The sequence below is a fragment of the Chryseobacterium urinae genome (genome assembly GCF_030518295.1).
Taxonomy (GTDB): Bacteria; Bacteroidota; Bacteroidia; order Flavobacteriales; family Weeksellaceae; genus Chryseobacterium; species Chryseobacterium mucoviscidosis.
In genome coordinates this window covers 1-57,448 of sequence record NZ_JAULSJ010000014.1, presented here as the reverse complement: position 1 = coordinate 57,448, position 57,448 = coordinate 1, and the positions used below count along the sequence as shown (strand labels likewise).

At 36.1% G+C, this 57,448-nt stretch carries 58 protein-coding genes and 1 tRNA gene (1 of these 59 cut by a window edge); 24 read left to right on the top strand and 35 right to left on the bottom strand.

All coding sequences use genetic code 11. The features are described 5' to 3' along the window. From QWT87_RS10855 to tsf, 3 genes are all read right to left on the bottom strand, one after another. A protein-coding gene (locus QWT87_RS10855) for a T9SS type B sorting domain-containing protein (RefSeq protein WP_302716093.1) crosses the window boundary here: on the bottom strand, window positions 1–594 show its 5' portion. The gene continues 2,766 nt to the left of window position 1, outside the view; only the first 594 of its 3,360 coding nucleotides appear in the window; it begins with the start codon at window positions 592–594; the stop codon falls past the left edge of the window. 196 nt (window positions 595–790) lie between these two features. Beyond that, window positions 791–5,629 (bottom strand): T9SS type B sorting domain-containing protein, encoded by a 4,839-nt coding sequence (locus tag QWT87_RS10850; RefSeq protein ID WP_302716092.1) that lies wholly within the window; start codon window positions 5,627–5,629, stop codon window positions 791–793. Between the two features lie 193 nt (window positions 5,630–5,822). Next, the gene (tsf, locus tag QWT87_RS10845) at window positions 5,823–6,647 is read right to left on the bottom strand and encodes a translation elongation factor Ts (protein WP_302716090.1); all 825 of its coding nucleotides are present in this window, start codon (window positions 6,645–6,647) and stop codon (window positions 5,823–5,825) included. A gap of 145 nt (window positions 6,648–6,792) precedes the next feature. On the opposite strand from tsf, the gene QWT87_RS10840 reads away from it, so the two are divergent. Further along, window positions 6,793–7,491: a DUF6759 domain-containing protein gene (locus QWT87_RS10840; protein WP_302716088.1), complete on the top strand. Its 699-nt coding sequence runs from the start codon at window positions 6,793–6,795 to the stop codon at window positions 7,489–7,491. Window positions 7,492–7,550: 59 nt separating this feature from the next. Here QWT87_RS10840 and QWT87_RS10835 read toward each other — a convergent pair whose 3' ends face one another. Beyond that, window positions 7,551–8,507, bottom strand: a complete 957-nt coding sequence (locus QWT87_RS10835; RefSeq protein WP_076390571.1) for an acetyl-CoA carboxylase carboxyltransferase subunit alpha — start codon at window positions 8,505–8,507, stop codon at window positions 7,551–7,553. A 47-nt stretch (window positions 8,508–8,554) separates the two neighbouring features. Next, window positions 8,555–10,060, bottom strand: a complete 1,506-nt coding sequence (gltX, locus tag QWT87_RS10830) for a glutamate--tRNA ligase (RefSeq protein WP_302716085.1) — start codon at window positions 10,058–10,060, stop codon at window positions 8,555–8,557. Window positions 10,061–10,245: 185 nt separating this feature from the next. On the opposite strand from gltX, the gene QWT87_RS10825 reads away from it, so the two are divergent. Together QWT87_RS10825 and QWT87_RS10820 are read left to right on the top strand one after the other, a co-directional pair. Then, window positions 10,246–11,181 (top strand): glycosyl transferase family 90, encoded by a 936-nt coding sequence (locus tag QWT87_RS10825; protein WP_302716084.1) that lies wholly within the window; start codon window positions 10,246–10,248, stop codon window positions 11,179–11,181. Window positions 11,182–11,197: 16 nt separating this feature from the next. Further along, window positions 11,198–11,542, top strand: coding sequence for a phosphomannose isomerase type II C-terminal cupin domain (locus QWT87_RS10820; RefSeq protein ID WP_076390574.1), 345 nt, complete (start codon window positions 11,198–11,200; stop codon window positions 11,540–11,542). A 37-nt stretch (window positions 11,543–11,579) separates the two neighbouring features. On the opposite strand, the gene QWT87_RS10815 is transcribed toward QWT87_RS10820, so the two are convergent. The 9 genes from QWT87_RS10815 to pdxA all read right to left on the bottom strand — a co-directional run bounded on the left by QWT87_RS10815 (window position 11,580) and on the right by pdxA (window position 19,856). Beyond that, window positions 11,580–12,548, bottom strand: a complete 969-nt coding sequence (locus QWT87_RS10815; protein WP_302716082.1) for a glycosyltransferase family 2 protein — start codon at window positions 12,546–12,548, stop codon at window positions 11,580–11,582. 11 nt (window positions 12,549–12,559) lie between these two features. Further along, entirely contained in the window at window positions 12,560–13,552 is a 993-nt protein-coding gene (locus QWT87_RS10810) for a CgeB family protein (RefSeq protein WP_302716081.1), read from the bottom strand. A gap of 3 nt (window positions 13,553–13,555) precedes the next feature. Beyond that, a complete protein-coding gene (locus QWT87_RS10805) occupies window positions 13,556–14,353 on the bottom strand; it encodes a DUF5672 family protein (protein WP_302716080.1) in 798 nt (265 codons plus the stop codon). Between the two features lie 7 nt (window positions 14,354–14,360). Further along, complete coding sequence (rocD, locus tag QWT87_RS10800) at window positions 14,361–15,602, bottom strand: ornithine--oxo-acid transaminase (protein WP_302716078.1); 1,242 nt, start codon at window positions 15,600–15,602, stop codon at window positions 14,361–14,363. 225 nt (window positions 15,603–15,827) lie between these two features. After that, the gene (gene accC, locus QWT87_RS10795; RefSeq protein WP_076390579.1) at window positions 15,828–17,183 is read right to left on the bottom strand and encodes an acetyl-CoA carboxylase biotin carboxylase subunit; all 1,356 of its coding nucleotides are present in this window, start codon (window positions 17,181–17,183) and stop codon (window positions 15,828–15,830) included. Window positions 17,184–17,275: 92 nt separating this feature from the next. Next, entirely contained in the window at window positions 17,276–17,761 is a 486-nt protein-coding gene (accB, locus tag QWT87_RS10790) for an acetyl-CoA carboxylase biotin carboxyl carrier protein (protein ID WP_116098646.1), read from the bottom strand. 128 nt (window positions 17,762–17,889) lie between these two features. Next, window positions 17,890–18,093 carry a 50S ribosomal protein L32 gene (gene rpmF, locus QWT87_RS10785; protein WP_076390581.1) on the bottom strand — a complete coding sequence of 68 codons (204 nt, stop codon included), beginning with the start codon at window positions 18,091–18,093 and terminating at the stop codon, window positions 17,890–17,892. Between the two features lie 59 nt (window positions 18,094–18,152). Continuing rightward, window positions 18,153–18,680: a YceD family protein gene (locus QWT87_RS10780; protein ID WP_302716073.1), complete on the bottom strand. Its 528-nt coding sequence runs from the start codon at window positions 18,678–18,680 to the stop codon at window positions 18,153–18,155. Window positions 18,681–18,764: 84 nt separating this feature from the next. After that, window positions 18,765–19,856 (bottom strand): 4-hydroxythreonine-4-phosphate dehydrogenase PdxA, encoded by a 1,092-nt coding sequence (pdxA, locus tag QWT87_RS10775; protein WP_302716072.1) that lies wholly within the window; start codon window positions 19,854–19,856, stop codon window positions 18,765–18,767. A gap of 49 nt (window positions 19,857–19,905) precedes the next feature. Here pdxA and QWT87_RS10770 point away from each other — a divergent pair, with 49 nt between their 5' ends. The 3 genes from QWT87_RS10770 to QWT87_RS10760 are packed head-to-tail and all read left to right on the top strand — an operon-like array spanning window position 19,906 to window position 22,643. After that, the gene (locus QWT87_RS10770) at window positions 19,906–20,490 is read left to right on the top strand and encodes a riboflavin synthase (protein WP_116547583.1); all 585 of its coding nucleotides are present in this window, start codon (window positions 19,906–19,908) and stop codon (window positions 20,488–20,490) included. A gap of 3 nt (window positions 20,491–20,493) precedes the next feature. After that, complete coding sequence (locus tag QWT87_RS10765; RefSeq protein WP_302716068.1) at window positions 20,494–21,948, top strand: sensor histidine kinase; 1,455 nt, start codon at window positions 20,494–20,496, stop codon at window positions 21,946–21,948. Next, complete coding sequence (locus QWT87_RS10760) at window positions 21,948–22,643, top strand: tRNA1(Val) (adenine(37)-N6)-methyltransferase (protein WP_302716067.1); 696 nt, start codon at window positions 21,948–21,950, stop codon at window positions 22,641–22,643. Before QWT87_RS10765 ends, QWT87_RS10760 begins: the two co-directional genes overlap by 1 nt. A gap of 124 nt (window positions 22,644–22,767) precedes the next feature. On the opposite strand, the gene QWT87_RS10755 is transcribed toward QWT87_RS10760, so the two are convergent. After that, window positions 22,768–23,478, bottom strand: a complete 711-nt coding sequence (locus QWT87_RS10755) for a cell division ATP-binding protein FtsE (protein WP_302716066.1) — start codon at window positions 23,476–23,478, stop codon at window positions 22,768–22,770. A 153-nt stretch (window positions 23,479–23,631) separates the two neighbouring features. Then, window positions 23,632–23,790, bottom strand: a complete 159-nt coding sequence (gene rpmH, locus QWT87_RS10750; protein ID WP_007843334.1) for a 50S ribosomal protein L34 — start codon at window positions 23,788–23,790, stop codon at window positions 23,632–23,634. A gap of 236 nt (window positions 23,791–24,026) precedes the next feature. Here rpmH and QWT87_RS10745 point away from each other — a divergent pair, with 236 nt between their 5' ends. Further along, window positions 24,027–25,034, top strand: a complete 1,008-nt coding sequence (locus QWT87_RS10745; protein ID WP_214591148.1) for a DHH family phosphoesterase — start codon at window positions 24,027–24,029, stop codon at window positions 25,032–25,034. A gap of 287 nt (window positions 25,035–25,321) precedes the next feature. Here the strand turns inward: QWT87_RS10745 and QWT87_RS10740 are convergent, their stop codons facing one another. The 16 genes from QWT87_RS10740 to tilS all read right to left on the bottom strand — a co-directional run bounded on the left by QWT87_RS10740 (window position 25,322) and on the right by tilS (window position 39,459). Then, entirely contained in the window at window positions 25,322–26,116 is a 795-nt protein-coding gene (locus tag QWT87_RS10740) for a patatin-like phospholipase family protein (RefSeq protein WP_256038895.1), read from the bottom strand. Window position 26,117: 1 nt separating this feature from the next. Continuing rightward, a complete protein-coding gene (locus tag QWT87_RS10735; RefSeq protein ID WP_302716060.1) occupies window positions 26,118–26,900 on the bottom strand; it encodes an alpha/beta fold hydrolase in 783 nt (260 codons plus the stop codon). A 10-nt stretch (window positions 26,901–26,910) separates the two neighbouring features. Next, on the bottom strand, window positions 26,911–27,423 hold the full coding sequence (locus tag QWT87_RS10730; RefSeq protein ID WP_302716059.1) for a hypothetical protein: 513 nt from the start codon (window positions 27,421–27,423) through the stop codon (window positions 26,911–26,913). 75 nt (window positions 27,424–27,498) lie between these two features. Next, window positions 27,499–27,714 carry a toxin-antitoxin system YwqK family antitoxin gene (locus QWT87_RS10725; protein WP_302716057.1) on the bottom strand — a complete coding sequence of 72 codons (216 nt, stop codon included), beginning with the start codon at window positions 27,712–27,714 and terminating at the stop codon, window positions 27,499–27,501. Window positions 27,715–28,061: 347 nt separating this feature from the next. Further along, on the bottom strand, window positions 28,062–28,589 hold the full coding sequence (locus QWT87_RS10720) for a biopolymer transporter ExbD (RefSeq protein ID WP_302716056.1): 528 nt from the start codon (window positions 28,587–28,589) through the stop codon (window positions 28,062–28,064). Between the two features lie 1,316 nt (window positions 28,590–29,905). Then, complete coding sequence (locus tag QWT87_RS10715; RefSeq protein WP_302716055.1) at window positions 29,906–31,981, bottom strand: protein-disulfide reductase DsbD family protein; 2,076 nt, start codon at window positions 31,979–31,981, stop codon at window positions 29,906–29,908. A gap of 51 nt (window positions 31,982–32,032) precedes the next feature. Then, the gene (locus QWT87_RS10710; protein WP_302716054.1) at window positions 32,033–33,085 is read right to left on the bottom strand and encodes an ATP-grasp domain-containing protein; all 1,053 of its coding nucleotides are present in this window, start codon (window positions 33,083–33,085) and stop codon (window positions 32,033–32,035) included. Further along, window positions 33,060–33,770, bottom strand: a complete 711-nt coding sequence (locus QWT87_RS10705) for an NRDE family protein (RefSeq protein ID WP_302716052.1) — start codon at window positions 33,768–33,770, stop codon at window positions 33,060–33,062. The genes QWT87_RS10710 and QWT87_RS10705 overlap by 26 nt, the downstream gene beginning before the upstream one ends. Then, window positions 33,771–34,280: a hypothetical protein gene (locus QWT87_RS10700; protein ID WP_076390595.1), complete on the bottom strand. Its 510-nt coding sequence runs from the start codon at window positions 34,278–34,280 to the stop codon at window positions 33,771–33,773. Further along, on the bottom strand, window positions 34,273–34,641 hold the full coding sequence (locus QWT87_RS10695) for a DoxX family protein (RefSeq protein WP_302716051.1): 369 nt from the start codon (window positions 34,639–34,641) through the stop codon (window positions 34,273–34,275). Before QWT87_RS10695 ends, QWT87_RS10700 begins: the two co-directional genes overlap by 8 nt. Before the next feature lie 10 nt (window positions 34,642–34,651). Continuing rightward, the gene (locus QWT87_RS10690; RefSeq protein ID WP_302716050.1) at window positions 34,652–35,080 is read right to left on the bottom strand and encodes a DM13 domain-containing protein; all 429 of its coding nucleotides are present in this window, start codon (window positions 35,078–35,080) and stop codon (window positions 34,652–34,654) included. Window positions 35,081–35,125: 45 nt separating this feature from the next. Next, on the bottom strand, window positions 35,126–35,881 hold the full coding sequence (locus QWT87_RS10685) for a hypothetical protein (protein WP_302716049.1): 756 nt from the start codon (window positions 35,879–35,881) through the stop codon (window positions 35,126–35,128). A gap of 23 nt (window positions 35,882–35,904) precedes the next feature. Then, complete coding sequence (locus tag QWT87_RS10680) at window positions 35,905–36,354, bottom strand: YHS domain-containing (seleno)protein (protein WP_302716047.1); 450 nt, start codon at window positions 36,352–36,354, stop codon at window positions 35,905–35,907. A gap of 169 nt (window positions 36,355–36,523) precedes the next feature. Continuing rightward, entirely contained in the window at window positions 36,524–37,486 is a 963-nt protein-coding gene (locus QWT87_RS10675) for a redoxin domain-containing protein (protein ID WP_302716045.1), read from the bottom strand. A gap of 99 nt (window positions 37,487–37,585) precedes the next feature. Next, window positions 37,586–38,140: an RNA polymerase sigma factor gene (locus tag QWT87_RS10670; RefSeq protein ID WP_302716044.1), complete on the bottom strand. Its 555-nt coding sequence runs from the start codon at window positions 38,138–38,140 to the stop codon at window positions 37,586–37,588. Next, entirely contained in the window at window positions 38,137–39,459 is a 1,323-nt protein-coding gene (tilS, locus tag QWT87_RS10665) for a tRNA lysidine(34) synthetase TilS (protein WP_302716042.1), read from the bottom strand. Before tilS ends, QWT87_RS10670 begins: the two co-directional genes overlap by 4 nt. Window positions 39,460–39,546: 87 nt before the next feature. On the opposite strand from tilS, the gene QWT87_RS10660 reads away from it, so the two are divergent. The 6 genes from QWT87_RS10660 to QWT87_RS10635 all read left to right on the top strand — a co-directional run bounded on the left by QWT87_RS10660 (window position 39,547) and on the right by QWT87_RS10635 (window position 44,287). Continuing rightward, on the top strand, window positions 39,547–40,380 hold the full coding sequence (locus QWT87_RS10660) for an OmpA family protein (RefSeq protein ID WP_302716041.1): 834 nt from the start codon (window positions 39,547–39,549) through the stop codon (window positions 40,378–40,380). 397 nt (window positions 40,381–40,777) lie between these two features. After that, a complete protein-coding gene (locus QWT87_RS10655; protein WP_302716040.1) occupies window positions 40,778–41,425 on the top strand; it encodes an O-methyltransferase in 648 nt (215 codons plus the stop codon). Between the two features lie 84 nt (window positions 41,426–41,509). Beyond that, window positions 41,510–42,226, top strand: a complete 717-nt coding sequence (locus tag QWT87_RS10650) for a C40 family peptidase (RefSeq protein ID WP_302716039.1) — start codon at window positions 41,510–41,512, stop codon at window positions 42,224–42,226. Between the two features lie 17 nt (window positions 42,227–42,243). Next, entirely contained in the window at window positions 42,244–42,711 is a 468-nt protein-coding gene (locus tag QWT87_RS10645) for a DUF1648 domain-containing protein (RefSeq protein WP_302716037.1), read from the top strand. Further along, window positions 42,708–43,046 carry a cupin domain-containing protein gene (locus tag QWT87_RS10640; RefSeq protein ID WP_302716036.1) on the top strand — a complete coding sequence of 113 codons (339 nt, stop codon included), beginning with the start codon at window positions 42,708–42,710 and terminating at the stop codon, window positions 43,044–43,046. The genes QWT87_RS10645 and QWT87_RS10640 overlap by 4 nt, the downstream gene beginning before the upstream one ends. Before the next feature lie 11 nt (window positions 43,047–43,057). Further along, window positions 43,058–44,287, top strand: a complete 1,230-nt coding sequence (locus tag QWT87_RS10635) for a 3-deoxy-D-manno-octulosonic acid transferase (protein ID WP_302716035.1) — start codon at window positions 43,058–43,060, stop codon at window positions 44,285–44,287. Here QWT87_RS10635 and QWT87_RS10630 read toward each other — a convergent pair. The 3 genes from QWT87_RS10630 to QWT87_RS10620 are packed head-to-tail and all read right to left on the bottom strand — an operon-like array spanning window position 44,279 to window position 46,665. Beyond that, window positions 44,279–44,905, bottom strand: coding sequence for a deoxyuridine 5'-triphosphate nucleotidohydrolase (locus QWT87_RS10630; RefSeq protein ID WP_302716034.1), 627 nt, complete (start codon window positions 44,903–44,905; stop codon window positions 44,279–44,281). The genes QWT87_RS10635 and QWT87_RS10630 overlap by 9 nt on opposite strands. Window positions 44,906–44,914: 9 nt before the next feature. Further along, on the bottom strand, window positions 44,915–45,673 hold the full coding sequence (locus QWT87_RS10625) for a glycosyltransferase family 2 protein (protein ID WP_302716032.1): 759 nt from the start codon (window positions 45,671–45,673) through the stop codon (window positions 44,915–44,917). Between the two features lie 8 nt (window positions 45,674–45,681). After that, window positions 45,682–46,665, bottom strand: a complete 984-nt coding sequence (locus QWT87_RS10620; protein ID WP_302716030.1) for an acyltransferase family protein — start codon at window positions 46,663–46,665, stop codon at window positions 45,682–45,684. 193 nt (window positions 46,666–46,858) lie between these two features. On the opposite strand from QWT87_RS10620, the gene QWT87_RS10615 reads away from it, so the two are divergent. The 11 genes from QWT87_RS10615 to QWT87_RS10565 all read left to right on the top strand — a co-directional run bounded on the left by QWT87_RS10615 (window position 46,859) and on the right by QWT87_RS10565 (window position 57,340). Continuing rightward, window positions 46,859–47,332, top strand: a complete 474-nt coding sequence (locus QWT87_RS10615; RefSeq protein ID WP_288461744.1) for a lipocalin-like domain-containing protein — start codon at window positions 46,859–46,861, stop codon at window positions 47,330–47,332. 176 nt (window positions 47,333–47,508) lie between these two features. Further along, window positions 47,509–50,322 carry a leucine--tRNA ligase gene (gene leuS, locus QWT87_RS10610; protein WP_302716028.1) on the top strand — a complete coding sequence of 938 codons (2,814 nt, stop codon included), beginning with the start codon at window positions 47,509–47,511 and terminating at the stop codon, window positions 50,320–50,322. Between the two features lie 240 nt (window positions 50,323–50,562). Next, window positions 50,563–51,426 (top strand): MotA/TolQ/ExbB proton channel family protein, encoded by an 864-nt coding sequence (locus tag QWT87_RS10605; protein WP_076390612.1) that lies wholly within the window; start codon window positions 50,563–50,565, stop codon window positions 51,424–51,426. 61 nt (window positions 51,427–51,487) lie between these two features. Next, window positions 51,488–52,096, top strand: a complete 609-nt coding sequence (locus QWT87_RS10600; RefSeq protein WP_076390613.1) for an ExbD/TolR family protein — start codon at window positions 51,488–51,490, stop codon at window positions 52,094–52,096. A gap of 12 nt (window positions 52,097–52,108) precedes the next feature. Beyond that, window positions 52,109–52,681 (top strand): ExbD/TolR family protein, encoded by a 573-nt coding sequence (locus QWT87_RS10595; protein ID WP_076390614.1) that lies wholly within the window; start codon window positions 52,109–52,111, stop codon window positions 52,679–52,681. A 24-nt stretch (window positions 52,682–52,705) separates the two neighbouring features. Further along, entirely contained in the window at window positions 52,706–53,548 is an 843-nt protein-coding gene (locus tag QWT87_RS10590) for an energy transducer TonB (RefSeq protein ID WP_087706763.1), read from the top strand. A gap of 74 nt (window positions 53,549–53,622) precedes the next feature. Further along, window positions 53,623–53,820, top strand: a complete 198-nt coding sequence (locus QWT87_RS10585) for a C4-dicarboxylate ABC transporter (RefSeq protein ID WP_175608782.1) — start codon at window positions 53,623–53,625, stop codon at window positions 53,818–53,820. Continuing rightward, on the top strand, window positions 53,810–54,682 hold the full coding sequence (locus QWT87_RS10580) for a PstS family phosphate ABC transporter substrate-binding protein (protein WP_302716024.1): 873 nt from the start codon (window positions 53,810–53,812) through the stop codon (window positions 54,680–54,682). The genes QWT87_RS10585 and QWT87_RS10580 overlap by 11 nt, the downstream gene beginning before the upstream one ends. A 96-nt stretch (window positions 54,683–54,778) precedes the next feature. Next, a complete protein-coding gene (locus tag QWT87_RS10575; protein ID WP_302716022.1) occupies window positions 54,779–56,428 on the top strand; it encodes a tetratricopeptide repeat protein in 1,650 nt (549 codons plus the stop codon). Between the two features lie 81 nt (window positions 56,429–56,509). Continuing rightward, window positions 56,510–57,229: a bacillithiol biosynthesis deacetylase BshB1 gene (gene bshB1 / locus QWT87_RS10570; RefSeq protein WP_087706757.1), complete on the top strand. Its 720-nt coding sequence runs from the start codon at window positions 56,510–56,512 to the stop codon at window positions 57,227–57,229. A 35-nt stretch (window positions 57,230–57,264) separates the two neighbouring features. After that, window positions 57,265–57,340, top strand: a tRNA-His gene (locus QWT87_RS10565). Window positions 57,341–57,448: the final 108 nt, after the last annotated feature.

Genomic DNA, 57,448 nt, shown 5'->3' with positions numbered 1-57,448 from the left:
TAAAGCATCTACGATATAGGATTCTCCTTTATTTAAGGTAAATGTTTTTGTTGGGCTTGAGGAGCCATCTGAGAAAACAACATTCGGATTATATCCTGATATCACAACCGAAGTATTGTCTTCCGTAGCAGTAACTCCTATGGTAGAGTTTACATAAGTTGCAGCACCTGTTATTGGTGCCATTCCTACGTAGAACGTTTTTCCTAATCCGGCTAAACCTTTAGAGGTAATAATTTCAGCGTGATTGGGAACCGAAAATCTATAATTGGCAAAGAATTTTTTTGTTCCTTTCAGGTAAACTCCCATTGAATTCGGACTAAATAAATCCGATGGATTAGTAGTGATTAAAAAACTGTTTGGAATACTTACCTGAGCGGGATTTCCTTTACTAACCTGTACTGTGGTATAAAGAGCATTGCTATTATAAATTTGCACACTGAAGGGAGTGGTTTCATTGGTGGATAAATATAAATATCCCTGAAGATTCCCTGTACCAGACTTTGAAGCCATCGGAGCAAACCAATGATCGGTGTCAAGCTGTGCATTGAATAATAGACAAAGAAATGTACAAATGGTTAGTAAAAGTTTTTTCATATTTCTCAATAAGGGATGCAAATGTAAGTATTAAAAGTCAATTTTTTATATAAATTTTAATTAGTAATTTCTATAATTATGAATATTGTTGAATATTTAATATTTTTTTAATAATTGAAAAGATATTTAAATATTAATAAAAAATCCTGATGATTTTAATTCATCAGGATCAGTGGTATAGTGTAAAGTAAAAAAGTTATTCTCTGTTTTTTATCAAAATCCATCCGGAATAAGAAACCGGAAGTTTTGTATCGGGTTCAATCCATTTTAAAATATACCAGTAAGTTCCTGTCGGAAGAGGTCGCCCTCCTGATTTTCCGTCCCAGATATAGCTTTTATCTGTAGATTTATAAACAGCAGCTCCATATCTGTCAGAAATTTCAATCGACACGTTTTGTTTTATTTTCAGATCAGAGTAATTGAGAACATCATTGATGCCGTCTCCGTTCGGGGTAATTGCATTGATAATATTTACAATTAAAAACTCCTTAATCACAGGTGAACAGCCATCTTTTCCAAGTACATAAACGGTATGAATTCCTCTTGAAAGACCCATAAATGTATTGGAAGTCTGATAATCTATTCCGTTTAACGAGTACTGATAAGGAGGAGTTCCGCCTGTAACATTTACAGTCGCATTAGAAGCTGTTACGTTGATGCTGGTAATTGTCGGAGCCTGTGATGTTGTTACATTAACAAACTGACGGTAAACACAACCGTTAAAACCTAAATCTACATAATACGTTCCCGCACCGGCAAGAATGGTCTGAGTCGTTGCTCCTGTACTCCAAGTGTAAGAACTGAATTCCGCACCCGGATCCAATACCACTTTTTCTGTAGAACAAACCACTTTGTCAGTAAGCTGACTGGATTTTTTAGGCGATTTAAGCGTTACATTAATTATTCCTGTATTCGGACATTCAGTTCCGCTTACAAATCTTACATAGAACGTTTTTGGCGAAGTAATGGTTTGGTTTGCAGGAATTGTATTAATACCGTTTTGAGCATCTGCTAAAGTGGCATGAAAAGTTAAAGTAATGGCAGGATTAGTGGTAAATAAATTTTTATAGTCATTAAGATTTACGTTTTCAGAACCGTTAAGATCATTATCGCAAATATCCATATTCACGACGTTGGTAAGCAACGTAATTTTATTTCCGATTTTAAAATTGATTTGCCCGAAAGCCGGAGGACAGCTTCCTCCCGCTGTATCTACTCTTACATAAACGGTTGTATTTGCTGTATACGTCCAGTTTACAGGCAGAGTGTTACCATTTCCGGCATTTGCATCTGCCTGATTCAAATAATATCTTACCGTAAAATTCCCAGTATTGGTAACAATCTGAGGGGTTACGGTTGAAAAATTCACGTTAACGATTCCGTCAAAATTATCATCACAAAGACTGGCGTTATAATTTGCCGTATTGATATTTGGCGATGGAGTGGTTGTTAAAGTGATCTGTGCCTGTCTGGAACATCCATTCGCAGAAGTGATATTTGCATAAATAATTCCCGCCAGTCCTGAATAATTCGCCGGGTTTGCAATCTGTCCGGTTAAATTAGAATTGGTAAAATAAGTTACCGTAACTCCCGGATCAGAAGAAACATTTACAGAAGTCAGATTGTAAGTTCCGTTTCCGTTGGTTCCTGCGCACGAAGATAAAGTGGCATTCGTAACATTGGGCAAAGGATTTACCGTTAAAGTAATCTGAGCTGCTTTTGAACAGCCTGCTGCGGAAGTTACATTTGCATAAATAATTCCAGAAGCTCCCGAATAATTCGCAGGATTTGCAATCTGTCCGGTTAAATTAGAATTGGTAAAATAAGTTACTGTAACTCCCGGATCAGAAGAAACGTTAGCTGAAGTTAAATTGAAAGTTCCGTTTCCGTTGGTTCCTGCGCAAGACGTTAAAGTCGCGTTATTCGTGTTGGGTAAAGAATTTACCGTTAAAGTGATCTGAGCGGTTTTCGAACATCCGTTTGCAGAAGTCACGTTCGCATAAATAATTCCTGATGGACCTGAATAGGTTGCAGGATTAGTTATTTGTCCTGTCAAATTTGAATTCGTAAAATACGTTACCGTAACTCCCGGATCAGAAGAAACGTTGGCTGAAGTTAAATTGAATATTCCGTTTCCACCTGTTCCTGCACAGGAAGCTAGAGAAACATTATTAACATTCGGAGAAGGATTTAAAGCTAAAGTAATCTGTGCCTGTCTGGAGCATCCATTCGCAGAAGTAATGTTTGCATAAATAATTCCCGCCGGTCCTGAATAATTCGCAGGGTTTGTAATCTGTCCGGTTAAATTTGAATTGGTAAAATAGGTTACCGTCACTCCCGGATCAGAAGAAACGTTAGCTGAAGTTAAATTAAACGTTCCGTTTCCGTTGGTTCCTGCGCACGAAGATAAAGTGGCATTCGTAACATTAGGCAAAGGATTTACCGTTAAAGTAATCTGAGCTGCTTTTGAACAACCTGTCGCAGAAGTTACATTGGCATAAATAATTCCGGAAGCTCCCGAATAGTTCGCAGGATTTGTAATCTGTCCGGTTAAATTAGAATTGGTAAAATAAGTTACTGTAACTCCCGGATCAGCAGAAACGTTGGCTGAAGTTAAATTAAACGTTCCGTTTCCGTTGGTTCCGGCACAAGATGTTAAAGTTGCGTTATTCGTATTGGGTAAAGAATTTACCGTTAAAGTGATCTGAGCAGTTTTGGAACATCCGTTTGCAGAAGTCACATTCGCATAAACAATTCCTGAAGGACCTGAATAGGTTGCAGGGTTGGTAATTTGTCCTGTCAAATTTGAATTTGTAAAATACGTTACCGTAATTCCCGGATCAGAAGAAATATTGGCTGAAGTTAAATTGAACGTTCCGTTTCCACCTGTTCCCGTACATGAAGCCAGAGAAACATTATTAACATTCGGTAAAGCATTTAAAGCTAATGTAATCTGAGCGGTTTTTGAACAACCGTACTGTGAAGTCACATTGGCATAAACAGTTCCTGCCGGTCCGGAATACGTTGCAGGATTGGTAATCTGTCCGGTTAAATTTGAATTGGTAAAATAGGTTACCGTCACTCCCGGATCAGAAGAAACGTTAGCTGTGGTTAAATTATAAATTCCGTTTCCGTTGGTTCCTGCACAGGATGCTAAAGAACCGTTGTTTACCTGTAAAACATTTGTATTAATAATGATTTTAAAATATTCAAAATCGAAAGGATTTCCATTTCCCTGAACATAATAAATGAAATTATCAGTAGTATTTGTTGCAGAAGGATTGGGGGTATAAGTAATTTGTCCTGTTGCTGGATTTACCGTAGCAGTTCCCGATGTTGGCGGTGAAATGATACTGGTAAGCGATGGAACGATGGTCTGTGTAGAATTCGTAAACGCGGGAGTAATCACTTTTGTGTTACAAGACCCGATATTGTAGGTTGTTGTAGAAATCGGAGGACATAAAGTATAGCTGTAAACTCCTGTTAATCTGGTTTCGCAGTTGTTTTTTGTAATTAAACAGGTATAATCTCCGGCTCCGTATAATTCCGGATTGATTGAGAAAGAAGTGGCTCCCGAAATTGGATTTCCGTTTAAAAACCATTGGTAAGTATCGTAATTGTTATCAACCTGTAAAAGAATTCCTGCGTAGCAGTCGCCGGTTTTTGTAATCGCCGGAACAGATGAAAACCCTGCAAAATATCCACCGTAACCTACCGCGCCGTTTCCGGCAGCAATTCCTGCCGTAACAGGAAGGGTGGAATTTACCGTGACATTTCCGTTAACGCCCTGAAGAGAATAGGTTACCCAACCCGGATTACCCGTTACTGGATAAGGTCCGCTGATCGCGCCGATGGCACTTCCATTAAACGTTACATTAGCTCCGGTCTGGGTAATGATATTAAGTTTGGTATCAAAAGAATTGCTTCCTATTTTATTGATAAAGCCGATTTCGTTAATTTCTTTTGGTAAAAAACAGCTTAAAGGAGGGATGAAATTCATTCCTCCGGTTGCATATACCGTACTTCCTGAAGTTCCTGCAAGAAGCTGATAAACATAGACATTATTATTGGCAGAAATACTCATGTTGTAATGTCCGTTCCCCTGATTGATATAGCTGGTTCCCTGAACAATGTAATATTGTCCTGCATTCAGTGTAACACTTCCTAAAAGGTTTCCGTTTACGGTAAGTTTGGTATTATTTTCCGTGGCGATCACCAAAGCAGCTTCCATTCCGGAATTGGCAGGTCCGTTTCCTTTTACCAAAGCAAATGTTTTTCCTAATCTTTCCACAGGAACAGCCTGATCCATCAGAATATCCACATTGCTGTTGTTTTGGGTGGTATAAATACTGTTGAAATTACCGTTGGTTACCGAAATAGGTTTATTCGCCGTAATTTTTGCGCCAACTAATCCTGTTAAATTGCTTGAGGATAAATCGCTTTGCGCTTCAATGATATATGATTTCCCTTTATTGATGGTAAAAGTTCTTGAGGGTGATGAAGTACCGTCAGAGAAAATAACGTTCGGATTGTAACCGGATAATGTTACGGTAGTGTTGTCTTCCGTTGCAATAAATCCAATGGTTGAATTAACGTAAGGTTTTGCGGTTGTATTCGGGGCAGCGCTTACGAAAAAGTTTTTCCCGATTCCTGCCAAACCTTTGGAAGTGATGATTTCTGCCTGATTGGGAACTGCAAATCTGAAGTTGGCAAAGAATTTTTTAGAACCTTTTACCTGTAATCCCATTGATCTCTGTGTAAAAAGATTGGATGGAGTAGAGGCAATCATATAATTACTCGGAATGGTAACCTGTACCGGATTGTTTTTACTCACCTGAACGGTAGAAAACACCGTATTGTTGTTGTAAATCTGAACCGAAAACGGAGTCGTTTCATTGGTGGATAAATACAGGTAGCATTCCGGAGTACCCTGAAGAGAACTTGCCGACATTGGCGCAAACCAGTGTTCTGTATCCAGTTGGGCATTAAGAATTAAATAAAAAAAAGAGCAAAAGATTAATAGAAATTTTTTCATGTCTAATAATAAGGGCTGCAAATCTAAGCATTAATAATCAATTTTTTATGATGATTTTTATCCAAATAACTCCATTTGATGTAAATTTTAAATATTTAATAATGGGTTAATATTTAGACGGTTTTGTTATTTTTAAGCACAAAAAATCCCGATGAAAAAATCACCGGGATCAATATTTTTAATCTTAAAAAGATTATAAGCTGATTCTGATAAATCCTGTTACTTTAAGATCTCCGTTTACAGACTTCACATAATCAGCAACAGACATGCTGCTGTCTTTGATGAAATCCTGGTGTACCAAAGTGTTGTCTTTGTAGAATCTCTGCATTTTACCTTTAAGGATATTATCGATAATGTTTGCAGGTTTACCTTCTTCTACAAGTTTGTGTCTTTCGATTTCTAATTCTTTATCGATGGTTTCCTGAGAAACAGAAGTTTCATCTAGAGCGATTGGGTTCATCGCAGCAGCCTGCATAGAAACAGATTTTGCAACTTCGTCTGCTCCGTCTACTTTTGCAGAAAGAGAAGTGATGGCAGCGATTTTGTTTCCAGCGTGGATGTAAGCTCCTAAATAAGGACCTGTAATTCTTTCGAATGCACCGATCTCGATTTTTTCACCGATAACACCTGTTTGCTCGATTAATTTTTCAGCAACAGTGATTCCGTGGAAATCTGTAGCCAATAATTCTTCTTTAGAAGCAGCAAAAATTGCCATTTCAGCCAATTCATAAGCTAATTCGATGAAAGCTTCGTTTTTACCTACGAAGTCAGTCTCACAATTTAAAGAGATAATAGCACCTAACGTGTTATCTTCGTTTACTCTAGCGATTACTGCACCTTCAGTAGACTCTCTGTCAGCTCTGTTAGCAGCAACTTTCTGTCCTTTTTTTCTAAGGATATCTACCGCTTTTTCGAAATCTCCTTCAGCTTCAACTAAAGCTTTTTTGCAGTCCATCATACCTGCACCTGTTTGGTTTCTCAATTTTGCTACGTCTGCAGCAGCTGGTGTATAAGACATAATATCTATTATTTTTTTTATTTAAGATTAGTATTAATTTTTAGCTTAATTTTAAAGCGATGCAAAGATAATGATTTTAATGATAAACTAAAAAATGACTTTTTGCGTTATTTGTATATTTAATAAATTTTTAAATGTTTACTTAATGAAAAAAATATTTCTCCTCATATTTTTATGCATTTTCACTCTCGGGTTTTCGCAAAAAAAGAAAAAAACGAAATCCAAAGGCATCGTAGAAAAGGAAACTGCCATCATCTATACAGAAAGTGATGCGGAAACCACTGCGGAAGCAAGAGTGATTGCAGGATTCCTGAAACAAAATCCCGGACACGCCAAAACAGATTATTTCAAAAGAAAACTGATTGCCATCATCACGGCAGGAAATTCTCCTGAAGCCAAACCAACTATTAAACCCTTAAGTGAAGATAAAATAAAACAGATGGTTCTGGATAACAACAGCCTGAACAATTCTAAAACCATTGCTGCCAATGCTTCCAAAGCGGAAAGAACCGTAAACTACGCGAGTGTTGCCGGATCGAATAAAAAATCTACCGGAGCAAGCGAACAGAACAAAAAGACAGCAGCCATGTTAACCCATCTTTTTAATAATGATCCGATGGATAAGGAAGCGTATATCAATATTAAAAACAGGTCTAAATGTAATCTGATTGTAAAGATCAATGGGAAAAAATACTACAATCTGGATGTTCCGGCAAACGGACAAAACTTTTTATTGGTAGAAAAAGGAGAATATATTTTAACCACAATGGTTTGTGATGCCAAATATTCGTCCCTGAAAAAGATTAATAAAGATATTGAGATTGAATTAAATCTGAGTGAATAATTGAATAGAGAAAAGAGCTAGAAAAACCGGTTAAGAAATTTTCTTAACCGGTTTTTATTTTATCCTTTAAATTGCCCCATCGCAATGAATTTCTCCTGTCTCTGGGTTTCAAGTTCTTTTCCAGTGAATTTTGAAAAGGCTTTGATGTTCTGCAATATTGAATTTTTAAGGTTCAGATATGTTGTTTCCGGATCGTAATGCGCTCCTCCAAGAGGTTCTTCCACAATTCCGTCGATGAATTTTTCTCTTAAAGCATCTTTTGGAGTCAGGTTCAGTGCGTTTGCCGCATCTTCTTTATGATCCCAGTTTCTCCAAAGGATGGATGAGCAGCTTTCTGGTGCAATTACCGTATACCATGTGTTTTCCAACATATATACTTTGTTTCCTACACCAATTCCTAAAGCTCCGCCACTCGCTCCTTCACCAATAATATAGGTGAAAATAGGAGTTTTAAGCATTGTCATTTCGAAAATGTTTCTTGCAATTGCTTCTCCCTGCCCTCTTTCTTCCGCTTCAAGACCAGGATAAGCTCCCGGTGTATCTACCAGAGTAATTACAGGAATTCTGAATTTTTCTGCAAGCTTCATCAGTCTCAAAGCTTTTCTGTATCCTTCAGGATTCGGCATTCCGAATCTTCTGTGCTGTCTTTCTTTTGTAGTTCTTCCTTTCTGAGTTCCGATGATCATTACTTTCTGACCGTCCAAGGTTGCTAAACCACCGATCATGGCAGGATCATCTGCGAAATTTCTGTCTCCGTGAAGTTCTAAGAAACTGCCTTTATCCACCATTCCGTGGATGTAGTCCAGTGTATAAGGACGATCCGGATGACGGGAAAGTTGTACTCTTTGCCAAGGGGTAAGATTTCCATAGATTTCTTTTTTCTTTTCTATGATTTTATCCTCGATCTGGCTACATGCTAATTTTACATCAACACCACTTTCTTCTCCTACTAAAGAACAGGTTTGGTATTGGTCCATTAATTCTTTTATAGGAAGTTCGAAACTTAAATATTCCATTCTTGAAGTAAATTAAATCTTTCAAATTTATGAAAAATTATCAAAATCTATTTAAAATTATTGATAGCATTGTTTATTCTGGAGATAGTCTCCTCTTTTCCAAGAAGTTCCATGATATCCGGAACGTCTGGTCCTTTCAGTTCTCCAACCAACGACAAACGTAAAGGCATCATTACTTTACCCATTCCCAGACCTTTATTTTCCGCGAAATCATGAACCGTCTGCTTAAGATTTTCAGCATTAAAATCAGCTCCTTCAAGATTTGAAGCCAATTCCCCTAAAATTGCCGAAGTTTCATCATTCCAGGCTTTTTTAAATGCTTTTTCGTCATAAGAAGTGGGTGCTTCGAAGAAAAATTTTCCGTTTTCGTAGATGTCTTTCGGGAAAGTAGCTCTTTCCTTCATCAGCTTAATCACTTTTAACAGTTTGTCGTCTGACAATGTTAAATTTAAATCTGAATTTTTAAGAATATTCAATAATTCATCATCCGAAGTTTTCTGGATGTACTGATGATTGAACCATTCTGCTTTTTCCTTGCTGAATCTTGCTCCGGCTTTATGAACTTTGTTCAGATCAAATTCTTTTGCCATTTCATCCAGAGATAAAATTTCTTTATCGTCTGCAGGAGACCAGCCCAAAAGTGCAACCATATTGATGAATGCTTCAGGAAGATATCCGCTTTCTCTGTATCCTTTGGAAACATTTCCTGTTGCAGGATCTGTAAAATTTAAAGGAAATACAGGGAATCCGAATTTATCGCCGTCTCTTTTGCTTAGTTTTCCTTTTCCTTCAGGTTTTAAAATCAAAGAAAGATGGGCAAACTGAGGCGCTTCCCAACCCATTGCTTCATATAATAAAGTGTGTAGTCCTAAAGAAGGCAGCCATTCTTCACCACGGATAACGTGAGAAATTTCCATTTCGTGGTCATCGATGATGTTGGCGAAATGATAAGTCGGCATTCCGTCATTTTTTACCAGAACTTTATCATCTAAAGTATTGGTATTCACGGACGAATTTCCTCTGATGATGTCCACAAGATTTAATGTTCTGTCGATCGGCATTTTGAATCTCACGACATATGGCGTTTTTTCATCCAGCAATTTCTGAACTTCCTCTTCAGAAAGTGCAATACTGTTTCTCAAACGGTTTCTGGATTTATTGTCATAAGAAAAAACGTCTCCTCTTGCCTCATATTCTGCACGGATCGCGTCCAGTTCTTCAGCAGTATCAAAAGCGATATAAGCATAATCTGTTTTTAAGATCTGCTCTGTATATTTATCGTAAATATGTCTTCTTTCAGATTGTCTGTACGGAGCGAATTTTCCTCCTTTTTTCGGGCTTTCATCGGCAATAATTCCGCACCATTCAAGGGCTTCTTCAATGTATTCTTCTGCTCCTTCAACGTATCTTGCGGTGTCTGTATCTTCAATTCTCAATACAAATTCACCTCCCTGGTTTTTAGCAAAAAGATAATCGTATAATGCGGTTCTTACGCCTCCTAAATGTAAAGGTCCCGTAGGACTTGGAGCAAAACGTACTCTTACTTTGTCCATTTTAAATAAAAATTTTTGCAAATTTACTTAAACTAATATAAAAAGGTACATTTATTTGCGATAAACTAATTTTAATCATCTATTTGAACGATTTAATTTTCTAAGTGTAAAAATCAATTAAAATAATTTCCTTTTCGAAAAATAACAGATATAATGCTGTATTTTTGTGGAGTTTTAAATTCACCATGGCACAAGTTAAAAAACAGAATAAGTTATCTTTTTATATTCAGGGATTTGCAAGAGGATTATTTCCAGTAAAATCTTTCGAAAAAAAGATTGATGATCTCTATAAAACCGTTTCCAAAGAACAGCTTACAACAGTTGAAAGAAGAGTAGACTACTACAACAAAATTTCATCGGAAACCCAAGTAAATCATTCCGGAACTACAATCGCAGATCTTTTGAAGCCTAAAACTCCGAAAGCCTACTATTTTGATACTTATGAGTATGCAAGATATTTTCCAAAGGATTTAAAAATAGATTTTGCATTTGGTGATGTTAATACCATCCTTGATTTTCCCAAAATCACGAAAAGCCGTCCTATTCACGGAAATAATGAAAACAATATTTTACTGAATCTGGACAAAGCAAGACATTTCGTCTCTGTAAAGGACAGTCTGAATTTTTCTGAAAAGAAAAATATTATGATCGGCAGAGCGGCAGTTCATCAGGAGCACCGAAAAAGATTTTATGAAAAGTATTTTAACAATCCGCTTTGTGATCTGGGACAGGTAAACAAAAACGGAAACAAGGAATGGATAAAACCTAAGATTTCGATCGGGGAGCATTTAAAAAGTAAATTTATTTTAAGCCTTGAAGGAAATGATGTTGCCACGAATTTAAAATGGATCATGTCTTCTAATTCTATTGCCGTTTCGCCGCCTTTAAAGATGGAAACATGGTATATGGAAGGAACTTTAAAGCCAGATGTACATTTTATCGGGATTGATGAGAATTATGAAAATCTTGAGGAAAAGCTTCAGTATTACATCGATCATGAAAATGAAGCTCTGGAAATAATCAGAAATGCCAAAGAATACAGAGCACAGTTTAATGATAAAAATGTTGAAAATTTAATATCACTTTTGGTATTGAAAAAATATTTTGACTACATTCGCTAAAAATTATTAGACAGATATGCTAGAAATCGGAGAAAGACCTTGGGGAAAATATTATGTTTTAGCGGATGAGCCACATTATAAGCTGAAAAGAATAGAAGTAAATCCGGGGCAGAAATTATCTTACCAATATCATCATAAAAGACAGGAACAGTGGACGATCATTGAAGGTAATGCGACCATCGTTCTGGATGATAAGGAGATCAGTTTATCTTACGGTGAAAGTATTTTTATACCTCTTGGTGCGAAACACAGAATAATGAATCTCTCGGATAAGCCGGTTGTATTTATTGAAGTACAGACCGGAACGTATTTCGGCGAGGACGATATTGTGAGGCTTGAGGATGAATATGACAGAAATTAAAAAATAAAAGGTTACAGATTGCTGTAGCCTTTTTATTTTACTTTTCAAGCTGTCTTTTATTTTTTATTTTATCGACAATATTTAAAATAAAAAAGCGAACCGGATATTTCTTTTTCATTTTCTTTTTGTATTTGTAGTAAAGACTCTTGAAAAGATCCAGGTTTTTACTGAAAATATCATGATGAATCTGAGATTCTTCCAGAATATGTTTATGCTTCTGATATGAATTGGCAATTCTTTTTAGCAGATGTTTATAATTTGAAAAAGTCTGTACATTAAAATCCAGACTGAAAAATCGCAATAGCGTATTTTTCTTTCTTTCGTTATTATCAAAAAATACACCTCCGACCTGTTGACTTTGATGCTGCCTGTAGTAAAACATTTTATCATCAATAAAATCGAATTTATTTTCAGAAGCTGCTATTAATGCAATCCATTCATCATGGTGAAACTCCGGAACAATAGGAAAAGGAATTGTTTTTTTTACAAAATCTTTTTTAATTGCCATTGTTGCACCGGTTGCGATATTTCCCGAAAAACTTATAATCTCAAAAAAGTCAATCTTAATATTTTTTGCCTTCATGAAACCTATAACATCCCAAATGGTGATTACGTCCAAAAGCTTTCCATCATCATCAATCCCAAAACCATTAGAAGCAATGACTTCTATTTCAGGATGGTTTTCAAAATAATTCAGATATTTTTCGACTTTATTTTCAACCCAGATATCGTCCTGATCGCTAAGAAAGATAATTTCGTGGGTACACAACGAAATTGCCTTTTCAAAGTTTTTTACACTTCTTAAATTTTTTTCGTTGATGTAAATCTGAAATAGTTCGGGATATTTTTCTTTGTAAGAATTTAGTATTTCTACTGTAGCATCAGTCGATCCGTCATCGCATACGATGATTTCATCAACAGAATGAGTCTGATTCAGAATGGAATCAATTTGTTGTTGTAAAAATTTTTCACCGTTATAGGTACAAACCGCTACAGAAGTTTTCAAATAAATCTTTTTTAATTACTATTCAGAATATGCTTTATCCACTCAGTGAAAGAATATTTTTCTCTGATTTCATTGGGAAGTTCCACGAAATCCTGTTTTAAAAAATGTTCTGCCTCATGAATATTTTCATTCGAGAATACAAATATATTATTAGGATTATAAAAATCATAATTTTTCACCAAAGGATTGTTGGTAATCAGTTTTTTCTGATATCCGACCGCTTCAAAAACCCTGAAGGAGACTCCGTTGTGCATTGAATTCTGAAAATCTAATATCACGTTGGATTGTTGCGTATTAAGGATACTGTCTTTAAAATCCATTCCTGATTTTTTAAAATGTACGGGAAATTCGGCGTATTTTTTATAATATTTTGATTTATTACAGATGATATTGATGCTGTTTGTAAGACCAATCTTTTTAAAAATTAAAGACAATTGTAATAGCTCATTAATTCGGTCTCTCATAAATGTTCCCACAAAAAATACATCCTGTTGAATTGCTTCTTCGGAATGCAGATAGTCAAAGTAAAAATTGTTAATATGTTGTACATTAGCATATTTTTTTACATCATTACTGTCAAAAACAAAGAAAGTATCAAAATACTGTATGGTTTTTTCGGCCAATGGAAATCTTTGCATTCCATCCCATTGATAACCAACAGTATATTTGCTTTTAGATTTGATTTTTTGAAGAACCTTTTCACTGAAAAGATCCGGTCTTATTACTAAAGCATAATCTGCGGATTCAATTCCGTTAAGAAAAATAATTTGCGGACTTTCTTTTTCCAGTGCAGTGATTCTGGCTTTATGAGTTTTATTCTTACTGAACGTCTTTTTATAAAGGTGAATAAGAGAATCTTTGGTTTTAAGTTTGATCTTGGAATTATCGTGCTTCACCAGATAGACTGTAAAGCCCAAAAACTCAAGATTTTCTTTAAAAACCTGAGGAAGTCCGAAATGATCCGGAACTGCTAATATGATACTTTTATCTTTAAAGTTATCCATCGTTTATATAGAATATCCTGCTTTAGAAAAGTAGGGTTTCCAGAATTCTCGTTCTTTGTTCCATCGGTGACAGCCAAAAGGAAGCTTTCCGTGATTAATTTCCAATGCTTTCTGCTGTTTGTTTTCAATAGAAAATCCGCATGCTTCTTTATAATCAGGCTTATAAAATCTAATGTCGTTTCTTTCCGGTTCTACACTGAAAAATACATCCTCAGCATAAAATTCACTTATATTTTCTTTCTTCAGATAAACATCTTTAACATCTGAAAGATTTTTTAATACTTCGATAAATTTTTCGCGCTTTCTTAAAGATAAACCTCCGTTTCCGACTGCATTATACAGTAAAGATTTGTCTTTCTGCGATTTTCCGTTGCCTTTGAAGTTGATTAAAGCTTTTAATTTTGCCAAACCCCGGTCTGAAATCAGTTTGATCAAAGAGATCTTCTCAGAACTTCTGATCCAGGGAGCGCCAATATAATCAAAATCTTTATTACACCAATCCAGTAGCTCGTCTTTAAACACGAAACAGTCGGTCTGGTAAATCAGTAAATATTTTTCTGAAAAACTGTTGTAGAAATCTACACTCAGCATAAGACGGTTGTAGCCGTGGATATTTTTAAAGTAAACATCATCAAAAGCCAAAAAACTGGATGTGAACTTTTCATAGTTGCTCACATCCAAACTTTTGGGGTGAATAAACGTAATTTTGTGATTTTTTAAAACATGGAATGCCTGATTTATCGAAATCAGATCATCTGCATCAGGTGTTTTTTTGTATATCGGAATAATAATTTCTACCAAAACAGGTCTATTCTAAAATAGTTTTCTCAATAATTTTTACGCAATCCAGCAATTGCTCTTCTGTAATCACCAAAGGCGGAGCCAATCGGATAATATTTCCGTGGGTAGGTTTTGCAAGCAGTCCGTTTTCTTTTAACTTCAGACAAAGATTCCATGCAGTGGAACTTTCCGGAGTATCGTTAATTAAAATGGCATTCAGCAAACCTTTTCCTCTAACTTTTGTGATGAGGTCTGTTTTTTCAATAATTTTTTCAACTTCGGAACGGAATAATTTTCCCAGTTCTTCCGCTCTTTCAGAAAGCTTTTCTTCTTCTACAACATCTAAAGCTGCAACAGCTACTGCACACGCAATCGGATTTCCTCCGAACGTAGAACCATGTTGTCCCGGTTTAATCACATTCATGATCTCATTATCCGCCAAAACTGCTGAAACAGGATACATTCCGCCGGAAAGAGCCTTTCCTAAAATTAAAATATCAGGTTGTACATCTTCGTGATGACAGGCGATTAATTTTCCTGTTCTTGCAATTCCTGTCTGAACTTCATCGGCAATAAAAAGAACATTATGCTTTTTACACAATTCAGAAGCATTTTTTAAAAATCCGTCATTCGGAACATATACTCCGGCTTCACCCTGAATAGGCTCAACCAGAAATGCTGCAATACTTTCTGCTTCTCTGTTCAAAACTTCTTTTAAAGCTTCAAGATCGTTGTAAGGAATTTTAATAAATCCGGGCGTAAACGGACCGTAATTCTGGTTCGCATCAGGATCATTGGAGAACGAAACAATTGTTGTGGTTCTTCCGTGAAAATTATTTTCACAAACTACGATTTTTGCAGCATTTTCAGAAATTCCTTTTACTTCGTAGCTCCATTTTCTTGCTAATTTTACTGCTGTTTCCACTGCTTCAGCACCGGAATTCATCGGTAAAACTTTATCAAAACCAAATAAGGTAGTGATCTTTTTTTCGTATTCTCCCAGTTTTGAATTGTAAAAAGCTCTTGACGTTAAAGCAAGTTTCTGAGCCTGCTCAACTAATGCTCCTACAATTTTCGGATGAGAATGACCTTGGTTCACAGCAGAATACGCAGAAAGGAAATCGTAGTATTTCTTTCCTTCCACATCCCAGACAAAAACACCTTCTCCCTTATCTAAAACAACCGGAAGAGGGTGGTAGTTGTGGGCTCCGTGTCGGTCTTCAAGATCAATGAAATATTGTGAGTCTTTTACTGTTTCTACTGTTGACATAAATTTAGGTTTTGTACAAATTTAAACATTATAATTGATATGAATAAACAGAAATCTTCTACTGAAAAATTTCGTGGGAAAAGTACAATTTAATGATAGAACAGAATGTTTTAGAAATTATTATTCCAATCACTTATCAATTACAGTTTAAATATCTTTTCGTTTTGATTTTAATAAAAAACCGCCCCAAAAAATGAGGCGGTTCAAATATTTTAGATAATCAATTTAGTGATTATCATATTTTCTGTCCATCACAAAATCCTCCATGAATTTTGTAGTATAGTTTCCTGAAAGGTAATCCTCATTATCCATCAGTTGTCTGTGGAAAGGAATTGTTGTTTTTACACCCTCAATGTAGAATTCCTCCAGTGCTCTTCTCATTTTTGCAATCGCTTCTTCACGCGTCTGAGCCGTTGTGATTAATTTTGCAATCATAGAATCGTAATTAGAAGGAATTGTATATCCTGAATAAACGTGCGTATCCACTCTTACTCCGTGTCCTCCAGGAATGTTTAATCCTGTGATTTTCCCCGGAGAAGGTCTGAAATCCATGTAAGGATCTTCCGCATTAATTCTGCACTCAATTGAATGCAATTTCGGATAATAATTGATTCCTGAAATCGGAGTTCCTGCAGCCAGAAGAATCTGTTCTCTGATCAGGTCATAATCGATAACCTGCTCGGTGATAGGGTGCTCTACCTGAATTCTTGTATTCATTTCCATGAAATAGAAATTTCTGTGCTTGTCTACAAGGAATTCGATAGTTCCCACCCCTTCATATCCAATAAATTCTGCAGCTTTTACAGCCGCTTCTCCCATTTTTTCACGAAGTTCGTCCGTCATGAAAGGAGAAGGAGTTTCTTCCGTAAGTTTCTGGTTTCTTCTCTGAACCGAACAGTCTCTTTCAGAAAGGTGACAAGCTTTACCAAATTGGTCTCCCGCAACCTGAATTTCGATATGTCTTGGCTCTTCGATCAGTTTTTCCATGTACATTCCTCCATTTCCGAATGCCGCTACAGCTTCCTGAATTGCAGATTCCCAGTGGTCTTTAAGGTCTTCTGCTTTCCAAACGGCTCTCATCCCTTTTCCGCCACCACCTGCAGTTGCTTTGATCATCACAGGATAACCAATTTCCTCAGCAGTTGTTGCAGCGATTTCATAAGACTCGATCAAACCGTCTGAACCCGGTACGCAAGGTACACCTGCTGCTTTCATGGTTGCCTTAGCATTTGCTTTGTCTCCCATTTTTTCAATTTGCTCAGGAGTCGCACCGATGAATTTAATACCGTTCTTTTGACAGATTCTGGAGAAGTTAGCGTTTTCAGATAAGAAACCGTAACCTGGGTGAATAGCGTCTGCATTGGTAATTTCCGCAGCAGCAATAATATTAGGAATTTTTAGATAGGAATCTTTGCTCATTGCCGGACCGATACAAACCGCTTCATCAGCAAATCTTACGTGAAGACTGTCTTTATCTGCAGTAGAATATACCGCAACGGTCTTAATTCCCATTTCTTTACAAGTACGTAAAATACGCATTGCAATTTCGCCACGATTGGCTATTAATATTTTTTTGAACATCTCTCCGAAATTTTAAATTATAAATTTTGAATTTTAAATTATTTTAAATGAAAAGCTTCATCTAAAATTTATAATCTTTAATCTAAAATTCCTTAAGATGGATCTACTAAGAATAAAGGTTGGTCGTACTCTACAGGTGTTGCATCGTCTACTAAAATTTTAACGATTTTTCCGCTTACCTCAGATTCGATCTGGTTGAATAATTTCATTGCCTCGATAACGCAAACTACTTTTCCGTTAGAAACCTCATCACCAACATTTACGAACACGTCTTTGTCTGGAGATGGCTTTCTGTAGAAAGTTCCGATCATTGGAGACTTAATGGTCACGTATTTGCTGTCGTCAGAAGCAGCTTCTGTACTTGCAGCAGGTGCAGCAGCCGGAGTTGCAGCCGGTGCAGGAGCAGCAGCTACCTGTTGTGGAGCAGTGTGGTAAACCGCAGGTTGAGCGTAAGCAACTTCACTTCCAGCTAATGGAGTTTTAATAGTGATTTCGAAATCTTTAGTTTTGTACTTTACTTCAGAAACTTCTGCCTTAGATACAAACTTAATAAGATTTTGTATGTCTTTAATGTCCATAAAATTGATATTTGATTTTGTTCCAAAGATACCAAAAAAACATAAAAAACAACAAAAAACCGCCAAATTTTATCAAAATCGGGCGGTTTTTGTATTAAAATGAGTGTTTTTCGAGGAAAAATCGACTCTTAGTTTTCTTCAGTAGATGCTACTTCTTTTTCCAATACTACTTTACCTCTGTAGTAAAGTTTTCCTTCATGCCAGTGAGCTCTGTGGTATAGGTGAAGCTCTCCTGTTGTTGCATCTTTAGCTAATTGAGGAACTACAGCTTTGTAGTGAGTTCTTCTCTTATCTCTTCTTGTAGACGACTGTCTTCTCTTTGGATGTGCCATTTTGTAATAACTTTTTTAATTGATGAGCGATGAGATTCATCATCTCATCATTAAACTATTTAATTTTTATTCTTCAAATTTTTTAGTGCGTCCCATCTTGGGTCGCTTTCATGTTCTTCCTCTTCTTCCTGAATTTCTTTCGGGCTGAACTTTTCCAGAATGGCAAGATCATCCTCGCTTATATTCGGTGAAATTTTTTTCATCGGAATGGAAAGAGCTACGTTTTCGTAAATCAGCTGAGCGATATTAAACGCATGATCTGAAGTCGGGATCGTGATTACATCTTCTTCGCTGTCATCATACTCTTCCCCGAATTTTACCAAAACTTTGATCTGGTTTTCAATAGGATGATCGAAATTTTCATTCGAAATATCACAAACCAGTTCTACCGTTCCCTTTACTTTGATCTCAAATTCTAAAAAGGTAGAATGCTTATCTAATAAGACATCCACCGCAATTTTAGGATTTGTAAATTCCTGTTCAGTGTCAAATAATTGAAAGAACTCTTTATCTATCTCAAACCTGAACTCGTGCTTGCCGGTTTTTAACCCGGAAAAGCTTACGTCATAGTTTCTTAACTTGTCCATAAAATGAGTGTGCAAAAATATGCAATTTTTTTATAATAACAAATAAAATTTCTAACAAATTAATTTAAAATCTTTATTAAAGATTTATCCTTCAGTTTCATCCGGCAGATCTTCGTCTATTCCGTTGTCTACTGCCATTTTTCTTGGCTGCAGACGATTGCTCATCAGATCATTGTATTCCGTTCTGTTTCTGAAAATTTTAATGGCAGTGAAAATTGCTTCTGTAAAACTCTGTGGATCGGCAACATTTTTTCCTGCAATATCATAAGCTGTTCCATGATCCGGAGATGTTCTGATGAATGGAAGTCCTGCCGTATAATTTACGCCTTCTTCATACGCCAGAGTTTTGAACGGAGCCAGTCCCTGATCGTGATACATGGCTAAAACAGCATCGAAGCTCTTGTATTTTCCGGGCTGGAAAAAACTGTCTGCCGGAAAAGGCCCGAAAGCCAGAACTCCATTATCGGAAAGTTCTTTGATTGCCGGAGCAATAACTTCAATTTCTTCTTTTCCGATTACTCCGCCGTCTCCTGCGTGAGGATTTAAGCCCAGAACTGCGATTTTAGGTCGGGTAATATTAAAGTCTTCAATCAGCGTCTGGTTTAAAACCCGGATCTGTTTTTTTATCTTTTCCTTGGAAATATTTTCTGCAACCTGTGCAATCGGAATATGATGCGTTGAAACCGCCACTTTAAGATCTTCCGTTACCAGAAACATCAATCCTTTTTTATTGAATCTCTCTTCAAAATATCCTGTGTGACCAGCGTGTTTAAAGCCCATTTTTACCATTTCATCTTTGTTGATCGGTGCGGTAACCAAAACATCAATTTCCCCTTTCAGTAAAGCGTCGGTAGCCGCTTCCAGAGAATCGATCGCCATTTTGGTGGATTCTTCAGTAGGTGTTCCCAGTTCTACCATCGAATTTTCCTTTACCAGATTCACCATGTTCAGTTTTGCTGCCTGAGCCTGCGAAGCTTCGGTGATGTAGTTAAAATTTAAATTTAACTTAAAAATATTTTTCTGATAGGTAAATAATTTTCCCGAACCAAAAATTACAGGTGTGAAAAAATCCGTAATGGTTTTGTCTGCAAGAGATTTCATGATGATTTCGGGACCGATGCCGTTGAAATCTCCAATTGAAATTCCTACTCGTACTTTATGGTTTTTTGGGCTCATTTTGATTATCTTTGAACATTATAATTTTACAAATTTAGCAAAAAATAATATGTTCACAGGAATTATTGAAGCAGTTGGAGTAATTGAGAAGATCGAAGAAAACGGAAGCAATATAGATTTTACCTTAACATGCCCGTTTACCAATGAATTGAAAATCGACCAGAGTCTTGCACACAACGGATGTTGTCTTACGGTTGTGAAAATCGAAGGAGACCGTTATGTGGTAACCGCCATCAATGAAACTTTAGAAAAAACAAATCTTGGAAAATGGCAGGAAGGAACCGTGGTGAATCTTGAACGCTGCATGAAAATGGACGGAAGACTGGATGGGCATATTGTTCAGGGACACGTTGATAAAACTGGGGAAGTGGTGAACATTGAGAATAAAGACGGAAGTTATTTTATTACCATGAAGTATGAAGATAACGGAAATTTTGTAACTGTTCCGCAGGGTTCAATTACAGTGAATGGGATCAGTTTAACGGTGGCAAAAAGCGAGGATACGCAGTTTTCTGTAGCGATCATTCCGTATACATGGGAATTCACAAATATGAAATATTTAAAAATTGGAGATAAAGTTAATCTGGAATTTGATATAATTGGTAAGTATATTGCTAGGTTAATTAAAAAATAGCGGATGTCAATTAATATATATAAAGGATATAGCTTAAGGAACCGTGTGTTCTTCGGTTTCTTATTGGTTTGTCTTTTAAGTGTTGTCGCTTCTTCGCTGGTTCCATACTTTGTTTTGAAAGAAAATTACGAAAAACAGAGTGAGATTGATATGCAGAATAAGACGGGTACTGTAATGAGCTATCTGGATTATGAACTGAGCAGGACACGTGTAAAAACGAGAGATCTTCCTGAGCTTCTGGATAATAAAATATATGAGATAGCCGATATTAACAAACATCCTGTTGTTGTTTATGATTTAAAGGGAAATTACCTTCTTTCCAGTGTAGAAGGAAATTCGGAGTATAAAAAACCTGTTCCTTTAAATATTCTCAACCGTATTTTGGCAACCAAAGCAAGGGTGGATATTAAAGGGTATGATGCCAGTAAAGATGCGGTTCTTACCTCTTCATATTTATTACTGAAAAATAATGATTTAGAACCTATAGGGATCGTATACATTCCGCTTTATCATGATGAAGCAGCTTATTTTGATGTCTTAAACGTTTATGTAAAGTATATTGTTCTTGTAGATGTTTTATTGATTTTATTCAGCGTATGGTTTAGCTGGGTGATGTCCAACAACCTGGCAAAAAATATTACGAAATTCTCGGATATGATTACGCGCATTACATTGTTTGAAAATGAAATGCGCCCGATCCGTTACTATAAAAATGACGAACTGAATGCTTTGGCAAGAGCGTATAACAGAATGATTCTCCAGATTCAGGATCAGAAGGAAAGACTTCGTTTTAAAGCTTCGGAAGAAGCGTGGCGAGAAATGGCAAAACAGGTTGCGCATGAGGTAAAAAATCCTTTAACACCGATGAAACTGACCATTCAGAATTTTGAAAGAAAATTTGATCCCGAAGATCCTAATATCAGAGAAAGAGTAAAGCAGATGAGCAAAACCATGGTCGATCAGATCGATTTGATTGCTACCGTTGCTTCTGCATTCTCGGAATTTGCCAAACTTCCTGAAAAAAATAATGAAATCATCAATCTGAACACTGAGGTGGAAGATATTCTCCGTGTATTTAATGATGACAGCATCTTCATGCATTCCAATAAAAGCAATATCATGATCAATATGGACAGGATTTATCTGTCCAGAATCATTACCAATCTTGTAACGAATGCAAGACAGGCGGAAAGTGATGAAAGAAAATTAATCATCAATGTAGATCTGGAACAGCATCAGAGACGTGTAATGATCTCTGTTCAGGATAACGGAATCGGAATTCCTGAAAATATTTACGAAAGGATTTTTGAACCGAATTTCACCTCAAAAAACAGCGGAATGGGACTTGGTCTTTCCATGGTAAGAAAAATGGTGGAAGATTACAAAGGAGAAATCACCGTGAAATCCGAAGTTGGAAAAGGATCGACTTTTACCATCACATTACCGACAAATTTATAGTGAAGCCTTTTACATTCAGACAATTTGAAATTCAGCAGTCTAAAAACGTCTTTCGCGTAGGAACGGACGGTGTTTTGCTGGGTGCTTTAGCTTGTGTTGATAACGCTTCTAAAGTACTGGAAGTCGGAACAGGAACCGGATTAATTTCGATGATGTTGGCGCAGAGAAATAAAGATGCCAAATTTTTAGGAATTGATATTAATGAAGAAGCGGCACATCTCACCAAACTTAATTTTGAAAATTCACCTTTTGCTTCACAATTAAAAAATATTCATCAGGACTTTAAATATTTCGAATCCGAAGAAAAATTTGATCTGATTGTTTCCAATCCGCCATATTTTGAAGCTTCCGGCTCTGAAAAAGATAAAATCGCAAGGCAGACTGTGGAATTAAATTTCCGACAGCTCATTTCAAAATCATCTTCTTTACTAACGGAAAAAGGAATATTTTCGGTCATTATTCCTGTTGAAGCCGGAAACGATTTTATTCAGATTGCAAGTGAAAATCAGTTGTTTTTAGTTAAAAAAATCAATGTTAAAGGCATTGAAAACTCAAAAACAAAAAGACTGATTCTTGAATTTTCTTTAAACGAGCGATCTTATGAAGAACTCGAATTTACCATAGAAAAAAGTCCGAGACAATACTCGGACCAATATCTTGAACTCACCAAAGAGTTTCATGTTTTTAGGAAATAAGAATATTATAAACCATTAAGTAATTGTTAAGGAATTAAGAATATTAAGTACTTTTCCGCTTTAAAAATCTATTTGATTTTTTTAAAGAAACTTAACTTCTTAAATGTCCTTAATGGTTTAAATTTTACTCAAATAATTCTGCAGTATCAAGCACGGAAACTTTTCCGTCTTCACATCTTATGGCTTCACCCGGGAAATTCTGGATCATATGATAATCGTGTGTTGCCATAACTACGGCGGCTTCGTTTTCAAGGGCAACCTGCTTTAGTAAAGTCATGATTTCATTGGAGGTTTCAGGGTCAAGGTTTCCTGTAGGCTCATCCGCAAGAATAAGATCCGGATGATTAAGAAGCGCTCTCGCGATAGCAACACGCTGTTGTTCTCCTCCTGAAAGTTCATGTGGCATTTTGTGCTTCTTGCTTTTCATGTTTACACTGCCAAGAACTTCGTTAATGCGGTCTTCCATTTTTGTCTTATCGCTCCATCCTGTTGCTTCCAGTACAAATTTCAGGTTTTTTTCAACCGTTCTGTCAGAAAGCAATTGGAAATCCTGAAAAACAATTCCTAATTTTCTTCTCAGGTTCGGAACGTCTGAAGCTCTCAGTTTGGCAAGGTCAAAACCTACCACTGCACCGTGTCCGGAAGCTAAAGGAATATGCCCGTACAAAGTTTTCAGCAGGGAACTTTTTCCGGAACCTGTTTTCCCGATAAGATAGCAGAATCTTCCTTTTTTGATGTTCAGATTCACATCAGAAAGAACCGTGAAGTTTTTTTGGGCAATCTTCGCGTGCTGTAAGCTGATGATATTGTCTCCGGCGATATTTGTATGTGGCATAATTCAGTTTTAAAGTACTTTTTCTTAAAATTTTTTCAGATTTTAAAAATAGGAAAAAGAAGAATAAATAACCTAAATTTTGGGAAAATTTAACAACAAAAAATGCCTGAAAAACTACTTTTCAAGCACGATTTGTATATGATAATAAAAAGATTATCTCTTAGCGCGTGAAGCACTTACAGTTAAACTCTTTCTGCCTTTAGCTCTTCTCGCAGCCAAAACTCTTCTTCCATTTGGCGTAGACATTCTTTCTCTGAAACCGTGTTTGTTTCTTCTTTTTCTTTCTGATGGCTGGAATGTTCTTTTACTCATTACTATATGTTTAAATCGTAATTATCTATTAATTTTCAGGTTGCAAAGATATGGAATTTTTTAAAAGTTGCAAACTTTACAAATCTTTTTTTAAAAAAATTACACTGTTTTTTCATGCATTCTTTGCAAATGCCGACGGGATGCGTACTTTCCCGATATTGTAAAATAATGCACAATGATTTGTTTAAAAGCTCTATCTTTGGAAACTCAAATTTAAAGAAAAAATAAACATCATGATGTTTACACCAGCAGAACTTTTAGAAATCAACAAGTTACTTACTCCGGAGCATAAAATTGTAATTCTTACCCATTATAATCCGGATGGCGATGCTATTGGTTCCAGCCTTGGTTTAAAACATTATCTGAAAGCAAAAGGAATTCATGCAGAGGTAATCGTTCCCAACGATTTTCCGAAGTTTCTGAAATGGATGCCTGAAGCAAAAAAAGTTCTGATTGCAGACTACAAAAGAAAAGTAGCTTCCGATCTTATTTATGAAGCAGATGTTATTTTCTGTCTGGATTTCAATGCACCTTCCAGAATCGGGATTTTGGGAGACTGGCTTACGAATTCCAGAGCAAAAAAGATTCTTATCGACCATCATCAGCAGCCTGAGAAATTTGATTTTGTTTATTCCGATACCGTAATTCCAGCGACCTGTCAGATGGTATATCACTTCATAGAAGCGATGAATGATGAAAATCTTGTGAATAATGATATTGCAGAATGTCTTTATACCGGAATTATGACGGATACAGGAGGTTTCAGATTCCGTTCTACAAGTGCAACCACGCACAGAATTATTGCCAATCTCATCGAGCACGGAGCAGATCCTGCAATGATTACCTCCAATACATGGGATACCAATACCGTTTCCCGTCTTCATTTATTAGCCCTGATTTTAGGAAGAATAGAAGTGGTAAAAGACGGAAAAGTGGCTGTTCTTTATTTAACAAGGGAAGAACTGAAGGAATATGGCTTCCAAAAAGGCGATACAGAAGGTTTTGTTAATTACGGTCTAAGTATTTTAGGCGTAAAAATGGCAGCGTTCTTCATGGAAGATCTGTATGAAGATTTTATTAAAATTTCTTTCAGAAGTAAGGATGATATGGATGTGAATCAGTTCTCAAGAAAATATTTCAATGGAGGAGGTCACATCAATGCAGCCGGAGGAAAATCTTACGAATCTTTGCAGGGGACCATTGAAACATTCAAAGTGAAAATAGAAGGAGAGGAGAGTTTGTAAGTTTAGGCTGAGATTGAGGTTCAGTTTAAGGCTGAGAAAGCTGCGTATTTGTCATTTATAACAAGATGTGTAGTGAAGAATCTGAATTTTATTGATTTTAAATCCTGAAAATAATCAACGCAGAATTTAAATTTCTTTTAAAGAGATGGCTTCGTCGTTCGAACTACATTCACAAACCTTCAGATTGTTCACAATAACACTCACATTCTAAAAACTCTCAACACTAAAACTCTCTCAACGCTGTAACTCTAAGACTCTAAAATTCTAAAACCCTCAAACCCTAAACTCTAACTCCTCGAATATCCCTTTTCCTCAAGCTCTTTACAAGTGTATTCATAAACTTCCTGAAACATAATATCTAAGAATTTTTTGTTGAAAAGACTGAATTTCGTCATCTTCGGCGGATCCAGAAAAATATCACACGTCTTGGCTTTGGAATATACAGATTTTGCGATGGCCAAGTGTAAAATCCGGTCAAATTCCTTCATTAAGCTCATTTTTTCCAGACTGTCGTAGCTGATGGAATTCACGTGGGAAGCAATCAGGAAATCGCATTTGTCTACAATGGGTTCAATCGGAAGATTGTCTAAAACACCGCCGTCTACATAAATTTTTTCGCCAATTTTTACCGGAGGCAAAACAAAAGGAACGCTCGAAGAAGCCAATAACGGGATGAAAAGTTCACCTTCCGAGAAAAAATCTACAATTCCGTGCGTCATTTCAGTGGCGGCAACATACAAAGGAATTTTTAAAATGTTAAAATCATCCTCAGGAAAATGATCGGTGAAGAGTTTCAGAATAAATTTAGAGCTGAAAATTCCGTTTTTGGAAAGTTTAAGATAAGACCTCGAAAAAAAAGTAGTCTGTTTAACAATTTCCATCATTTCATCCGGAGATTTCCCGAAAGAATAAAAAGCTCCTACAATTGATCCTGCACTGGTACCTGAAATAATATCCGGTTTCAGATCGTACTCTTCCAAAGCCTTTAAAACCGCAATGTGAGCAATTCCGCGCATTCCTCCGCCTGAAAGAGTCAGACCGATGACGGGTTTCTTTTTTTTGAAAGAGAAAAAATCCAACATACTAAAAGACCAAATGTTTCGGCATATTGTGAAGAAGCTCTGTATTGATGATCTCTGCGCAGATTTTTGGCTTTTCCCAATGTCCGTTGTGTCCGCAATCGAGAATGTAGGATTTGATGTTGGTGCGGTCGGGAAGATGCTTAATCATGGTTTCGGTTTTCACCGCGTTGTCGTGTTTTCCGGCAAGAACCAAAATTTTTGCCTCAAGATTTTCCATGATGTGCTTTTTGTCCGTTCGTTCCACCATTCCTTTTACAGATGCCAAAGCTCCGAGATTATTCGTAGAAAGGGCAACTTCCAGAGCAGTTTCTATTTTTCCTTCCAGAATATCTTTTTCATTGGGATTGAACAGATTCGGAACTCCCGCTCTTGCGTAATGCGCGAAAGCATCTTTGATGATGCGGTAACTTTTGATGCGCTGTTCTTTTTTTTCATCATCATCCGGAAAATACGTGGAGAAAAATAAAGTTAAACTTTTCAGAGATTCAGGATGTTTTTCTGCAAAAGCCAGAGAAACATAACCTCCCATCGAATGTCCGAGTAAGTGGATTTTGGTTATATTTTCATGATCCAAAACTTTTTTTACCTCTTCCGCCATCAGTTCCATCGTCTGAACTTCCGCAATGATTTCAGATTGTCCATGACCGGGAAGATCAATTTTTAACAATGAAAAATTGTCGGAAAGATGAGGCTCCATATCGCTCCAGATAGAAAGATTTTCCATGAAGCCGTGAAGCAGAACCAAAGTTTCTTTTCCGTTTCCTTTTCTCTCGAAGTTTAACATATTTCAGTAATTAAAAGTGAATGTCAATATATTCAACAAATCCCGAACCATTTACCATATCCTGAAGTCGGTATGTTTTTCCGGCGTCTTTAGACAGGAAGGTTTTTGTAGAGCCTTGCCTTATATATAATTTCCCATTTTCATTTTCACTGATGCTTTCGGATAAACCTCCTGTAAAATTCATATGCTTTTCGGAAACTACAGCCATAAAACCATGAATAGTTACATAGTCTTTTCCTGACTTGATATCTCCTGAAACATTATAATGGTCTTTTTCGCCATCAATTTTTTTAAATGTGATAGTTCCGGAACCTTTTATTGAACTGTGAGTGAATTTGTGAGACCCGCTGAAATCTTTAAAATGATTTTTAGATTTTATGCTGTCGTTGATTTTTGTTCTCGCCGCGTTAATAGAATCGATGATTTTTGTACTGTCGGTCTTATCGGAAGTAGAAGTTGCTTCTTTTTTGGAGCATGAAACAGCAAAAGCGACTAAAACAAATGCGGTTAAAAAGTTTTTCATTAATGAATAAATTATACTCAAAAGTAAATAAAAAATACAAGACTAAGTTTAAAATCGATTCAGTGTATTGACTAATTAAAGCATTTTTCCATTTTCATCAAAAGAAGTCCATTTACCTGTCTTTTTATCGTCTTTGTATTGACCTTTTGTTTTTATTTTTCCATTCTTATAATATTCACAATATTCTCCATTTTTCTTTTCAAGCATATCTTCATCATTAAAAATAAAACTAATGGAATATTTCTTTTTAATCAGGCTCGTATTGTTTTCATAGAATTCATGTACTGTCAATTTGCTTTGATTTTTTAAAGGATATTCTCTGCGGATGATTCTATTATTAAGATCCCGAATGTCGCGGTACATTAATCTGTTATGGAAGTAATAATTAAATATTTTAGAAGATTCTTTATTTTCGTACCATCCCCAACCATTAAACTCTTTATTGTTCTGTGTGTTTATACTTTATAAAGATGATTGTGTTTATTAAAGTGTAAAGAAAGATTATGATGCTCTACAGTATCTTTTATTTGAGCATTTAAAAATACGGTAGAGCAGAGAATTATGAATATTGCTTTTTTAATCATTTTTAAAAGAAATTTATAAATAAAAAAGAGCATTTTAAAAATGCCCTTCTTATTTTATCTGATTAATTCTTCGTAAACTTTCTTTTCCCAAGGTTTAATGTCGGTAACTCCATATCTTTCTTTTTTCGAAATAGCGATGTTATCCAGAACATCTACAAAGTTTTTATAATTTGCGTCATCTGTAGGTTCAACGATAATGGTGAAATTTTCCTTATTTGGAGCGTTATTGTAGGCTTCCGAAATAATTTTAGTGATATTAATTCCACTGAAATTTGTTTCTTTTAAATTACTTGTATTTAATCCTTCTTTAAAGCTTTGATGATAAAATACTCTGTTATCTTTTCCTAAAATAAAGGTAACCTGATTTAAAGGTTTTATTACGGGTTTGTGCGTTGGGTCTGGATGTGGATCTTTCGCAGGCAGTCCTAAATCCATTACATTAGGTTTTGTAAAATTCGTGGTAAACATAAAAAAGGTGATGAGTAAAAATCCCAAGTCTACCATTGGAGTCATGTCAACTCGGATCAGTTTTTTTCTTTGTTTGCTTCCTCCCTGCTTCTCTTGTGCAATAACTTCAGCCATAATTAATAGTTTTTAAAATGTTAAACAATTTTCAATAAAGGGTGTTGTATCTCTATTTTTGTTTTGGAATCAATACAAAGTTTATACCTAAATTTTAAAAATGGTATTAATTTAACATTTTAATTATTGTTTGAATTTAAATATGTTTAAAATCAATACATTAAAAAAGCCCTATCAACAGAAAACGCTGATAAGGAGTTTTTATAATAAATATTTGATTTATGACTACCTGATTTTTAATCATTGTGAGTTTCATTTAAACGCAATGTTCGGAAAGTTTTTGAATGACGTGAAAATACTTTTCCGTTCGCAAGGGCGTTTCACTCAGCGATGGCTTTGTGCTATGAAGTGCCTTTGCGAACCAAAAATAAAAACATAGTTGTATTAAATCTTGTCGTCGTTGCGTTTAATAATTATCGATATCAATCATTTTTTATGATTACCTGATTTTTTAATAAGGATAAGTTTCATCTAAACGCAATGCTCGGAAAGTTTTTGAATAACGTGAAAATACTTTTCCGTTCGCAAAGGCGTTTCACTCAGCGATGGCTTTATGCTATCATTTGCTGAACGAAGTGCCCTTGCGAACCAAAAATAAAAACATAGTTATGTTAAATCTTGTGATCGTTGCGTTTAATAATTATCTATATCAATCGTTTTTTATGATTACCTGATTTTTTAATAAGGATAACTTTCATCTAAACGCAATACTCGGAAAGTTTTTGAATAACTTGAAAATACTTTTCCGTTCGCAAGGGCGTTTCACTCAGCGATGGCTTTGTGCTATCATTCGCTGAACGAAGTATCTTGCGAACCAAAAATAAAAAAGCAAAACTATATTAAATCTCCCTGATTTTTTAATCAGGATGAGTCCCATTTAAACGCAATGCTCGGAAAGTTTTTGAATAACTTGAAAATACTTTTCCGTTCGCAAGAGCGTTTCACTCAGCGATGGCTTTGTGCTATCATTCGCTGAACGAATTGCCCTTGCGAACCAAAAATAAAAAAGCATAGTTATATTAAATCTCCGTGATTTTTTAATCAGGATGAGTCCCATTTAAACGCAACGTTCGGAAAGTTTTTGAATAACTTGAAAATACTTTTCCGTTCGCAAGGGCGTTTCACTCAGCGATGGCTTTATGCTATCATTTGCTGAACGAAGTGCCCTTGCGAACTAAAAATAAAAACATAGTTATGTTAAATCTTGTGATCGTTGCGTTTAAATGAAACTCATCCAAATTAGATTATTTAAAAAAAAGTATTAAAAAAGCCTCACCAGAAAAACTGATAAGGCTGATTTATGAGAATTGAATATATTATTTATTCTGTTTATAATAATTTACACCACATTCAAGGAATTTTTTGAATTTTTCTTTCTCCATATATCCTGAAACCGGGGTGTTGATTACTTTTCCGTCCGGCGTTAATAAAACGTAATGCGGCTGGGAATTATTATTAAAATTCACCTGCTGGAAAAGACTCCATCGGTCACCGATCGTTTTTACTTTTTTCACCTGTCCGTCACCAAGATCGATTTTTGTTTTCTGATCTTCAGGAAGTTCTTCTTTATCATCCACATAAAGAGAAGCCAGAACAACATCGTTTTGAAGGATCGGTAAAATATCCGGTTCGCTCCACACAAATTCTTCCATTTTTCGGCAGTTTTCACATCCGTAACCCGTGAAATCAATTAAGATCGGTTTGCCTTCTTTTTTCGCTAATTCAATAGCGGTAAAGAAATCGTGTTCAGGATGCATTCCCAGAATTCCGTCTTTTTCGTCATGGAAATAACTTACATTTAACGGAGGTAAAATTCCGCTTAATAATTGCAGTTTTGGTCTGTCAGAAGGAATTAATCCCTGAACCAGATACACCACAAAACCAATTCCTAAAACCCCTAAAATTTTTCTGGTAACAGAAATTTTAGGTTTCTTGTCGTCATGCGGAAATTTGATTAATCCGAATAAATAAATGGCTAAACCAATGGCTATAACGATCCAGATTCCGATGAAAAGTTCTCTTTTAATTAAGAATGTTTTAGAAACCAGATCTGCTTTGGATAAGAATTTTAAAGCAAGAGCCAGTTCCACGAAACCTAAAACAACTTTTACGGTATTCATCCAGCCTCCGGATTTTGGAAGACTTTGCAATGCCTGCGGAAATAAAGCCAGCAAACCGAAAACGATTGCCCAAGCCAATCCGAATCCTGCCAAAGCAAAAGTAAGCAGCATCGGAACATTAGCAGAGCCCGTAATCGCGCTTCCTAGTAAACTTCCCAAAATAGGACCTGTACAGGAGAAAGAAACGATAACCAGCGTTAAAGCCATGAAGAAAATCCCGATAATTCCACCCGCTTCTTCCGCTTTTGAAGATTTATTGGCAATAGAACTTGGCAAAGTAATATCATAGTAGCCGAAGAAACTTCCTGCAAAGAAAATAAAGATGATGAAGAACGCAATATTCAGCCAGACATTGGTTGAAATTTCGTTGAAGATATTTCCCGCAATTCCATCAATTAAATGGAAAGGAACACTTAATAAAACAAAGATCAAAAGAATGAAAAACCCATAGATCAAAGCATCTCTTTTTCCTTTTGCCGGATTTTTATTTCCTTTGGTGAAAAACGAAACCGTTAAAGGAATCATCGGGAAAACGCAGGGCGTTAACAAGGCAATTAAACCTCCGATAAATCCTAACAGCAGATAGGTCCAGTAGTTTTCGCTGATTTTTGATGATCCTGTTCCGCAGTCCGTTAATGGTTTTTGGAAATTAATGGATTCTATTTTTAAATTTTTAGGATCAAGTTTTTGGGTTTCTGCAGTTGGAACAGCAGGTTGAACAACATTACCCAACGTATCCACAACAGGCTGTAAAGAATCTTTTGCCGTTGTTTTTTCATCGGTTTTTACTTCCTCAGTCGCACCTTTTGGCGTAACCTGTTTGTTGAATTCCAATGTGTTCGGAGCAAGACAGACTCTGTCGTCACAAGTCTGATACGTAATTTCAGCAACAACGTCTCCCGGTTTTGTTCCGTCTTTCAGCTTAAATTTCTGCTTGAAACCTGCCGTGTTGGAGTAGAAAATAATTTTTCCGCCGAAAGCCTCAGAAAATTCTTCATGCTTTTTACCCACTTCGGTAAATTTCCCGATCAGTTCGATGTTTTTCCCTGAAACCTTATAGTCGGTAGGAATTCCCGTATCTTCCGGAATGTCTTTGGAGTAAATATGCCAACCGCTTTCCATGGTGGCATTCAGGACGGCTTCGTATTGATTGTCGCCTAATTCGTTGATTGTAAATTTAAATTTTACAGGATTTTTGATTTGTCCCGAAACTGCAAGCGTAATAAAAAAGAAAAGCAGCAACGGAATTTTATAAATCGAAGAGAATCTCATATTGTAATTTTATGTAAATACTTTACTACAAAAGTAACTGTTTTTTGCAGATTAATCAACCGAAGAAATCTTCCTCAGCCTTTTTTCTATGGCAAGATTGTTTTTCAGCGCAGAAAATCCCTCTTTTATATCCAGATAAGGAAATCCGGTTTCGTGGTTTTTTCTGCTGATTTCTGCCATGATGTTCCAGTGTTTTGCAATTTCTTTCCATGCAAAAAATAAGGAGTGTTTCGGATCGTACATATGCGTTGGTTCGCTTTTAGCACCGTTTATTTCGATTATTTTTAAATTCTTTCCCTCTTTTAGAAGTTCCAAATTTTCAAACATCACATCCAGTCTTCCGAAATAAAAGCCATTCACTTTGGTACAGATTTCATCTATTTTTTGTTCTAACTTTTCGGTAACTTCACTTGAAATATCAATAAATTTTGCGCCTCTCGTATGGCTTCCGAACGGGATCAGAATTATTTCTTCGTTTTCAGGAACTGTTTTCTGCATTTCGCTTCCCATTTTCTGTTCTATGGCTTTGATCTGGAAGGCACTTCTGGGATTTTCCATCACTAGTTCTCTCAACGTTTTTCTGCCGTCTCCTTTTACGGAAAGAAATTCTTTTTTCACCATTCCTGTGATCTTTCCTTTTTTTTCGTCGGGAAAACGGTGGTAAAAAATCCCGACTTCATGCTGATAATTTATTTTTTCCTGAATTAAAAAATCACAGGCATTGTTTTTTTGATAATCTTCCAGTTCGTTTACATTTTCAACCTGAACAACGCCCAAACCTTTCAATCCGATATTGGGTTTTACAATAACGGGGAAATTGATGGTTTGTGATTTTAATTCAGATAAAATTTCGTTAAATGAAATTTCTGAAGACGCAAAAACTGTTTTCGGGATCCAGTTTTCGGGAATCAGATCGTAGATTTCTTTTTTGCTTTCCATTGCCATTCCGCCGTATTTTATGGAAGGATTCGCTCCGTGGAAGAACAAAAGCGTTCTTGCTTTATATGCACAGTACAGCCAAACAGGAAAAAGCGGCAGATAAATGGAAAAAGTAGACCAGTATTCCCAATGTGCAATTTTATGAAGGCGATGTTTGAGTTTCATTTTTGAGGGAAATTTTTTCGGGTTTTGAATCTGGGGTCAGTCGGTCATAATGTTTCAGTGTCATTTCATCGGAAATAACGAGCTGTGTCGTACTGATGGTTTGTATCGTATTTTGTCTTTTGATGGTAATTCCGTTTTCCAAATCATCGGTTTTCTGATGGTGGAAATCTAAAATATCTTCTTCGGAAATCGGCTCGATTTGCAGAAATTCCTTGAAAATTTCCCTTCTTTTTTCCTGTGCTTTTGCATCGTACAAAGTTGCGGAAGACCAGATGTACGGAAGATGAGCGTCTAATCTTTTAAAATGTTTTTCGGTTCCGTTCCAGCGAAATTCTGCCAATTGTTTTTCCTGAAAAATCACCAGCGTAAAAGGTTCAATGTTTTCTAAATCAATAAATTGTAAAGCGTTGAAAATGTTTTCTTCATTCATTAAATCCAAAACAATTAATCCTCGGCTTTTTCGGTATTCCTTTTTTACCGGATGATTTTCAAAAGCACCGTTCAATAAAATGAGGACATTTCCGTTTTCTGAAACCGCAAACCAAGTTCCATTTTTGGTGGCATCTTTCGGATAAAAGATACCTTTTTCACGATGAATTTCCTGTGCAGAACGATTGGGTTTCTCGTCCCTGTTGGAAGTCAGAACAATTTTATTTTTAAGCGGAAAATACGTTACAGTACACATTTAGTTTAAATTTTGGGTTTCTCTGTATTGAATTGTTGAAGGGGCAATTCCGAAATTTTTGTTGAGAAGATGACTCATTTTAATTTCGTTAAAAGCCACTTTTATCAACGCCTGATGATGGATGCAATGCTCAATATTGTACAAAAGTTCCCGAAAGAAATTGGTCGGAATTTCCAAAGAAATAGTTCCCACGGTTTGATGCATTGTCAAATTTTTGTTGGGCAAATTAATGCTGAAAAGTATTTCGGAAATAATTTCTATCGCCTTTTCAGGATTCTGTTCCAGTTCCGGATTTCTCTGTCTTTCGTCATAATTAATCTGATTCGTATGATAAGAGTTCCGTAAAATTTCCAGAAACTCAATAATATGTCTTGTGTGACCGCCAATAGTAGAACCGTCCAGAGAAGGAATACTCTGAGTGTACATTTTTGCCGAAACTTTTCTCAGTAAATTCTGTTGTTCGGTAAGGATCTCGTGTAAGATCGCATAAACCGATTGGTCTTTATTCATACTTTCCTTTTTTAAATTTAATTAAAAGAATCACACAGAAAACAAAAACGGTAAGCGCAAGGTAAAACAATTTTCCGCCATCGTTATTGGTATCGATTCCCAGAATTAAAATGTGTGAGGCAATTGCTCCAATCATCGTTACAAGTCCCAGAACGGTTCCCCAAAAAGTGGTTTTAGGGTTCAGAATTAAAACTGCCGTAATGAGTTCCAATACTCCTGAAAAAATCCTTCCGAAAGGTTCTGCGTGAAGTTGGGAAAAAATGGCGACAGAATCCGGATGGGCTGTAAATTTGAAGAATAAAGTCTGCAGTAAAATTAGGGCGGGAATTAATCGTAATGCCCAATTGATATAGTTTTTCATATTTGTAATGTTATTTTTTTTCTAATAGAGCGTAAGAAAACAGATGATTGTATTGTTGACAATGAACGACTGCGTATTTGTACTCATCGAAGTTTACTGAATCCGTAAAAGTGTAGGTTTGTCCGCCGTTCACAGACTTCAGCTTACCTAAAGAAACAAATTGCGATGGCTGCTGTTCTTTGCTTACATACACGTAAAGATCCGGACCGTTGCTGATGGTGAAGTTTTCATTTAAAACCAATGTGAAGACTCCGTTTTTTTCATAGATTTCCGCTTTTCCGTTAACGTTATTTCCGTAAGGTCCCTGCATAAAATCTCCGGAATATTTTAAGACCGAATTTTCAGGAGCCATTTCCATTAAATCTTCTGTTGCAGTGCTTTCTCTGACGCAGGAAACCAAGAGAAAGGACACGAAAATAAAGGTGATCATTGTTTTCATAATTTCTGATGTTTTTATTTGTTGTAAATTTTCTGATTAAAGAATTTAAAATTTAACTCTGTATTGTTCTACATTGTTTTGGTTGGTAAATCGGTCGTTCTTCAAGTGATAAATCGGCAAAATACTTGGCGTAAGTCTTATTTTCGGATGAATCATTAAAGGATAAGAAACTCTAAGCAAAACATCGCCGCTTCTCTGGAATTTATTGGTCGATAAAAATCCTCTAAGCGCTGAACTTGCGGGATACTGTGATGCCAAAAACTGATTCTCATTCTGCGTTAGAGGCTGTTGAAGAGCTGCAACTAACTGAATTTTTTTGATTTCGTAACCCACTCCCACAATTAAATCCAGCGTTCCTAAACTGGACTGATAATCCATTGGCAACGGCAGATTGTTTTTGGAGTTTCCTGCGTCCGAAAGAGGGATCTTTGCACCTAAAGTAAATTTCAGTTTTTCGTTAGCTTTATAATTGGCGTTCAGAAACAAATCAGAAAGTCCAAAAGTAGAAACATCATTGCCGTTTTGTGCCAAAGTAGTCAATTTTGCATCAAAGCCAAATCTGTCATTGATTTGTCTGTTATATTCTACGTAATTTCCAAAAACAGAAATTGAGTTATCTGCTTTGCCAAAGAAAATTCCGGTTTTAATCTGATTATGGTAAGTTTTGATGCTGTCATTGTTATTCGGCTGAAAACTGTTAACCGTACAGAATCCGGCATCACTGCATCCCTGTGCAACTAAATGATTGCTTTGCAAAAGCAGTAAAAAAGCAGTTCCCAGGAAAATTTTAAAGGTTTTCATAATGTTAATTTTTTTTGTGAGGATTAATTGGTCAGTTTTTTCCAGTTTTGGTCTGCACTTTTTTTCAGTTTTGTCTCGTTCTTGTTCCAGGAAGTCAGCGTGTTGTTGAAAAATTTATTGTAGAACAAATGGGTTTTTCCATCAATGATTTTAAAAGTGGTGGGATTGATTTCTACTTTCTCACCATCATCTCCCATTGCAAAAGCGCACCAACCGCCGTAAACAGGTTCGTATTTTGCGGGATCTTTTTTCAGGAGTTCTTTATTTTTTTCCGAAGAAGTATAATAAATGGCTCCGTTTACATTGACCGCAAACTCTTTTTTCCCTTTTACCGCTTTTTTCTGTTCGATGTAAGAAACGGGATCATAGCCCTGAATTCCCAGTTTGTTTTCTAAATTTCTGTGTTCATTTTTTTGGGAAAATGCCAAAAAAGGAAGCAGAAATACGAGAATGAGGGTGATTGTATTTTTCATAATTTTTTAATTAAAGTTGTTTAGATAAAATGTTTTAACCGCAAAAGAATCAAAAGTTTGTATCGGATTTTAGATTTTCAAAAGTTTTCAAAATATGCGTTTTTTGCTTTCTTTTATGTTTCTTTTTATTAGTCATTTCTTTTGCCACTTTTGCGGTGAAAATTTTTAATTAAAGCTGTTTTACAATATCCTCCAGCGAAGCTCTTTCTTTGTAATCGGGATTGAAATGTCTCCAGATGATTTTTTGATTTTCATCTAAAATATAGGTAGCAGAAACGGGCAGTCTTCCGGAATCATCGGAACGACTTTTCTTGAAATCGTCTCCCAATCGGTTTTCGTAGAAATCGAGCGTTTTTTTCTCGGGTATGTACAGAACATCAAAAAGTTCTGCTATTCTGTAGTTTTCATCATACAAAACGGAATACGCGGTTTTTGTTTTGCTGATGGTTTTTGCGATAAACTCAGGTTTTTCGGGAGAAATGATGACCAGTCTTGTGTTTTTAGATTCTAATTCAGGCGCAAGATTTTGTAGGTTTTCAACATATTTATTACAATACGGACACCATTGTCCACGAATGAAAACCACCACGGTTTTCTTTTTTCCCTGAGACAGAGAAAATGTTTTTTCAAACTGATCTTTTGCTGTAAAGTTGGGAATCGTTTCACCCACCATTTTGCCTTTCACTTCGCTGATTGTCGGTGTTTTTTTGTCTGAATTTCTTTTCTCTGTAACCGATTGTCCTATATTTAAAAATTGTGCAGCGTTGTAATATCCATATTCGTACTGCACCAGTTCGCCGTTCTGGTCTAAGAAAAGAAAGGAAGGATAATTAACGATTTTAAATTTTTTGGCAAGTTCTGTTCCTTCTTTTTCGGCATCAATATAAAGGCTGATGAAATTTTTATTGAAAAATTCTCCCAGTTCAGGATTCGGGAACGTATTCTTTTTCATCAGTTTACAGGGTCCACACCAAGTGGTGTACAGATCGATGAAGATGAGTTTGTTTTCCTGTTGTGCTAGTTTTTTGGCTTCTTCTAAATTTTTAGTCTGAAATTGAATTCCGGTTTTGCTTTGTGCATTGAACGAAATGGCAACTAAGAAAAAGAACGTATAAATTATTTTGGTGAACATAAGATAAAGTATTTACTATGAAGTTCCCAAAAGCAGAAAAAATCACCCGGCGAAAAGGTGATTTTTTAATTATTTTATTTAAAGTATTGATAATCAGTTTTAAAAATTATCGTCTTTTTTTATTTTCCGGATTTGTTCCACACATTTATGCTTTTGATTTTGTGCATTGTGCTTGGTGGAATACTTGTATTTTTCCTGTATTTCTTCCATATTTTTATTCTTCATAAAAATATCGTGGATGAGGTTTTGGCAGTGCGAAGAAATTTTATTGATGTAATCATTAAGTTTATCATAATAATTCCTTTCGTTTTCTATTGCCTGGTTGATCTCTTCTTTGTTTTCAAAATAATAGCTTTCGTGCATTTCCACAAAAAAGTTTCGGTTGCGCAATTTTTTCAGCCAAAGGTTTTTGGAAATTCCGGTAACGTAGTTCGCAAGACAAGTGTAGGCTTTGAAATCGTCATCATATAATTTTTCGTACAGAATAATTAAAGCGTCCTGAAAAACATCTTCTGCATCTTCAGAATTTCCTTTGTTGGAAAGAACAAATTTTCTGGTATAGCCGAAATATTTCCGGTACAGAATACCAAAGGCAACATTGTTGTCTTTTTGGAAATCTGCGATTGCTAAAGTGTTTGTTGTTCTTTTGTTCATGTAATCTTCAGAACTTTCTCTGTGTTTTTCGTTGCCATACATCTTCGGTCCTGCCTGAAAGGAATAATTCCCAAAACCGAATCTTCACCGTCGGTAAGGAGCCAGATTTCCTGCCTTGCTAAAATAGATATTTTTTCGTCCCTAAAAAACTTAGAAACTTTCTTTTTCCCCGAAAATCCTGCCGGAAAAAATTCGTCACCGTCTTTCTGTTTTCTTAAACGCAGCGGGAAACAAAGTTTTTCTGCATCAAATTCCCAATTCAAACGGTTATTGATTTGCTCAATTTCAATGATATTTTCGAGATTAATGGTAATCTGGTTTTCAGAAAAGTCAAAATTTTCCATCAGAAGAATTTCATCATCACTGTGCTTTTCAAACTTCCATTTTCCATCTTCCGTCTTTTTGCTTAAAATCAGTTCATCATAATTGACGATCAGCAGATAATCTTTTGAAAAAAAAGAACTTCCGTTTTCAGCTTTAAAAATTTTCGGAATTTCTTCTTCCTGATTAAAACCATACTTTTTAAGGATCTCAAATTTCACAAAATCACTTTCTTCATTCAGCTTATCTTTGGATAAAACTGTATATTCTCTGTTACAAACCGAAATCCTGTTTTCTATTTCCTGAATCTGCTGCTGAACAAAATCTTTGGTCTGGTTTAAATAAGAAGAGCTTTTTTTGAAATTTTCCAGAAAATGATCGTTGGTTTCCAGAAGTTTCGGAACAATTTCGTTTCTAATTTTATTTCTTAAATAATCATTTTTCTTATTAGACAGATCTTCACGGTATTCAATATTATTTTCTTCTGCGAATTCGTAGATTTCTTTTTTTGTGAAATTTAAAAGAGGTCTTAAAATGTGATTGTCGTTTGCCGGAATTCCGCTCAATCCGTTAATTCCGGCTGCTTTTGAAAGATTGATGATGAAAGTTTCCAGTTGATCGTTCAGATGATGCGCGGTGACTAAAAATTCCAGATTTTCTTCTCTTTGAATATTTCTGAAAAATTCATACCGCAGTTCTCTTGCCCAAAGCTGGATAGAATGTTCCGGTTTCTGGTCTTTTTCTGAAACTTTGTATAAATGAAATTTAATATGGTTTCTCTCACAAAAATCCTCCACCGTTTTCTGATCCAGATCCGAATCTTCTCCACGAAGTTTATAATTGATGTGGGCAATCTGAAAATGAATGCCTAAGTCGTTAAAACAGTGTGCTAGAACCATAGAATCTGCACCTCCGCTCACCGCAAGAAGATAGCTTCGGTTTTCGGGGGAATCAACAATGTTTTTAAGCTGATTTTGGAAGTTGTCTACGTTCAGCATGGATGTCCGGAATTTCTTTTATGCAAAGATAATTCATATAATTAAAATGAATTTCGTTACCTTTGGTTCGTCTAAAAATGATTATTTATGAAAATTTTTAAAATTTTAGCAGTATCTGCAATGGTGTTGGGAATGACATCTTGTATCAGCAAAAAGCAGTATGATGCATTGAGCTCAAATTACAAGCAATGTATTGAAAACGTAGGTGAAAGACAGAGAGAAATTCAGGAACTGAAGTCTCAGAATTCAGCTTTGGCAAGTGAAAATAATTTATTGAAAAGTCAGCATGATGCTTTGAAATCTTCATTGGATGCGTGTCTTTCGAATTCAGGGAAAAGCTCTGCCAATATCGACAAGCTGGTTGGAGAAATCAATTCTTCAAACTCTTATATCAAACAGCTTATATCAAGCAATGCGAAAAACGACAGCTTGAATTTAGCATTATCAAACAAACTGAAAAGATCGTTGGATAACGTAGCAGACAGCGATGTTCAGGTAAAAGTGCTGAAAGGAGTGGTAATGATCTCTCTTTCAGACAAAATGTTGTACAAAACAGGAGATTACAACGTATTACCTGCCGCTCAGGAAGTGTTAGGAAAAGTAGCTAAAGTAATTAACGATTACGATAAATATTCTGTTCTTATCGAAGGAAATACAGATAACGCTCCTTTAAGCTCTCCAAATTTACCAAAAGACAACTGGGATCTTTCTGCTTTAAGAGGAACTGCGGTTGCTAAAGTTCTTCAGACTCAGTTTGGAGTAGATCCTGCAAGAATTACAGCAGGTGGACGTTCCGAATACAATCCTAAAGCGACTAACATGAGCGTTTCAGGAAGAGCGGAAAACAGAAGAACGGAGATCATCATTATGCCTAAACTTGATGAGTTTATGAAATTAATGGATATCGCGCCAAAGAAATAATTTACAATCAACATTCAGTCAATACAAAACAAATCCCGAAGCAATTCGGGATTTGTTGTTTGTGATTAATCAAATTAGTTCTTCTTTTTTCAGCAAAGAAATAATTTTTTGAAAAAATGAATTGGATAGTTCCGGTTTAGTTTTTTTAGAAAAAGAATCCACAGTGCTTTTACGCACTGTAGTCTTCTGATTTCTTTGGTTAATTTGTTTTTTTTCCGCAAGCATTATGTCGTGTGTTTTTACCCTTCATTGCAAAGTTAGGCTTATTCGCAGACGAGACCATCCGTATTTTTACGGTAATTAAACTGGGGGATTTTCCCATCTTTCCGGAATCTTTAGGATTGTTTCCGCTTTTTTGTTATATTTAAGTAAATTTGACCGAAATAAAATTTGCAGCATGAGCTTTTTTGAAGAAAAACTTCCGGAAATGGACAGGTACCTTGAAACACACGCTTCATCGGAGCCTGAAATTCTGAGAAAACTGAGAAGGGAAACATACCAAAAGACCACACAGCCACACATGATCTCCGGTTATCAGCAGGGAAGATTGTTAACCATCATTTCGCAAATGATGCAGCCAAAAAATATTCTGGAAATAGGGACTTTTACAGGCTATGCAACACTTTGTCTGGCAACAGGAATGGCAAAAGACGGAAAAATTACCACTTTGGATGTGAATGAAGATTTAGCGTACCTTCCTGAAAAGTATTTCGCGGCAAGCGAATACGCTTCTCAGATTCATTTCAGGCTTCAGGATGCGAAGGAATTTCTAAGAGAAACCGATGAGGTTTTTGATCTGGTTTTCATTGATGCCGACAAAGAAAATTATGCAGAATATTTCAGATTAATAAAGCCAAGGACAAAATCCGGCTCGGTAGTAATGTTTGATAATGTTCTCTGGTACGGAAAAGTTCTGGAAGAAAATCCGAAACAGAAATCTACGCAGGTCATTAAGGAACTGAATGATTTGATCGCAAAAGATGATGATTTTGAAAATCTTATTTTACCTTTGCGTGACGGGCTGAATTTTTTACGCAGAAAGTAATTTGAGGTTGAGTTTAAGGTTAAGATTTTACAGCGTATTTTCTCAACCTGAACTGAAGTCTTAACCTTTTAATTAGAAAAATAAATGGATAAAGGAATTTGTGTTGTTACAGTAGCTCCCGTTCGTGCAGAAGGTTCGGACAGAGCAGAAATTGTTACGGAAATATTGTTTGGGGAAAGTGCAGATATTCTGGAAGTGAATAAGAACTGGACCAGAATAAAAATGCATTATGACGGCTATGAAGGATGGATGGATACGAAACAGCTTAAATCTGTAACAGACGAATATCTGGCTAAACGGAAAGTAACCGTTGTAACCGAAGACTTTTCTTCTGTCTTGATGAATGACGGAAAAACACTGCTTTCCATGGGTTCGGAAGTTGAATTTCCTGCGGTAGCGTCGAGAAGAAGTCACGATGTGCGAGAAAGTATTGCTTTAACGGCAAAAGAATTCCTGAATGTGCCGTATTTATGGGGCGGTAAAAGCTTTTTTGCGGTAGACTGCTCAGGTTTTACACAGTTGGTTTACAAAATTCACGACATAAAATTACCGAGAGACGCTTCACAGCAGGTTGAGGTGGGAGAATCATTAAGCTTTGTTGAAGAAAGTCAGCCGGGAGATCTGGCGTTTTTTGAAAATCCGGAAGGAAAGATTATTCACGTGGGAATCATGCTGGATAACCAGAGAATTATCCACGCTTCAGGAAAAGTGCGAATCGACACGCTGGATTCTACAGGAATTTTCAACAAAGAAATGAATAAACATACCCATAAGCTGAGAGTAATTAAAAGTTTGCTTTAACTTAAGATCTGTCTGAAATGGAAAATATTCTTTTTACTGTTTTTGATATTTTTAATTTCGGACTGCTTGTTTTTTTGTGGTGGTTTACGGTAAAACATTATAAATCACTGCCTCAGATTATACCCATTCATTTTGATTTTGACGGAAAAGCGGATAATTTCGGAAGTAAAAAATTTGCTTTTCTGTTACCTGTTTTTGCTTTGATTTTTTACATTTTGTTCGCCTATACCGTTCGCGATCCGGGATCTTCAAATTTTCCGGTGAAAATTACTCCTGAAAATGAATATGCCCAGTTTCTCATCATGAAAATTTTCATCCGGTGGCTGTATGTTTTAATCATGATGATTTTTCTGAACAGTCAGGACTATATGTTAAGATATTCTTTTGATGAGAATGCAAAGCCGAAAATTAAAATAGCTACAGCAATTCTTTCTGTTCTGGGAAGTGTGATAACGGTTCTAATGATTAGTTCTCAATTTAAATGATACAGTCTAAAAATAATTCCGAACATTATATTTGGGGAGACAACTGCGATAGCTGGATTCTGAAAAACGATGCCCAATTATCCGTAAAACAGGAAATTATTCCTTGCGGAACTCCAGAAAAGCTTCATTTTCATCATTTCGCAGAACAGTTTTTTTATATTTTAAAAGGGAAAGCTGTCTTTTTTATTGATGGCGAAAGGTGGTCTGTAAAAAACGGCGAAAACATTACCATTCCCCCAAAATCTAAACATTATATTGCTAATGAATCTGATGAAGATCTGGAATTTTTAGTCATTTCCAGTCCTTCGACTCATAACGACAGAACGGAAGTTTAAAACTCATACATATGGCTTTCTTTTACAACATATTTATCCATCTGCTCATCTTCGGGATGAAGGTTTTTGCGTTATTCAATGATAAAACTAAAAAAGGCGTTGAAGGCAGAAAAGAATCTTTAGAAAAGGTGAAATCCGGCTTTAAAAAATCTGATAAAGTGATCTGGATGCACGCATCAAGTCTTGGAGAATATGAACAGGGACTGCCTGTTTTGGAGCAGTTGAAAGAAAGGTTTGCGGATCATAAAATTTTAGTTACCTTCTTTTCTCCATCCGGTTATGAAAACGTGGTGAAAAAGAAACATATTGCCGATGTGATCTGTTATCTTCCTTTTGATAAAAAATCTGCTGTAAAAGAATTTACAGACCAGTTTGATGTTCAACTATTTTTTACGGTGAAGTATGATTACTGGTATCATCTTCTTGATGAACTTAAAAATAAAGGCGCAAAAACGTATGTGATTTCAGCTTTGTTCTATGATCGTCAGTCATTTTTTACATCGTATGGAAAATGGTTTGTACAGCAGCTTCAGAAAAATATCGACTGGTTTTTTCATCAGACCCAAATGTCCTTTGCTCTGGCTAAAAGCATTGGATTAACGAAATCTTCGGTAACAGGAGATACGAGATTTGACCGTGTAAAACAGTTGAGACATCGAGACAATCGCGTAGATTGGATTAAAGATTTTATTGGCGAAGATAAAACGGTGGTTTTCGGAAGTTCTTGGCAGGCGGAAGAAAAAATTGCGCTGGAAGTTTCGCAGGGAAGTCCGTACGCAAAACTGATTATTGCTCCGCATGATCTGAAGAGGGTTTCCCATTTGAAACAGCTTTTTCCGGAAGCAATTTTATACAGTGAAATTAAAAATTCTGTTGAGGATTTTAACTCAAATATTTTAATTATCGACAGCATCGGTTTGCTTTCAAAATTGTATTCTTACGCCGATGTTGCAGTAGTAGGAGGAGGGTTTCATGATGTGGGACTTCACAATATTCTGGAAGCGGCAACCTTTGGCGTTCCGGTAATTTTCGGAAATCAGTACAGAAAAAATCCTGAAGCAGACGGTCTTATTTCGGCGGATGGAGGAAGATCTTTTGAAAATGCAGGGCTTGCTGCAGATTTTGTGCTGTTTTTAATTAATAATGACGATTCCCTTCAGGCAATGTCTGAAAATGCTGAAAAATTTGTCTCTGAAAAACCGAATTCTACGGAACTGATCTTACAGAAAATCTTATCGTAAAAATCCCTGATTTTTAATGTCTTTGATGATCTGGTCAAAATTTTCCGGAATCTTATCGCTGGTCAGCCAGTTAAAATCGATCCCGTTGTTAATGAAAAGTTTGGATAAATATGTATTCTCAAGGATTTTATCTTTTAAATTATTCAGATGCTCATCAATTTCCATCCAGTAATCGACATCCAGTTTTTTGGTTAAAAGCAAAGCTTTCACCACTTTATTAATGATGTAGAGATACAGTTTATAAACATTATCGAATCTTTGTCGGCTCAGATCTTCGTTATATTCTAAAATCTTATTAATCAACAATAAATTAAGAGAAACTTCTCCGAATTTATCGGTCGTTACTTTTACGTGTTCAGTAATTTCACTGCTTATTTTACGGATAATTCCCAGAAAATATTTCTGATTGCTGATGTATTTTGATGCCAGTACAACTTTTTCGGAAACAATTTCCTCCATCGCGTCTCTTTTATTGTCTGTGGTTTCAGGATCAATAAGTTCGAAGTATAGTTTTTTAGATAAAAGTTTATCTTTTTTTAATAATCTGAAAATCAGGCGGTCTTTTTCTACAGAAGAAAAATTGCTCAGAGCAGTTTTGAACTCTTTTGAATATTCCATTCAATAAAATTAATTAAAAATTTTCGAATATTTCAAAAATCCGTTGAATGCCCAGTTTGCGGTATAGTATAAAGATTTAACCGTAGAAAATCCCATGAAATCTTTATACACCAGATATTGATCTCTGATGATGTTTTTTTTCTTTCTGGAAACGCTGTTTTCGCGCATCCTGTATTTAGCGAGTGTCTTATTCAGAGGATAGCCTTTCGGGATTTTTTTCAGAAGATTCAGCCACATCACGTGATCTTCGCGTTTGCTTTTCACGGGGAAGAAGAATTTTCCCACTCTTTTGGTATCGTACATTGTAGAAACCGGAGCCAGTCTGCAGGTTTTAAGCAGGTTGGAAAAAGTGACGATTGTATCGGCTTCAAAATCTTTTAGAACCGGCTCCATCGTATGTTCATCACATCTGGAATAATTGCAGTACACCAATTCTGCATTGTTTTTATCCATAAACCCGATCATCTCTTCAAGATATTCAGGATACCAGAAATCATCGGAATCCAGAAAGGCAATATAACGACCTTCCGCTCTTTCTAGACTTTTATTTCGGGCATTTCCTGCACCGCCGTTTTTTTCAAGAACGTGTAATTTTATTCTGGGATCATTGTACTTTCGGATCAGTTCAACCGTATTATCTTGGGAACGGTCGTCCGAGATCAGCCATTCCCAGTTTTCATACGTCTGGTTGAGTACAGACTGTATGGTTTCCTCTATAAATTCCGCCGAATTGTAGGAGGGGGTTATTATCGAAACTAATTCTTTCATCTTGTGTTTTATAAAAATTTTTTCTCGTAAAAATGCCAGGAACTGATTCCTACCGCAATAACTACCATCATGCATACAAAAGCCATCACGTAAGGATTATAATCTTTAAATAATCCCATTGTGGTAAAAGTTCTGATGATCGGGAAGTGGAAGATATAAATTCCGTAGGTAAAATCTCCATATTTTCCAAAATTATTTAAAAACTTAAAGGAATATGCGATGTACAGGACGATAATCCCGATCATCATTGGAGAAAAAAGCTGAATATCTGTAAATAAATCGATCCACACTGTGGCTATGGCAATGATAAAAAGGGTGTTTTTATATTTAATGAACTGATCAAAATTAAAATAGATAAGCATTCCCGGTATAAAATAAGACAGGGTTCCCGGAAGCTGTTTCGCCAGTGAAATCTTTCCCTGAAGCTCAAAATAATTAAGATAAACAAGCGACAGAAAATACAGGATCATTAAACTGATATTTCTGTATTTATTGTTTTTTCCAAACAGTAAAAACATAAGCGGAACAGCGAAATAATAGCACATTTCTATCTTTAGTGTCCAAAGTGCTCCGTTGACTGCCTGATTTCCGAAAACTCCGGGAAGCCACGGTGCTTTAAAATTTAAAAAAATGGAATTCCAGAAAAGATATTTGTAGACCTGCGTATTGGTAAAATATTCCCTGAATGAATAAGTGCTTACAAGACGGAGTAAAATGGCACAGAGAAAAACAACCAATAAATAAGCGGGAACAATTCTCCTGATTCTTTTGCTTACATAGCTTTTAAGACTGGAAGAACGCTCATAACTTCTGGCAATGAGAAATCCGCTGACCACAAAAAATCCGAAAACAGCAACTTCGATAGGGCTGTGTTCCAGAAATTTCAGCTCCGGAGAAACGCTTAAAGCTCCAAGATGCCCTAAAAAAACGATGAAAGCGAGGAGAACACGGATAAAATCAAAATTATTTTTCGTAAGGTCTTGCATTTGCATTTGTTTGTTACAAAAATAGTTTTTTTCGTAGAAAAGATCATATTTCCGGTAATGAATGTTTGCTGAATAAAGGAAAAACAACGCTTTTGAAATGCCAATACACAGAAAATAATAAATTTTAACAATATTTTTTTAAAAAAATTGTATAATAATATAAATAAATCATAATTTTAGCGCTTGAAAAAATTGATATATGAAGAAATTAGCATTATTATTTGCAGGTTTATCATTATTTGTAGCAACAGGATGTAATAACGACGACGAAGTGGTACAGGAAGCTCCGTTAGTGGGAGTTTGGCAGCCCGTGAAAAAAGTAGTAACCGTAGTTGCAATAGGAGAAGTTCCTGTTTCGGATGGTATTTCTTTTGATACCACTTGTCAGCAGACTTCAAGATGGACGTTCGCTTCCGGAAATACAGGAAAAAGAAAAGATATGGGAGACAGTGCAACCCCGGGAACCTGTACACCTACTTTCGACAGAACATTCACTTATACTTATGATAAAGACAGCAAAGCTATTCAGATAAAATATCAGGGAATTGTACAGCCGGATCAGGGAAGAATCATCAGCATCAGCGATACTGCTTTAAACATCATGTTTGAAGACAAATCAGATCCTACCGAATTCCATTCTGAAACCTATACATTTAAGAGAATACCTCAGTAATAGTCTGAATTATCAATATAAAATACAAATCTCATCTGCGGATGAGATTTTTTTGTGCATTATTTCGTCAAATTTAAATTTCCATTTCTTTTAAAATCATTATTTTTGTGAAAATTAGAAAAGGAATTTAAAAGAATCCAGCATCTAAAATCTTAACATCTAATATCTATAAAAAAGTGTTTTACGATCATCAGCAGATAGAAAAAAAGTGGCAGAAGTACTGGGAAGATAATCAAACGTATAAAACTTCCGACAACACAGACAAACCTAAATTTTATGTTCTCGATATGTTTCCGTATCCATCCGGAGCAGGACTTCACGTAGGTCATCCGCTTGGATATATCGCATCCGACATTTACGCGAGGTACAAAAGACATCAGGGTTTTAATGTTCTCCATCCGGTTGGCTACGACAGCTTCGGGCTTCCTGCTGAACAGTACGCTATTCAGACAGGGCAGCATCCTGCGATTACGACAGAGCAAAACATTACAAGATACGAAGAGCAGTTAAGAAAAATTGGCTTTTCTTTCGACTGGAGTAGAGAAGTGAGAACTTCCGATGCTTCTTATTATAAATGGACACAGTGGATTTTTATTGAGCTGTTCCATTCGTGGTATAATAAAGATACCGATAAAGCGGAGCCTATTTCATCTTTGGTTAAACGTTTTGAAGAAAAAGGAACGGAAGGGTTAAATGCCAATCAGAACGATGAATTAAATTTCACGGCGGAAGAGTGGAAAGAAGCTTCAGAAATTGATAAAGAAGACATTTTATTAAATTACCGTTTGGCTTACAGAGCGGAAACCACTGTGAACTGGTGTCCTGCTTTAGGAACCGTTCTGGCAAATGATGAGGTAAAAGACGGAAAATCCGAAAGAGGAGGTTTTCCTGTTTTCCAGAAGAAAATGATGCAGTGGAGCATGAGGATTTCTGCGTACTCTGAAAGATTATTGCAGGGATTAAAAACTCTGGACTGGCCACAACCTTTGAAAGATTCTCAGGAATACTGGATCGGAAAATCTCAGGGAGCGCAGGTGAGATTCAATGTGGAAGGACATGATGAAATCGTTGAAGTGTTTACTACAAGACCGGATACTATTTTCGGAACGACTTTTATGGTTCTGGCTCCGGAAAATCCTTTGGTGGAAACCATCACAACTGCAGAGCAAAAAGCTGAGGTAGATTCTTATATTGAAGAAACTTCCAAGAAAACGGAACGTGACAGAATGGCGGACGTGAAAAATGTTTCAGGCGCTTTCACGGGAAGTTATGCTTTAAACCCTTTCAGTGGAGAAAGAATGCCGATCTATATTTCAGATTATGTTTTGATGGGTTACGGAACGGGTGCTGTAATGGCGGTTCCTGCACATGACGAGCGTGATCACAGATTTGCAAAGAAATTTAATTTAGAAATTAAGAAAGTCGTGGAAACGGACGAAGATGTTCAGGAAGCTTCTTTCGATTCTAAAGATTCGGTTTGTGTAAATTCTGATTTCTTAAATGGATTAAATTATAACGATGCAAAAGCATTGATTATTTCTGCCATTGAGAAAAAAGGAATCGGACACGGAACAACGAACTACAGACAGCGTGATGCGATTTTCTCAAGACAAAGATATTGGGGCGAACCGGTTCCTATCTATTATAAGGATGGAATGCCTTATACATTGCCGACTTCCGCTTTGCCTTTGGAACTTCCGGAAGTTGAAAAATATCTGCCGACTGAAGACGGAGATCCGCCATTGGGAAATGCAAAAACGTTTGCGTGGGATGAAGCCAACCAAAAAGTAGTCGACACCAATTTAATTGATGAAAAAACGGTTTTCCCTTTAGAATTATCCACAATGCCGGGTTGGGCGGGAAGTTCTTGGTATTTCCTAAGATATATGGATCCGAAAAATGATGAGGTTTTTGCTAAAAAAGAACTTTCAGATTATTGGGGACAGGTGGATTTGTACATCGGAGGAAGTGAACACGCAACAGGACATTTATTATATTCCCGTTTCTGGAATATGTTCTTAAAAGACAGAGGATATATTAATCAGGATGAGCCTTTCCAAAAGTTGATTAATCAAGGAATGATTTTGGGGATGAGTGCTTTTGTGTATAGAGTTGACGGAACTAATCAATATGTTTCTAAAAATTTAGCAAAAGATTATACAACTCAGGCAATCCACGTTGATGTATCATTATTAAAAGGAACTTCTGATGAACTGGATACTGAAGCTTTCAAAGCTTGGAGACCGGATTACGCAGATGCTGAATTTATTTTAGAAGACGGAAAATACATCACAGGTCGTGAAGTAGAAAAAATGTCCAAGTCAAAATACAATGTGGTAAATCCGGATGATATCTGTGAAGAATACGGAGCAGACGGTTTAAGATTGTATGAAATGTTCTTAGGTCCGTTGGAACAATCCAAGCCTTGGAACACGCAAGGTCTGAGTGGAGTCTACGGTTTTCTTAAAAAATTCTGGAATTTATATTTTGACGGGGATACGTTCTCGGTTTCCGACGAAGAGCCAACCAAAGCAGAATACAAAGTTTTACATACCTTAATAAAGAAGGTGGTTTACGATATTGAAAACTTCTCTTTCAATACGTCTGTCTCTTCATTTATGATCGCCGTAAACGAACTGCAAAAAATAAAATGCAACAAACGCAATATTTTAGAACCTTTAGCCGTTATCATTTCTCCGTATGCACCTCACATCTGTGAAGAGCTTTGGAGTTTATTGGGGCATCAGGATTCTATAGAATTTGAGAAATTCCCTGTATTGAACGAGGATTACTTAGTGGAAGATGAGATTTTGTATCCGGTAAGCGTTAACGGAAGAATGAAGTTTAAAATTTCACTTTCTGCACAGCTTTCACCTAAAGAAGTGGAGGAAGTAGTACTTAAAGACGAAAAAATGATGCAGATTCTGGAAGGGAAGACCCCGACGAAAATCATTGTAGTGCCTCACAGAATTGTGAATATAGTAATTTAAAAAAAAATTAACATTGGCAAATTAAAAAAAATGAAGGCTTAAATTTTTTGATTTTTTAACGTAAATGTTAAAATTGAAAAATATTACCAAAAAAAGAGAAAATAATTGTAATATCGAAAGTGTATTAAATTTTCTTTATCAAAAAAATGGCAAATGTTTATTTAAGACTCTTGCATTTTAATTATTTTTGCCTTTAATTTACACCTTGTAAAATTTTAAAACAATATAATTTAGTTAAATATGGAAATGAATGTTTCAAAAAATGATGAGCAAGTAATTGCTAGAAAGTCGGGAGGTTTAAACCCAGCTGTAATTATTCCTATTATCTTTGCAATAGGAGTTTGTATTTATTTATTCGTTCTAGGTAACCCGGGAAACTTTAAAGATGCTAATGAATTAGGTGGAGCATCTGTTGCTTTTGCTGACAAGGAGGGGAAAGACATTCACCCAGAATCGTTCTTAGGTATTATCTACAAAGGAGGGGTAATTGTACCAATCTTGATTACTTTCATGATCACGGTAATCGTTTTCTCTTTTGAAAGATATTTCGTTCTTAGCAAAGCTGCCGGAAAAGGAAACTTAGACAACTTCGTTGTACAGGTAAGAAGCTTACTAAACCAAAACAAAATTGATGAAGCTTTAGAAGAGTGCGACAGACAGCAAGGTTCTGTTGGTAACGTAGTAAAAGAAGGTCTTACTACTTACAAAGCTTTATCTCACGATACAACGCTTAACAAAGAGCAAAAAATGGTAGCGCTTAACAAAGCAATCGAAGAAGCAACTACTCTTGAAATGCCAATGCTTGAGAAAAACATGATGATCCTTTCTACTTTAGGTACTGTTGCAACGTTAGTAGCACTTTTAGGTACGGTAATCGGGATGATCAAGGCGTTCTTCGCATTAGGTTCAGGAGGAGGTACTCCGGATGCTGCTGCACTTTCTACAGGTATCTCTGAAGCCTTGATTAACACAGCTTTAGGTATTGGTACTTCAGCAATCGCTATCATCCTTTATAACTTCTTTACTTCTAAAATCGACGGATTAACTTATAAGATCGACGAGATCGCAATGAGCATCCAACAGTCTTTCGCTGAATTCAACTAAGAATTGTAGCAAGGAATTTGCAGTAAGTAAAAAGAAGTTTAATTAAAAATCATTAATAATAATGGCGAGAGTCAAACCAAAAAGACATGGAGTAGTGACGGATATGACGGCAATGTGTGACGTTGCGTTCCTACTGCTTACATTCTTTATCTTGACCACTCAGTTTAAAAAACCTGATGTGGAGCAGATTAAACCGCCATCTTCAATATCAGAGAAGTTACTTCCTGATGCAAGTTTGATGACCATCAACGCTACACCGGACGGGAAATTTTATTTCCAGCCTGTAGAAAATGCATCAGAGAGACTACAGCTTTTAGACAATATGGGAAAAAAGTACGGCGTTACTTTTGACAATAATGAAAAAGCTGCATTCCAGAAAGTACAAGCAATTGGGGTTCCTATGAACCAGCTTAAAAGCTATCTTGATTTGCCAGATGACGAGCAGAAGAATTTCAAGAGTCCTACAGGGATTCCTATGGATAGTACGAATAAGCAGTTAGTAGACTGGGTAAAAGAAAGTTTGAACGTAAATCCTGATTACAAATTAGCAATCAAAGGAGACGTTACAACAGAATATCCGAAAGTTAAAAGCTTATTCGAGGGTTTAAGAGATATCGATTTTCTTAAATTTTGGTTGATTACATCACAAGAAGGTAAACCTAATGAATAATATCATTTAGAAATGGCAGAAGTACAAGTACAGGAAAAGGGCGCCAAAGGCGGCAAGGTACGTTCCAAGAAACAGAGTACCAGAGTCGATATGACTCCGATGGTGGACTTGGGTTTTCTATTGATTACCTTCTTTATGTTCACAACCACATTCTCTAAACCGAATGTAATGGATTTGGGTCTTCCGGCAAAACCGAAGGATGAAACAAAAAAACCACCTCCAACAGAAATTAAACTTTCGAACTCTATATCTTTATTATTAGGTAAAAACAATAAGATCTTCTGGCATCAGCAGGACAATACGTCTTTAACAGATCAGAATCTTAATGAAACTACTTTTGATAGAGAGGGAATCCGAAAAGTAATTGAGCAGGCAAAAGCAAATGCGGCTGATAAAACTAAATTTACAGTTATTATTAAGCCAACTGACGATGCTGTATATAAAAACTTCGTAGATATCCTGGACGAAATGGCAATTACTAAGAGTGAGCAGTACGGTGTTACTGATCTTAAACCTTGGGAAAAAGCTATTTACGATAGAAAAGTGGGTAACTCTGGTGCTGCAGCAGCTCCGGCTACTAAGTAATTTAAACCATAAAATTGTAAATCTATGGCAAACGAAAATGTATACGATCCTAATCTTACCTTAGATGAGATTGTATTTGAAAATAGAAACAAGGAATATGGTGCATACGATTTAAGACATCAGTACCCAAAACTTCTGACAAAATCTTTCATCGTTGGAACAGCATTATTCCTTATTGCGGCTTTGTCTCCATTTATCTATCTTACCATTAAGAGACTTACTGAACCTGAAAAACAAGAAGTTAAAGCAGATTTGGTAGAAATTCTTCAGGAAGATAAAATTATTGAGCAGCCAAAAGAAGAAGAACCACCTCCACCACCTCCACCAAAAGAGGAAGAGAAAATTGAAATTATTCAGAACGTGGTTCCTGAGCCTGTAAAAGCTCCGAAAATTGAAACTCCACCACCGCCAATTTCTAAGCAGTTAGAAACAACAACCGGTCTGGTAAATCAGGAAGGGGTAAAAGCTCCGGCTTACACTCCGCCGCCACCGCCACCATCAACAGGTACAAAGGCGTCTACCGCAGAAGTAAAACCTCAGGTAAGTGATACTCAGGTTTATACAGAAGTAGAGCAGACTGCTGAATTCCCTGGAGGTATTAATGCTTTCAGAAATAAAGTATCCAGTAACTTCGATGGTTCAGCGATGAACGGAGATGAAGGTACAGTAAAAACTGAAATCACTTTCGTTGTAGAAAGAGATGGAAGTATTACAGACGTTAAAGCTAGCGGTGGAAACTCTGACTTCAATGCTGAAGCAATCAGAACCATCAAGTCTATTAAAAATAAATGGACTCCTGCTAAAATTAACGGACAATCTGTACGTTATAGATTCAGATTACCTTTAACAATGAATTTTGAAGGATAAGATTTATCTTTAAATAATAATTAAAAAAGAGAAGCATTTGCTTCTCTTTTTATTTTTTTTGGTATTTTTGTTATATGATGTTCAATTGGTTATCCCTCGTTACGGGATTATTTTATATCGTTCTGGGAATCGTGGTAATGTACTACAGGTTTTTCTTTACAGTTCTGGAACCCGGAGTTGCCTATGCACTGGGCGGACTTCTTATTTTGTATGGAATTTTCAGAATTTACAGAGCGGTTACAAAAATTAAAAATTCAGGAAATGAAGAATAGTGTTAAGCTTCTAATGCTGTTTTTCATTAGCATAATAGCAGTTGGTTGTAAAAAAGAAGAAAAATCTCCATCTTACCATAAAGGAGAAATGACGATTCTTACGGATGAATCTTTTAAAAGTGTTACGGAAGCTTTAGCAGAAGGATATATGATTAATTATCCCGAAACAAAGATTAAAGTCGCTACGAAAAAAGAAGATCTCGGATTCATTGATTTATTAAACAATAAGACAAGAATCGTGGTAATGTCCAGAGATCTTACGCCGGAAGAAATTAAGACATACGAAGAACAGATCGAACTGAAGTTTTTACCTGCAAAATTCGCTGCAGATGCTGTTATTTTTATTGTTCCGAAAGATTCTCCAAAAGAAAGTATTTCAATGGAGGAAATTCAGAAAGGATTGCAGTCGGATAATAAAGAATTTATTTTCGACGGAGCCAATTCCAGCAATCTGAATTTTGTGGCTCAGAAACTTAAAAAACAACCGAAAGATTTAAAGTTTTCAGTTATTCCGGGAAGCAAGAATATTATTGAAGAACTTAATAAATACCCAGATAAAATAGGGGTTATCGGTCTTAATACATTCAGTCGTCCTTATGATAAAGAGTCTGAACAGTTGAGAAATATGGTAAAAATTCTTCCTGTGGAAGACAAAGGAAAACTTTACACTACAGATTTTGAAAACCTCCGCAAAATGAATTATCCTTTTACCAGAGTTTTGTATTTTTTAACAAACGAAGGAAACTTCAATATTGCCAATGGTTTTATAAGGTATTCGTGCACTCAGCTTGGGCAGATGATCGTTCAGAAAGAGGGATTGCAACCATACAATCTTTACAGAAGAGAAGTTCAAATGCGTTAAAAAGTATTAAATTAATCCTTTAACCAAAATAAATGTATTATTTTGGTCTGAAAATTGTGTATTACTTAAATCGAAATTTAGATTAGAAAATATAAAATGAAAGATATAATGAATATGAATGTAAAGAAGCTTGCCTTTGGAGCGGCTGTAGTGTTTTTTACCAACTTTGCTGTTGCACAAACTGTACAGGATGGTATCAACAGTATAGACAGTGATAAATATGCTCAGGCAAAAACTAATTTTACGAACATGATCGCTTCGGCGCCTACTGCAGAAAACTATTTCTATTTAGGAAATACTTATCTTAAGCAGGGGGAGCCTGATTATGCGGCGGCAACTGATAGTTTTAACAAAGGTCTTGCAGCAGATGGCAAAAGCTATTTAAATAAATTAGGTTTGGCAACTGTAAAACTGGGAAAAGGAGATAAAAATGCTATTGCGGAAATTCAGAAAATCGTTACCGATTCAAAAGAAAAAGATGCAGAAGTTCTTTTCAGAGCGGCAGAAGCTTTAACTTTATTTGAGAAAAATAACTCTCCGGATTTGGCTATTCAGTATTTGAATAAAGCGATTGAAAGAGCAGAGAAAAAAGGTGTTCCGGCTCATTACTATTATACTTTAGGGGATGCTTACAGATTAAAAAGAATGCCCGGAGATGCAATGTCTGCTTATGACAAAGCGCTTCCTTTAGCTAAAAATAAAGCATCGGTTTATACAAGAATCGGTACTTTATGGATGGCTGCACAACAGTGGCAACAGGCTAAAACAAGTATAGATAAGGCAATTGCCACAGATCCATCTTATGCTCCGGCGTATAAAGCTCTTGCAGCTTACGATATCAGATATCAGCAAAATGCGAAAGCGACTCAGGATTTGATCAATTATACAAAATACGCTGATGAAGATCCATATACGCAATTGGAAATTGCTAAACTTTATTTTACCAATGAAGATTATGCAAATTCCAAGCAGGTTTTAGATAAGATTTTTGATAAGATCAACGATCCTATTAAATTTAAACTGAGAGCATATCAGTTATATGCAGACGGAAAATATGCGGAAGCAAAACAGAACATGGATAGTTTTGTTTCTCAGGCAGACAAATCAAGAGTACAGCCTGCAGATCAAGGTTTACAGGGACTTATTGCCGCAGGTTTAGCAAAGACAGAAACGGATGCTGCTAAAAAAACAGCTTTAATGAACGAAGCTCAGCAAAAAATTGGCATCGCAAAGGCAGCTAAAGATGAAACCTTGAAATGGGATATGGAATTGGTGAAAATCGCTGGAGGAGGAGCTTCTCAGGCTGATATTGATGCAGGACCTACAAACCCTACAATTGAAGGATTAAAGCAGAAAGTGGCTGCAAATGCTCAGGACTCAGATTCTTTATTCAAACTTGCAACAGCTTATCAGGATGCAAAGAACTGGAATGGTGCAATAGCTACATGGCAGAAAATGAATGCGCTTTTACCAGATTGGGCTCCGGGTTACTACAGCTTAGGATATTCTTATCAGCAGGCTGGAAATAATGATGCGGCTAAAATGGCGTATGAAAAATTCATCAGTACCGTAAAACCGGCAGATCAGGAAGCGAATAAGCAAACTTTAGCTTATGCTTACTTTGCTGTGGCATATATGTCTAAGGATTCTGATGTAGCGAAAGCAAAAGACTATGTTGCAAAATCTGTACAGTTGGATCCAACCTATCAGGATGCAGTAAAATTAAACGCAGAAATCAACAAATAATTTAAACTTTAAATTATAAATAATGAAACTTCCCATTCCTAATGTTTGGGAAGTTTTTATTTTAATCCTATCTTTGATAGTATGAAAACAGATATATTAGCTTTTGGAGCGCATCCTGATGATGTAGAACTGGGATGCGGAGGAACGATAGCCAAAATGGTTTCAGAAGGGAAGACCTGCGTTATCGTTGATCTCACGAGAGGAGAACTCGGAACGAGAGGAACAGAAGAAACCAGAAAGGCAGAAGCCAATGATGCTGCAAGAATTTTAGGTGTTTCTATAAGAGAAAATCTTGAGATGAGAGATGGGTTTTTAGAAAATTCAGAGGATTACCAAATGAGGATTGTAAAAATGGTTCGCAAATACAGGCCGGAAATCGTCTTTGCCAATACAATTCATGATAGACATCCAGATCATGCAAAAGGAGCGAAATTAGTATCGGATGCGTGCTTTTTGTCCGGATTAAGAAAAATTGAAACGGTTTTGGAAGGAGAGATTCAGGAAGCGTGGAGACCAAAGCATATTTTTAACTATATGCAATGGAAAAATGTAGAGCCCGAATTCGTTATTGATATTTCTGAATTTTTAGACGCAAAAATTGCGGCATGCAAAGCATTTAAAACTCAGTTTTATGATCCGGATTCTAAAGAACCGGAAACCCCGATTACTTCAAAAAACTTTTTAGACAGTTTAACTTATCGCGCAATGGATTTGGGAAGATTATCGGGAGTAGCTTATGCAGAGGGATTTACGTCTGAAAAGTTAATTGCTTTGAAAAATTTTGACGGAATTGTTTGGTAATTAAAAAATCTTTCCTATATTTGCACTCACAAAACGGTGATTGTAGCTCAGTTGGTTAGAGCGTCGGATTGTGGTTCCGAAGGTCGTGGGTTCGAGACCCATCATTCACCCAATAAAAGTACACTTTTCAAAAGTGTACTTTTTTATTTTACATCAAATCTAAGTTCAGATTTTCTTTAATTCTTACTGTAAAAATTTATGTTAGACATGAAAGGCTAC

Excerpts from the sequence above, each read along its gene's own strand:
- QWT87_RS10850 (WP_302716092.1), bottom strand. The coding sequence starts at position 5,629 with ATGAAAAAATTTCTATTAATCTTTTGCTCTTTTTTTTATTTAATTCTT.
- tsf (WP_302716090.1), bottom strand. The coding sequence starts at position 6,647 with ATGTCTTATACACCAGCTGCTGCAGACGTAGCAAAATTGAGAAACCAA.
- QWT87_RS10840 (WP_302716088.1), top strand. The coding sequence starts at position 6,793 with ATGAAAAAAATATTTCTCCTCATATTTTTATGCATTTTCACTCTCGGG.
- QWT87_RS10835 (WP_076390571.1), bottom strand. The coding sequence starts at position 8,507 with ATGGAATATTTAAGTTTCGAACTTCCTATAAAAGAATTAATGGACCAA.
- gltX (WP_302716085.1), bottom strand. The coding sequence starts at position 10,060 with ATGGACAAAGTAAGAGTACGTTTTGCTCCAAGTCCTACGGGACCTTTA.
- QWT87_RS10825 (WP_302716084.1), top strand. The coding sequence starts at position 10,246 with ATGGCACAAGTTAAAAAACAGAATAAGTTATCTTTTTATATTCAGGGA.
- QWT87_RS10820 (WP_076390574.1), top strand. The coding sequence starts at position 11,198 with ATGCTAGAAATCGGAGAAAGACCTTGGGGAAAATATTATGTTTTAGCG.
- QWT87_RS10810 (WP_302716081.1), bottom strand. The coding sequence starts at position 13,552 with ATGGATAACTTTAAAGATAAAAGTATCATATTAGCAGTTCCGGATCAT.
- rocD (WP_302716078.1), bottom strand. The coding sequence starts at position 15,602 with ATGTCAACAGTAGAAACAGTAAAAGACTCACAATATTTCATTGATCTT.
- accC (WP_076390579.1), bottom strand. The coding sequence starts at position 17,183 with ATGTTCAAAAAAATATTAATAGCCAATCGTGGCGAAATTGCAATGCGT.
- accB (WP_116098646.1), bottom strand. The coding sequence starts at position 17,761 with ATGGACATTAAAGACATACAAAATCTTATTAAGTTTGTATCTAAGGCA.
- rpmF (WP_076390581.1), bottom strand. The coding sequence starts at position 18,093 with ATGGCACATCCAAAGAGAAGACAGTCGTCTACAAGAAGAGATAAGAGA.
- QWT87_RS10780 (WP_302716073.1), bottom strand. The coding sequence starts at position 18,680 with ATGGACAAGTTAAGAAACTATGACGTAAGCTTTTCCGGGTTAAAAACC.
- pdxA (WP_302716072.1), bottom strand. The coding sequence starts at position 19,856 with ATGAGCCCAAAAAACCATAAAGTACGAGTAGGAATTTCAATTGGAGAT.
- QWT87_RS10770 (WP_116547583.1), top strand. The coding sequence starts at position 19,906 with ATGTTCACAGGAATTATTGAAGCAGTTGGAGTAATTGAGAAGATCGAA.
- QWT87_RS10765 (WP_302716068.1), top strand. The coding sequence starts at position 20,494 with ATGTCAATTAATATATATAAAGGATATAGCTTAAGGAACCGTGTGTTC.
- QWT87_RS10755 (WP_302716066.1), bottom strand. The coding sequence starts at position 23,478 with ATGCCACATACAAATATCGCCGGAGACAATATCATCAGCTTACAGCAC.
- rpmH (WP_007843334.1), bottom strand. The coding sequence starts at position 23,790 with ATGAGTAAAAGAACATTCCAGCCATCAGAAAGAAAAAGAAGAAACAAA.
- QWT87_RS10745 (WP_214591148.1), top strand. The coding sequence starts at position 24,027 with ATGTTTACACCAGCAGAACTTTTAGAAATCAACAAGTTACTTACTCCG.
- QWT87_RS10740 (WP_256038895.1), bottom strand. The coding sequence starts at position 26,116 with ATGTTGGATTTTTTCTCTTTCAAAAAAAAGAAACCCGTCATCGGTCTG.
- QWT87_RS10735 (WP_302716060.1), bottom strand. The coding sequence starts at position 26,900 with ATGTTAAACTTCGAGAGAAAAGGAAACGGAAAAGAAACTTTGGTTCTG.
- QWT87_RS10730 (WP_302716059.1), bottom strand. The coding sequence starts at position 27,423 with ATGAAAAACTTTTTAACCGCATTTGTTTTAGTCGCTTTTGCTGTTTCA.
- QWT87_RS10720 (WP_302716056.1), bottom strand. The coding sequence starts at position 28,589 with ATGGCTGAAGTTATTGCACAAGAGAAGCAGGGAGGAAGCAAACAAAGA.
- QWT87_RS10715 (WP_302716055.1), bottom strand. The coding sequence starts at position 31,981 with ATGAGATTCTCTTCGATTTATAAAATTCCGTTGCTGCTTTTCTTTTTT.
- QWT87_RS10710 (WP_302716054.1), bottom strand. The coding sequence starts at position 33,085 with ATGAAACTCAAACATCGCCTTCATAAAATTGCACATTGGGAATACTGG.
- QWT87_RS10705 (WP_302716052.1), bottom strand. The coding sequence starts at position 33,770 with ATGTGTACTGTAACGTATTTTCCGCTTAAAAATAAAATTGTTCTGACT.
- QWT87_RS10700 (WP_076390595.1), bottom strand. The coding sequence starts at position 34,280 with ATGAATAAAGACCAATCGGTTTATGCGATCTTACACGAGATCCTTACC.
- QWT87_RS10695 (WP_302716051.1), bottom strand. The coding sequence starts at position 34,641 with ATGAAAAACTATATCAATTGGGCATTACGATTAATTCCCGCCCTAATT.
- QWT87_RS10690 (WP_302716050.1), bottom strand. The coding sequence starts at position 35,080 with ATGAAAACAATGATCACCTTTATTTTCGTGTCCTTTCTCTTGGTTTCC.
- QWT87_RS10685 (WP_302716049.1), bottom strand. The coding sequence starts at position 35,881 with ATGAAAACCTTTAAAATTTTCCTGGGAACTGCTTTTTTACTGCTTTTG.
- QWT87_RS10680 (WP_302716047.1), bottom strand. The coding sequence starts at position 36,354 with ATGAAAAATACAATCACCCTCATTCTCGTATTTCTGCTTCCTTTTTTG.
- QWT87_RS10675 (WP_302716045.1), bottom strand. The coding sequence starts at position 37,486 with ATGTTCACCAAAATAATTTATACGTTCTTTTTCTTAGTTGCCATTTCG.
- QWT87_RS10670 (WP_302716044.1), bottom strand. The coding sequence starts at position 38,140 with ATGAACAAAAGAACAACAAACACTTTAGCAATCGCAGATTTCCAAAAA.
- tilS (WP_302716042.1), bottom strand. The coding sequence starts at position 39,459 with ATGCTGAACGTAGACAACTTCCAAAATCAGCTTAAAAACATTGTTGAT.
- QWT87_RS10660 (WP_302716041.1), top strand. The coding sequence starts at position 39,547 with ATGAAAATTTTTAAAATTTTAGCAGTATCTGCAATGGTGTTGGGAATG.
- QWT87_RS10655 (WP_302716040.1), top strand. The coding sequence starts at position 40,778 with ATGAGCTTTTTTGAAGAAAAACTTCCGGAAATGGACAGGTACCTTGAA.
- QWT87_RS10650 (WP_302716039.1), top strand. The coding sequence starts at position 41,510 with ATGGATAAAGGAATTTGTGTTGTTACAGTAGCTCCCGTTCGTGCAGAA.
- QWT87_RS10645 (WP_302716037.1), top strand. The coding sequence starts at position 42,244 with ATGGAAAATATTCTTTTTACTGTTTTTGATATTTTTAATTTCGGACTG.
- QWT87_RS10640 (WP_302716036.1), top strand. The coding sequence starts at position 42,708 with ATGATACAGTCTAAAAATAATTCCGAACATTATATTTGGGGAGACAAC.
- QWT87_RS10635 (WP_302716035.1), top strand. The coding sequence starts at position 43,058 with ATGGCTTTCTTTTACAACATATTTATCCATCTGCTCATCTTCGGGATG.
- QWT87_RS10630 (WP_302716034.1), bottom strand. The coding sequence starts at position 44,905 with ATGGAATATTCAAAAGAGTTCAAAACTGCTCTGAGCAATTTTTCTTCT.
- QWT87_RS10625 (WP_302716032.1), bottom strand. The coding sequence starts at position 45,673 with ATGAAAGAATTAGTTTCGATAATAACCCCCTCCTACAATTCGGCGGAA.
- QWT87_RS10620 (WP_302716030.1), bottom strand. The coding sequence starts at position 46,665 with ATGCAAATGCAAGACCTTACGAAAAATAATTTTGATTTTATCCGTGTT.
- QWT87_RS10615 (WP_288461744.1), top strand. The coding sequence starts at position 46,859 with ATGAAGAAATTAGCATTATTATTTGCAGGTTTATCATTATTTGTAGCA.
- QWT87_RS10605 (WP_076390612.1), top strand. The coding sequence starts at position 50,563 with ATGGAAATGAATGTTTCAAAAAATGATGAGCAAGTAATTGCTAGAAAG.
- QWT87_RS10600 (WP_076390613.1), top strand. The coding sequence starts at position 51,488 with ATGGCGAGAGTCAAACCAAAAAGACATGGAGTAGTGACGGATATGACG.
- QWT87_RS10595 (WP_076390614.1), top strand. The coding sequence starts at position 52,109 with ATGGCAGAAGTACAAGTACAGGAAAAGGGCGCCAAAGGCGGCAAGGTA.
- QWT87_RS10590 (WP_087706763.1), top strand. The coding sequence starts at position 52,706 with ATGGCAAACGAAAATGTATACGATCCTAATCTTACCTTAGATGAGATT.
- QWT87_RS10585 (WP_175608782.1), top strand. The coding sequence starts at position 53,623 with ATGATGTTCAATTGGTTATCCCTCGTTACGGGATTATTTTATATCGTT.
- QWT87_RS10580 (WP_302716024.1), top strand. The coding sequence starts at position 53,810 with ATGAAGAATAGTGTTAAGCTTCTAATGCTGTTTTTCATTAGCATAATA.
- QWT87_RS10575 (WP_302716022.1), top strand. The coding sequence starts at position 54,779 with ATGAAAGATATAATGAATATGAATGTAAAGAAGCTTGCCTTTGGAGCG.
- bshB1 (WP_087706757.1), top strand. The coding sequence starts at position 56,510 with ATGAAAACAGATATATTAGCTTTTGGAGCGCATCCTGATGATGTAGAA.